Annotated in this window: 49 protein-coding genes and 1 tRNA gene (2 of these 50 cut by a window edge); 23 read left to right on the top strand and 27 right to left on the bottom strand. The window is 69.9% G+C overall.

Going from position 1 to position 57671, the window contains the following annotated elements:
* Window positions 1-345, top strand: the 3' portion of a protein-coding gene (locus IEY56_RS12425) for a DUF6193 family natural product biosynthesis protein (RefSeq protein ID WP_229711826.1). 69 nt of this gene lie to the left of the window's left edge; 345 of the gene's 414 nt are visible here — the last part of the coding sequence; the start codon falls outside the window, past its left edge; its stop codon occupies window positions 343-345.
* 53 nt (window positions 346-398) lie between these two features.
* Here IEY56_RS12425 and IEY56_RS12430 read toward each other — a convergent pair.
* The 9 genes from IEY56_RS12430 to dnaA form a co-directional block, all read right to left on the bottom strand.
* A tRNA-Ile gene (locus tag IEY56_RS12430) sits at window positions 399-475 on the bottom strand.
* A 70-nt stretch (window positions 476-545) separates the two neighbouring features.
* Window positions 546-1091 carry a DUF3566 domain-containing protein gene (locus tag IEY56_RS12435; protein WP_189037335.1) on the bottom strand — a complete coding sequence of 182 codons (546 nt, stop codon included), beginning with the start codon at window positions 1089-1091 and terminating at the stop codon, window positions 546-548.
* A 282-nt stretch (window positions 1092-1373) separates the two neighbouring features.
* Window positions 1374-4034: a DNA gyrase subunit A gene (gene gyrA / locus IEY56_RS12440; RefSeq protein WP_268241325.1), complete on the bottom strand. Its 2661-nt coding sequence runs from the start codon at window positions 4032-4034 to the stop codon at window positions 1374-1376.
* Window positions 4035-4098: 64 nt separating this feature from the next.
* Window positions 4099-6087 (bottom strand): DNA topoisomerase (ATP-hydrolyzing) subunit B, encoded by a 1989-nt coding sequence (gene gyrB, locus IEY56_RS12445; RefSeq protein WP_229711848.1) that lies wholly within the window; start codon window positions 6085-6087, stop codon window positions 4099-4101.
* Window positions 6088-6448: 361 nt separating this feature from the next.
* Window positions 6449-7042 (bottom strand): DciA family protein, encoded by a 594-nt coding sequence (locus IEY56_RS12450; protein WP_189037213.1) that lies wholly within the window; start codon window positions 7040-7042, stop codon window positions 6449-6451.
* Entirely contained in the window at window positions 7039-8172 is a 1134-nt protein-coding gene (recF, locus tag IEY56_RS12455) for a DNA replication/repair protein RecF (RefSeq protein ID WP_189037214.1), read from the bottom strand. Before recF ends, IEY56_RS12450 begins: the two co-directional genes overlap by 4 nt.
* Before the next feature lie 9 nt (window positions 8173-8181).
* Window positions 8182-9114 carry a phosphogluconate dehydrogenase (NAD(+)-dependent, decarboxylating) gene (gene gnd / locus IEY56_RS12460; RefSeq protein WP_189037215.1) on the bottom strand — a complete coding sequence of 311 codons (933 nt, stop codon included), beginning with the start codon at window positions 9112-9114 and terminating at the stop codon, window positions 8182-8184.
* Window positions 9115-9306: 192 nt separating this feature from the next.
* Window positions 9307-10437 carry a DNA polymerase III subunit beta gene (gene dnaN, locus IEY56_RS12465; RefSeq protein ID WP_189037216.1) on the bottom strand — a complete coding sequence of 377 codons (1131 nt, stop codon included), beginning with the start codon at window positions 10435-10437 and terminating at the stop codon, window positions 9307-9309.
* A gap of 817 nt (window positions 10438-11254) precedes the next feature.
* The gene (gene dnaA, locus IEY56_RS12470) at window positions 11255-13213 is read right to left on the bottom strand and encodes a chromosomal replication initiator protein DnaA (protein WP_189037217.1); all 1959 of its coding nucleotides are present in this window, start codon (window positions 13211-13213) and stop codon (window positions 11255-11257) included.
* A 441-nt stretch (window positions 13214-13654) separates the two neighbouring features.
* Here dnaA and rpmH point away from each other — a divergent pair, with 441 nt between their 5' ends.
* The 9 genes from rpmH to IEY56_RS12515 all read left to right on the top strand — a co-directional run bounded on the left by rpmH (window position 13655) and on the right by IEY56_RS12515 (window position 20254).
* On the top strand, window positions 13655-13792 hold the full coding sequence (gene rpmH / locus IEY56_RS12475; RefSeq protein ID WP_027748981.1) for a 50S ribosomal protein L34: 138 nt from the start codon (window positions 13655-13657) through the stop codon (window positions 13790-13792).
* A gap of 24 nt (window positions 13793-13816) precedes the next feature.
* On the top strand, window positions 13817-14194 hold the full coding sequence (gene rnpA / locus IEY56_RS12480; protein WP_045863649.1) for a ribonuclease P protein component: 378 nt from the start codon (window positions 13817-13819) through the stop codon (window positions 14192-14194).
* Window positions 14191-14481, top strand: a complete 291-nt coding sequence (yidD, locus tag IEY56_RS12485; protein WP_045863648.1) for a membrane protein insertion efficiency factor YidD — start codon at window positions 14191-14193, stop codon at window positions 14479-14481. Before rnpA ends, yidD begins: the two co-directional genes overlap by 4 nt.
* 8 nt (window positions 14482-14489) lie before the next feature.
* Window positions 14490-15629: a membrane protein insertase YidC gene (gene yidC, locus IEY56_RS12490; RefSeq protein WP_189037336.1), complete on the top strand. Its 1140-nt coding sequence runs from the start codon at window positions 14490-14492 to the stop codon at window positions 15627-15629.
* Window positions 15630-15648: 19 nt separating this feature from the next.
* On the top strand, window positions 15649-16167 hold the full coding sequence (locus IEY56_RS12495; RefSeq protein WP_189037218.1) for a Jag family protein: 519 nt from the start codon (window positions 15649-15651) through the stop codon (window positions 16165-16167).
* A complete protein-coding gene (rsmG, locus tag IEY56_RS12500) occupies window positions 16164-16952 on the top strand; it encodes a 16S rRNA (guanine(527)-N(7))-methyltransferase RsmG (protein ID WP_045863646.1) in 789 nt (262 codons plus the stop codon). Before IEY56_RS12495 ends, rsmG begins: the two co-directional genes overlap by 4 nt.
* Before the next feature lie 358 nt (window positions 16953-17310).
* Window positions 17311-18381 (top strand): ParA family protein, encoded by a 1071-nt coding sequence (locus IEY56_RS12505; RefSeq protein WP_189037219.1) that lies wholly within the window; start codon window positions 17311-17313, stop codon window positions 18379-18381.
* A complete protein-coding gene (locus IEY56_RS12510; RefSeq protein WP_189037220.1) occupies window positions 18378-19532 on the top strand; it encodes a ParB/RepB/Spo0J family partition protein in 1155 nt (384 codons plus the stop codon). The genes IEY56_RS12505 and IEY56_RS12510 overlap by 4 nt, the downstream gene beginning before the upstream one ends.
* A gap of 104 nt (window positions 19533-19636) precedes the next feature.
* Window positions 19637-20254 carry a GNAT family N-acetyltransferase gene (locus IEY56_RS12515; protein WP_045863643.1) on the top strand — a complete coding sequence of 206 codons (618 nt, stop codon included), beginning with the start codon at window positions 19637-19639 and terminating at the stop codon, window positions 20252-20254.
* 182 nt (window positions 20255-20436) lie between these two features.
* Here the strand turns inward: IEY56_RS12515 and trxA are convergent, their stop codons facing one another.
* The 7 genes from trxA to IEY56_RS12550 form a co-directional block, all read right to left on the bottom strand.
* A complete protein-coding gene (gene trxA / locus IEY56_RS12520; RefSeq protein WP_189037221.1) occupies window positions 20437-20766 on the bottom strand; it encodes a thioredoxin in 330 nt (109 codons plus the stop codon).
* Between the two features lie 72 nt (window positions 20767-20838).
* Window positions 20839-21870, bottom strand: coding sequence for a thioredoxin-disulfide reductase (trxB, locus tag IEY56_RS12525; RefSeq protein ID WP_189037222.1), 1032 nt, complete (start codon window positions 21868-21870; stop codon window positions 20839-20841).
* Between the two features lie 121 nt (window positions 21871-21991).
* Window positions 21992-22948, bottom strand: a complete 957-nt coding sequence (locus IEY56_RS12530) for an RsmA family anti-sigma factor (protein WP_189037223.1) — start codon at window positions 22946-22948, stop codon at window positions 21992-21994.
* A complete protein-coding gene (gene sigM / locus IEY56_RS12535; protein WP_229711827.1) occupies window positions 22945-23742 on the bottom strand; it encodes an RNA polymerase sigma factor SigM in 798 nt (265 codons plus the stop codon). Before sigM ends, IEY56_RS12530 begins: the two co-directional genes overlap by 4 nt.
* A 59-nt stretch (window positions 23743-23801) precedes the next feature.
* Window positions 23802-25712, bottom strand: coding sequence for a protein kinase family protein (locus IEY56_RS12540; RefSeq protein WP_189037224.1), 1911 nt, complete (start codon window positions 25710-25712; stop codon window positions 23802-23804).
* Window positions 25713-25822: 110 nt separating this feature from the next.
* The gene (gene murJ / locus IEY56_RS12545) at window positions 25823-28336 is read right to left on the bottom strand and encodes a murein biosynthesis integral membrane protein MurJ (protein ID WP_189037225.1); all 2514 of its coding nucleotides are present in this window, start codon (window positions 28334-28336) and stop codon (window positions 25823-25825) included.
* A 34-nt stretch (window positions 28337-28370) separates the two neighbouring features.
* Window positions 28371-30896 carry a DUF6049 family protein gene (locus tag IEY56_RS12550; protein WP_189037226.1) on the bottom strand — a complete coding sequence of 842 codons (2526 nt, stop codon included), beginning with the start codon at window positions 30894-30896 and terminating at the stop codon, window positions 28371-28373.
* Window positions 30897-31098: 202 nt separating this feature from the next.
* On the opposite strand from IEY56_RS12550, the gene IEY56_RS12555 reads away from it, so the two are divergent.
* Window positions 31099-32592, top strand: coding sequence for a CCA tRNA nucleotidyltransferase (locus IEY56_RS12555; RefSeq protein ID WP_189037227.1), 1494 nt, complete (start codon window positions 31099-31101; stop codon window positions 32590-32592).
* A gap of 31 nt (window positions 32593-32623) precedes the next feature.
* Here the strand turns inward: IEY56_RS12555 and IEY56_RS12560 are convergent, their stop codons facing one another.
* The 3 genes from IEY56_RS12560 to IEY56_RS12570 form a co-directional block, all read right to left on the bottom strand.
* Window positions 32624-34021 carry an MFS transporter gene (locus tag IEY56_RS12560; RefSeq protein ID WP_189037228.1) on the bottom strand — a complete coding sequence of 466 codons (1398 nt, stop codon included), beginning with the start codon at window positions 34019-34021 and terminating at the stop codon, window positions 32624-32626.
* A gap of 263 nt (window positions 34022-34284) precedes the next feature.
* Window positions 34285-35781 carry a glycosyltransferase family 87 protein gene (locus IEY56_RS12565; protein ID WP_189037229.1) on the bottom strand — a complete coding sequence of 499 codons (1497 nt, stop codon included), beginning with the start codon at window positions 35779-35781 and terminating at the stop codon, window positions 34285-34287.
* 135 nt (window positions 35782-35916) lie between these two features.
* The gene (locus IEY56_RS12570) at window positions 35917-38604 is read right to left on the bottom strand and encodes a transglycosylase domain-containing protein (RefSeq protein ID WP_189037230.1); all 2688 of its coding nucleotides are present in this window, start codon (window positions 38602-38604) and stop codon (window positions 35917-35919) included.
* Window positions 38605-38986: 382 nt separating this feature from the next.
* Here IEY56_RS12570 and IEY56_RS12575 point away from each other — a divergent pair, with 382 nt between their 5' ends.
* On the top strand, window positions 38987-39694 hold the full coding sequence (locus IEY56_RS12575; protein ID WP_189037231.1) for a PadR family transcriptional regulator: 708 nt from the start codon (window positions 38987-38989) through the stop codon (window positions 39692-39694).
* 48 nt (window positions 39695-39742) lie between these two features.
* Complete coding sequence (locus IEY56_RS12580; protein ID WP_189037232.1) at window positions 39743-40825, top strand: inositol-3-phosphate synthase; 1083 nt, start codon at window positions 39743-39745, stop codon at window positions 40823-40825.
* 164 nt (window positions 40826-40989) lie between these two features.
* Here the strand turns inward: IEY56_RS12580 and IEY56_RS12585 are convergent, their stop codons facing one another.
* The 3 genes from IEY56_RS12585 to IEY56_RS12595 form a co-directional block, all read right to left on the bottom strand.
* Window positions 40990-42021, bottom strand: coding sequence for an alanine racemase (locus tag IEY56_RS12585; RefSeq protein WP_189037233.1), 1032 nt, complete (start codon window positions 42019-42021; stop codon window positions 40990-40992).
* Between the two features lie 71 nt (window positions 42022-42092).
* Complete coding sequence (locus IEY56_RS12590; RefSeq protein WP_045863630.1) at window positions 42093-43211, bottom strand: lipid II:glycine glycyltransferase FemX; 1119 nt, start codon at window positions 43209-43211, stop codon at window positions 42093-42095.
* Window positions 43212-43498: 287 nt separating this feature from the next.
* Window positions 43499-44983, bottom strand: coding sequence for a DHA2 family efflux MFS transporter permease subunit (locus IEY56_RS12595; RefSeq protein WP_189037234.1), 1485 nt, complete (start codon window positions 44981-44983; stop codon window positions 43499-43501).
* Between the two features lie 360 nt (window positions 44984-45343).
* On the opposite strand from IEY56_RS12595, the gene IEY56_RS12600 reads away from it, so the two are divergent.
* On the top strand, window positions 45344-46288 hold the full coding sequence (locus IEY56_RS12600) for a DUF5996 family protein (protein WP_189037235.1): 945 nt from the start codon (window positions 45344-45346) through the stop codon (window positions 46286-46288).
* 133 nt (window positions 46289-46421) lie between these two features.
* Here IEY56_RS12600 and IEY56_RS12605 read toward each other — a convergent pair whose 3' ends face one another.
* A complete protein-coding gene (locus tag IEY56_RS12605; RefSeq protein ID WP_189037236.1) occupies window positions 46422-46781 on the bottom strand; it encodes a UBP-type zinc finger domain-containing protein in 360 nt (119 codons plus the stop codon).
* Window positions 46782-47139: 358 nt separating this feature from the next.
* Window positions 47140-47439 (bottom strand): hypothetical protein, encoded by a 300-nt coding sequence (locus IEY56_RS12610; RefSeq protein ID WP_189037237.1) that lies wholly within the window; start codon window positions 47437-47439, stop codon window positions 47140-47142.
* Between the two features lie 222 nt (window positions 47440-47661).
* Here IEY56_RS12610 and rpsF point away from each other — a divergent pair, with 222 nt between their 5' ends.
* The 4 genes from rpsF (at window position 47662) to rplI (ending at window position 49414) form a co-directional block, all read left to right on the top strand.
* Window positions 47662-47952, top strand: a complete 291-nt coding sequence (gene rpsF, locus IEY56_RS12615) for a 30S ribosomal protein S6 (protein ID WP_045863625.1) — start codon at window positions 47662-47664, stop codon at window positions 47950-47952.
* Window positions 47953-48066: 114 nt separating this feature from the next.
* The gene (locus IEY56_RS12620) at window positions 48067-48639 is read left to right on the top strand and encodes a single-stranded DNA-binding protein (protein WP_045863624.1); all 573 of its coding nucleotides are present in this window, start codon (window positions 48067-48069) and stop codon (window positions 48637-48639) included.
* A 73-nt stretch (window positions 48640-48712) separates the two neighbouring features.
* Window positions 48713-48949, top strand: a complete 237-nt coding sequence (gene rpsR, locus IEY56_RS12625; protein ID WP_003978893.1) for a 30S ribosomal protein S18 — start codon at window positions 48713-48715, stop codon at window positions 48947-48949.
* Window positions 48950-48967: 18 nt separating this feature from the next.
* Complete coding sequence (rplI, locus tag IEY56_RS12630; RefSeq protein WP_045863623.1) at window positions 48968-49414, top strand: 50S ribosomal protein L9; 447 nt, start codon at window positions 48968-48970, stop codon at window positions 49412-49414.
* Window positions 49415-49548: 134 nt separating this feature from the next.
* Here the strand turns inward: rplI and IEY56_RS12635 are convergent, their stop codons facing one another.
* Window positions 49549-50859 (bottom strand): MATE family efflux transporter, encoded by a 1311-nt coding sequence (locus IEY56_RS12635; RefSeq protein WP_189037338.1) that lies wholly within the window; start codon window positions 50857-50859, stop codon window positions 49549-49551.
* A 590-nt stretch (window positions 50860-51449) separates the two neighbouring features.
* Here IEY56_RS12635 and dnaB point away from each other — a divergent pair.
* Both dnaB and IEY56_RS12645 read left to right on the top strand, forming a co-directional pair.
* Window positions 51450-54425, top strand: a complete 2976-nt coding sequence (dnaB, locus tag IEY56_RS12640; RefSeq protein ID WP_229711828.1) for a replicative DNA helicase — start codon at window positions 51450-51452, stop codon at window positions 54423-54425.
* A 109-nt stretch (window positions 54426-54534) separates the two neighbouring features.
* A complete protein-coding gene (locus IEY56_RS12645) occupies window positions 54535-54837 on the top strand; it encodes a hypothetical protein (RefSeq protein ID WP_229711851.1) in 303 nt (100 codons plus the stop codon).
* Here the strand turns inward: IEY56_RS12645 and IEY56_RS12650 are convergent.
* Entirely contained in the window at window positions 54832-55164 is a 333-nt protein-coding gene (locus IEY56_RS12650; RefSeq protein WP_189037239.1) for a hypothetical protein, read from the bottom strand. The two genes, IEY56_RS12645 and IEY56_RS12650, sit on opposite strands and share 6 nt — an antisense overlap.
* A gap of 422 nt (window positions 55165-55586) precedes the next feature.
* Between IEY56_RS12650 and IEY56_RS12655 the strand changes: the two genes are divergently transcribed.
* Complete coding sequence (locus tag IEY56_RS12655) at window positions 55587-55916, top strand: immunity protein TriTu family protein (protein WP_189037240.1); 330 nt, start codon at window positions 55587-55589, stop codon at window positions 55914-55916.
* Window positions 55917-55980: 64 nt separating this feature from the next.
* Here IEY56_RS12655 and IEY56_RS12660 read toward each other — a convergent pair whose 3' ends face one another.
* Window positions 55981-56874, bottom strand: a complete 894-nt coding sequence (locus IEY56_RS12660; protein ID WP_189037241.1) for an NADP-dependent oxidoreductase — start codon at window positions 56872-56874, stop codon at window positions 55981-55983.
* Window positions 56875-56944: 70 nt separating this feature from the next.
* Here IEY56_RS12660 and IEY56_RS12665 point away from each other — a divergent pair, with 70 nt between their 5' ends.
* Window positions 56945-57574, top strand: a complete 630-nt coding sequence (locus tag IEY56_RS12665) for a TetR/AcrR family transcriptional regulator (RefSeq protein ID WP_189037242.1) — start codon at window positions 56945-56947, stop codon at window positions 57572-57574.
* Between the two features lie 10 nt (window positions 57575-57584).
* Window positions 57585-57671: the 5' end (the start) of a hypothetical protein gene (locus IEY56_RS12670; RefSeq protein WP_189037243.1), read on the top strand. The gene runs 357 nt beyond the window's last position; the window shows 87 of its 444 coding nt (coding positions 1-87); the start codon lies at window positions 57585-57587; its stop codon lies off the right edge, out of view.

The following is a 57671-nucleotide window of genomic DNA, read 5'->3' on the forward strand; positions in this document are numbered from 1 at the left end:
CGCGACGAACTGCTGGAGGCCGCTTACGGCGAGCCGCGTCTGCGGCAGCTCTTCCCCTGGACAGGAATGGGCGAGCTTCACTTCAGCCGCTGCACCGAGCCGCGATGGACCTGGGACATCCCCTACATCGCCCCCGGTGCCCAGGGCACCTACTGGGTTTCCGGGCCCCTCCGATCCGAGTGTGTAGGACGGGCAGCCACAGTGCGTGAAGCCATCGCTCTGGTGGTCGACCGGCTGCCACGTGACTGCGGCCCCGCCTTCATGGGCACCCCTGAAGAACTCGCCGCTCACGAGGCCCAGCAGCCGGATCAACGCAACGGCGACGCCCCGGCACAGAGCGGCTGATGCCCCGTAGATGCCGAAGACCCCCAGCCGGTAGCGGCTGGGGGTCTTCGCGCTGGTGGGGCTAGGAGGACTTGAACCTCCGGCCTCATCCTTATCAGGGATGCGCTCTAACCATCTGAGCTATAGCCCCGCGCTGCACCGAAAGATTAGCGCACTTCCATCCGTGGCCCCAAATCGGTTCCGGGGGACTCACCAGGGCCCTATTCGTCCTCGGCGAGGGTGATCTCGACGCCCCCGACGAAGCCGGCGGAGATGTTGTAGATGAAGGCACCCAGCGTCGCCAGAGCCGTCGCCAGCACCACGTCTATCGCCGCGATCACCGACGTGAACAGCAGCACCCTCGGCAGCGACAGGAACGACTCGAGGTCGAACCCGCCCTCGCCCGACTCCGTGGCCTGGCTGAGCGTGCCGCCGATCGCGGAGAAGACGCCCATGGCGTTCATGACCATCCACAGCACGCTCACCGCCACGATCGTGCACACGCCCAGCGCGATCGAGAGCAGGAAGCTCACCTTCATCACCGACCAGGGGTCGGTCTTGGCGACCCGCAGCCGCGCCTTGCGGGTACGCGGCACCGTCCGGGCGCCCGTACGGGGCCGTCGCACCGCGTCCCCTCCAGACCCCGCGGCAGAGGCCGGACCGTGGCCTTGGCCCCCGCCCGGCGCCGCCACCGGATGTTCGCCCGCCGCACCGGCGCCCGGAGCCGCCGGTCCCGCGTCGTACCCGGCACCCGCCTGCCCCGGCATGCCCGCCAGGTGCAGCGGCTCGTGCGGCTCGGAGAGGCGGGGTGAGACGGACGGCCCCACCTGGCCCGCGCCCTGACCGCCCACAGGCCCGGCGGCCCCCGCCGTCGGCGGGGTCACCGGCGGAGCCGGGTACGCCTGCGGAGGGCGATGCGGCTCCGGCTGCGGCAGCGGCTGGGCCTGGGGCTGCGGTTGCGGCTGTGCCTGCGGCTGCACAGGCCCAGCCTCCTGCTGCCCCTCGGCTCCTTGCTGCGTACGCGGCTGTGGCTGGGCACCACTCACGCCTTACTCCTCGTCGTCCGCATCATCCGGCTGGTCCGGCTCATCCGACGTGGCCCGGGGCTCCTCTTCCGGCACCTCGCCGGGTTCCGCAGCCGCTTCCACTTCCTCGGCCTCACGGCCGGCCTCGGCGTTGCGCGCAACACCGACAACCGCATCCCGCTTGCCCAGGTTGATCAGTTGGACGCCCATGGTGTCACGGCCCGTCTCCCTGACCTCACTCACGCGTGTGCGGATAACGCCGCCGCTGAGCGTGATGGCGAGGATCTCGTCGCTCTCCTCCACGACCAGCGCGCCGACCAGCGAGCCCCGGTCCTCGACGATCTTGGCTGCCTTGATGCCCAGACCGCCGCGACCCTGTACCCGGTAGTCGTCGACGTTCGTGCGCTTGGCGTACCCGCCGTCGGTGGCGGTGAAGACGAACGTACCCGCGCGGACGACGTTCATCGAGAGGAGTTCGTCACCTTCACGGAAACTCATCCCCTTCACACCGGAAGTCGCACGTCCCATCGGCCGCAGCGACTCGTCCGTCGCCGTGAACCTGATCGACTGCGCCTTCCGGCTGACCAGCAGCAAGTCGTCGTCGGGAGAGACCAGTTCGGCGCCGATCAGCTCGTCGTCACGCCCGTCCTCCATCTGCCGGAGGTTGATCGCGATGACGCCGCCGGAACGCGGCGAGTCGTAGTCCTTCAGCGGAGTCTTCTTCACCAGGCCCGACTTGGTGGCCAGCACCAGATACGGCACCGCCTCGTAGTCGCGGATGGCGATCATCTCCGCGATCCGCTCGTCGGGCTGGAAGGCCAGCAGGTTCGCGACGTGCTGACCGCGCGCGTCCCGCCCCGCGTCGGGGAGTTCGTACGCCTTCGCCCGGTACACGCGGCCCTTGTTGGTGAAGAACAGCAGCCAGTGGTGCGTCGTGGAGACGAAGAAGTGGTCGACGATGTCGTCCTCTTTGAGCTTCGCGCCGCGTACGCCCTTGCCGCCGCGCTTCTGCGCCCGGTAGTCGACCGTCTTCGTCCGCTTCACATAGCCGCCACGCGTGATCGTGACGACGATGTCCTCCTCCGCGATCAGGTCCTCGATGGACATGTCGCCCTCGAAGGGGATCAGCTTCGTCCGGCGGTCGTCGCCGAACTTGTCCACCAGCGCCGCGAGTTCGTCGCCGATGATCTGCCGCTGACGACCGGGGGAGGCCAGGATCGCCTTGTACTCGTCGATCTTCGCCTGCAGGTCGTCGTGCTCCGACGTGATCTTCTGCCGCTCCAGCGCCGCCAGCCGGCGCAGCTGCATCTCCAGGATCGCGTTCGCCTGGATCTCGTCGATCTCCAGCAGCCCCATCAGACCGCCGCGCGCGTCCTCCACGGTCTGGCTGCGGCGGATCAGCGCGATGACCTCGTCGATCGCGTCCAGCGCCTTCAGCAGACCGCGCAGGATGTGCGCCCGCTCCTCCGCCTTGCGGAGCCGGAACTGCGTACGGCGGACGATGACGTCGATCTGATGCTTTACCCAGTGCCGGATGAACGCGTCCAGCGACAGCGTGCGCGGCACGCCCTCGACCAGCGCCAGCATGTTCGCGCCGAAGTTCGTCTGCAGATCCGTGTGCTTGTACAGGTTGTTCAGGACGACCTTCGCCACCGCGTCCCGCTTGAGGACGATGACCAGCCGCTGCCCCGTACGGGAAGACGTCTCGTCGCGCACGTCGGCGATGCCGCCGACACGGCCGTCCTTCACCAACTCGGCGATCTTCAGCGCCAGATTGTCCGGGTTCGTCTGGTACGGCAGCTCGGTGACGACCAGGCACTGCCGCCCCTGGATCTCCTCGACCTCGACGACCGCCCGCATCGTGATCGAGCCGCGCCCGGTGCGGTAGGCCTCCTCGATGCCCTTGCGGCCCACGACCAGCGCGCCGGTCGGGAAGTCCGGACCCTTGATGCGCTCCATCAGCGCGTCCAGCAGCTCCTCGTTGGACGCGTCGGGGTGCTCCAGATACCACTGCGCACCCGCCGCCACCTCCCGCAGGTTGTGCGGCGGGATGTTGGTGGCCATACCGACCGCAATGCCGGCGCTGCCGTTGATCAGCAGATTCGGGAAACGCGACGGCAGCACCGTCGGCTCCTGGTTGCGCCCGTCGTAGTTGTCCTGGAAATCGACGGTGCCCTCGTCGATGTCCCGCAGCATCTCCATCGACAGCTGCGTCATCTTGCACTCGGTGTACCGCATGGCCGCCGCGGGGTCGTTGCCCGGCGAACCGAAGTTGCCGTTCGAGTCGACCAGCGGCATCCGCATCGACCAGTGCTGCGCGAGACGCACCAGCGCGTCGTAGATCGACGAGTCGCCGTGCGGGTGGTACGTGCCCATCACGTCGCCGACGACGCGGGCGCACTTGTAGAAGCCCTTCTCGGGCCGGTAGCCCCCGTCGTACATCGCGTACAGCACACGCCGGTGCACCGGCTTCAAGCCGTCACGGACGTCGGGCAGCGCACGCGAGACGATGACGCTCATCGCGTAGTCGAGATACGAACGCTGCATCTCGGTCTCGAGGCTCACCGGATCGACGCGGGACGCCGCGCCCTCGATCTGCACCGGGGCGGGATCACCGGCGACGACGGGCTCGATGCCGTCGCCCCCCTCGGGGCCCTGCGGGGTGGAAGAAATCTCGTCGGCCATTGCTCAGCTCAAGTCCTTCTGTGTGTGCGGCGCGCCGAACTCCACGGCGGTACGGCCGACCTGCTCAGATGTCGAGGAAACGGACGTCCTTGGCGTTCCGCTGGATGAACGAACGGCGCGCCTCCACGTCCTCGCCCATGAGGATCGAGAACAGGTCGTCCGCGGCTGCCGCGTCGTCCAGCGTCACCTGGCGCAGCACCCGGTGATCGGAGTCCATCGTCGTGATGCGGAGCTCCTCCGCGTTCATCTCGCCCAGACCCTTGAAGCGCTGGATCGAGTCGTCCTTGATGCGCTTGCCCTGCTCGCGGCCCAGCTCGATCAGGCTGTCGCGCTCGCGGTCCGAGTAGGCGTACTGGTGCTCGTCGCGGCCCCACTTGACCTTGTACAGCGGCGGCTGCGACAGGAACACGTGCCCCGCCTCGACCAGCGGGCGCATGAAGCGGAACAGCAGCGTCAGCAGCAGGGTGTTGATGTGCTGGCCGTCGACGTCGGCGTCGGCCATGAGGATGATCTTCTGGTAGCGGAGCTTCGCGATGTCGAAGTCCTCGTGGATGCCCGTCCCGAACGCCGAGATCAGGGCCTGCACCTCCGCGTTCTGCAGGACCTTGTCGATCCGCGCCTTCTCCACGTTGAGGATCTTGCCTCGGATCGGGAGGATCGCCTGGAACTCCGGGTTGCGGCCCGACTTGGCGGAACCGCCGGCCGAGTCGCCCTCCACGATGAAGATCTCGCACTTGGCGGGGTCGTTCGACTGGCAGTCGCTCAGCTTGCCCGGCAGCGACGCCGTCTCCAGCAGCCCCTTGCGGCGCGTGAGATCCCGCGCCTTGCGGGCAGCGACGCGGGCAGTCGCCGCCTGGATGCCCTTGCGGATGATGTCCGCGGCCTCGTTCGGGTTGCGGTCCAGCCAGTCCGACAGGTGCTCGTGAGTGACCCTCTGCACGAAGGTCTTGGCCTCCGTGTTGCCCAGCTTGGTCTTCGTCTGGCCCTCGAACTGCGGCTCGCCCAGCTTCACCGAGATGATCGCCGTCAGACCCTCGCGGATGTCCTCACCGGTGAGGTTGTCGTCCTTCTCCCGCAGCAGGCGCTTGTCCCGCGCGTACCGGTTGATCAGACCGGTCAGGGCCGCGCGGAAGCCCTCCTCGTGCGTACCGCCCTCATGCGTGTGGATGGTGTTCGCGAAGGAGTACACACCCTCGCTGTACTGGTTGTTCCACTGCATCGCCAGCTCGACGGAGAGCAGCCGGTCCTTGTCCTCGGCCTCCACGCCGATCACCGTCGGGTGCACCAACTCGCCCTTGCGGGAGTTGAGATAGCGCACGAAGTCGATGATCCCGCCCTCGTAGTGGTACCGGACGGAGAGCTGGTTGCCGTCCTCGTCCACATGCTCGGGACGCTCGTCCGTGAGCTCGATCGTCAGGCCCTTGTTGAGGAACGCCATCTCCTGGAAGCGGCGCGAGAGCGTCTCGAACGAGTAGTCCGTGCTCTCGAAGATCTCCCCGTCGGCCCAGAACGTCACCGTCGTACCGGTCTCGTCCGTCGCCTCGTTGCGCTTCAGCGGAGCCGTCGGCACACCCAGCTTGTAGTCCTGCGTCCAGCGGTAACCGTCCGTACGGATCTCCACCGAGACCCGCTGCGACAGCGCGTTGACGACGGAGACACCCACACCGTGCAGACCACCGGAGACGGCGTAACCGCCGCCGCCGAACTTGCCGCCCGCGTGCAGCACCGTGAGGACGACCTCGACAGCCGGCTTGCCCTCCGACGGGACGATGCCCACCGGGATGCCGCGGCCGTTGTCCACGACCCGGACACCGCCGTCGGCCAGCAGCGTCACGTAGATCGTGTCCGCGTGCCCCGCCAGCGCCTCGTCGACGGAGTTGTCCACGACCTCCTGGACCATGTGGTGCAGGCCGCGCTCACCGGTCGACCCGATGTACATGCCGGGACGCTTCCGGACCGCCTCCAGCCCCTCGAGGACGGTGATGGCGCTCGCGTCGTACGACGGCTCGGCCTCGGCCGTCACCGGCGAGACCGGGGGACCGACCGGTTGCACCTCGACACCGGCGCCGTCCACAGGGGGGCCGTCGGTACCCGCGTCGGCGGAGTTGTTCTCGTACTCGTTGAGATCGCCGGAATCGGCCACGAAGCGCCCTTTCTGGCACAGCACAGGCCGACTCCGGGGCAGGGTGGAGCGGCTGCGTCGTTCGACTTGTTCCCCAACGGGGACGGTTTCTGCGACCAGTGTACCGGTGGCCGGAGTGTGGATGGGGGTTTGCGGGTGCCTGAGTCCGCATGTGCCGACCTGAACTGGCGTCCACCGACTCCCCATATGCGGACCGGGGGGCCAGAACGCTCACGGGGGCGCTCAGCGCTTCTGCCTGTCAACGCTCCATCACCGTGAGCGGCGTCACGAATCACCCGTAGGTGTCACCCGGTCCCTTGCTCCCGGGAGCCCGCAGCCGGCCGCCCCGCGGAGCCCCCGTCTCCGGCCCGCGCACCTTCAGCAACAGGACCGTCCCCTGCCCCAGATCCTCGTTCAGACGGGCCACCAGCCTCGGAGCCAGCAGACGCAGCTGCGTCGCCCACGCCGTCGAATCACACCGGACCGTGAGCGTCCGCTCCTCCTCGTCGTACCGCTGGGGCTCGCAGTGCTGCGCCACCTCCGGGCCCACCAGCTGCGGCCACCGGCCCATCACACCGCCCACAGCCGCCGGAGCCTCCCAGCCCCGCTCCGTGATCAGACCGTTCACCGCCGCACCCAGAGGCACCGGATCCCGGCCGTCACGCCCCGACCCCGACCGCGGACCCCGACCGCGCCGCACATCCCGCTTCTGCTGCGCGGCCGCACCCCGGGCCCTCGCCGCCTCCTTGGCCGCCCGCAGCGCGACCCTCGCCAGGTCCACACCCGTCGCCTCCTGAGGCTGCGGACGGTCCGGCCCGGCCTCCGCCGCACCCTCCGCCGGCCCGGACGGCTCCCCCGGCGACGGCGGTGGGACGTCACCACTCACAGCGGCGAGACCTCCCCCTCCGACACCGAGAAACGCGCCCCCTCCAGCACCGCCGGAACGTCCTCCCCGACGGCCGCCGTCACCAGAACCTGCTCACCCGGGGCCACCAGCTCCGCGAGCCGCGCCCGCCGCTTCACGTCGAGCTCCGCGAAGACGTCGTCCAGCACCAGCACCGGCTCGTTCCCCTCGCTCTTCAGCAGGTCGTACGACGCCAGCCGCAGCGCGAGCGCGAACGACCACGACTCCCCGTGGCTCGCGTACCCCTTCGCGGGAAGCTCCCCCAGCTTCAGCACCAGGTCGTCCCGGTGCGGTCCCGCCAGCGTCACACCCCGCTCGATCTCCGACCTGCGCCCCTCCTGGAGCGCCGACTTCAGCTGCTCGTACAGCTCCTCCCGGGACGCGGCCGCCTCACCGCCGCCACCCGACGAACCCTTGTACTCCAGCCCCACAGGGCCGCCCCCCGGCGCCAGGCACTCGTAGGCCTTGTCCGCCAGCGGCCGCAGCGCGGATATCAGCTGCAGCCGGTGGGCCAGCAACTCCGCCCCCACCCGCGACAGATGCTCGTCCCACACGTCCAGCGTCGAAAGGTCCCCACCCGGCTTCCCGCCGTGCCGGCGGGCCATCGCCGCCGACTTCAGCAGCGAGTTCCGCTGCTTCAGCACCCGGTCGTAGTCCGAGCGCACACCCGCCAGCCGCGGCGACCGCGCCGTCATCAGCTCGTCCAGGAAACGGCGCCGCTCGCCCGGATCGCCCTTCACCAGCGCCAGATCCTCCGGCGCGAAGAGCACAGTGCGCAGAATGCCCAGCACGTCCCGCGGCTTGACCTGCGACGACCTGTTGATCCGGGCCCTGTTCGCCTTCCCCGGATTCAGCTCCAGCTCCACGAGCTGCTGCCGCTCGCCCTGCCGCACCGCAGCCCGTACGACCGCACGCGGAGCCCCCATCCGCACCAGCGGCGCGTCCGACGACACCCGGTGGCTGCCCAGCGTGGCCAGATATCCGACGGCCTCGACGAGGTTCGTCTTGCCCTGGCCGTTCGGCCCCACGAACGTCGTCACACCGGGCCCGAGAGACACCTCGGCCCGGACGTACGAGCGGAAGTCGGCCAGCGACAGATGCGTGACGTGCATCGGGACCCGTCAGCCGCCCACCGGCGGAAGGACGTCCGCCCCCGGAGTGTCCCCGTCCACATGGTCGCCGGACGCCGTCACCGCATGGCCGCCGAACTGGTTGCGCAAGGCGGCGACCATCTTCATCTGCGGCGAGTCCTTCTGCCGGGACGAGAAGCGGGCGAAGAGCGACGCGGTGATCGCGGGGAGCGGCACCGCGTGGTCGATCGCCGCGTCCACAGTCCACCTGCCCTCACCCGAATCGGCCGCGTAGCCCCGCAGTTCCTCCAGGTGCTCGTCCGAATCCAGCGCCTTGACGGCCAGATCCAGCAACCACGAGCGGATGACTGTGCCCTCCTGCCAGGAGCGGAAGACCTCGCGCACGTCCGTCACCGCGTCCGCGGCTTCGAGCAGCTCCCAGCCCTCCGCGAAGGCCTGCATCATCGCGTACTCGATGCCGTTGTGGACCATCTTCGCGAAGTGGCCCGCACCGACCCGGCCGGCGTGGACCGAGCCGAACTCCCCCTCCGGCTTCAGCACGTCGAAGATCGGCTGCACCTTCGCGACGTCCTCGCTGGAGCCGCCGTACATCAGGGCGTAGCCGTTCTCCAGGCCCCAGATCCCGCCCGAGACACCGCAGTCGACGAAGCCCACGCCCTTGGCGCTCAGCTCCTCGGCATGCCGCTCGTCCTCCGTCCAGCGCGAGTTGCCGCCGTCCACGACGACGTCGCCGGGCGAGAGGAGCGAGGCCAGCTGATCGATGGTCGACTGGGTGGCCGCCCCCGCCGGGACCATCACCCACACCACACGGGGCGCCTCCAACCGCGTCACCAGCTCCTCGAGGCTGTGCACGTCGGCAAGCTCCGGGTCGCGGTCGTAGCCGATGACGGTGTGGCCTCCACGGCGGATGCGCTCGCGCATGTTCCCGCCCATCTTGCCGAGACCGATGAGACCGAGCTCCATCAATGCCCCTTCTTTCACGATTCGTACCTGGCCCGACCCTACGCCCACGGGTTCGTGCACACCTGTGGGCTCCGGCCGCTCAGAAGTGGCCGGTCATGGGCCCTCCGGGCACTCGTGGAAGGCCCGGCGGCGCGGTACGGCGGCGCGCTATGGCCGTGAACGGGGGCGGGCAGCCGGGACGGTTCAGCCCGTTCAGCCCGAAAGGCGCACCGGCATGATCAGGTACTTGTACGCGTCGTCCGCCTCGACGTCCTTCGCCGGCTTCCCGCTCAGCAGCGCCGGCTTGGTCGAGGTCGTGAAGGACAGCTGCGCGACAGGGGAGTCGATGGCGCTCAGGCCCTCCAGGAGGAACCCCGGGTTGAAGGCGATCGAGACGTCGTCGCCCTCCAGGTCGGCGTCCACACGTTCCACAGCCTGTGCATCGTCGCTGGAACCGGCCTCGAGCGTGAGCACACCCTGCTCGAAGCTCAGCCTGACCGGGGTGTTCCGCTCCGCGACAAGGGCGACGCGCTTGACGGCCTCGACGAACGGCGCGGTCTCGATGACGGCGACGGAGTTGAACTCCGTGGGGAACAGCGTGCGGTACTTGGGCAGGTCGCCCTCCAGCAGCCGCGTCGTCGTACGCCTGCCGGCGCCCTCGAAACCGATCAGCCCCTCGCCCGCGCCGGAACCCGCCAGAGCCAGCGACACGCTGTCCCCGCTGCTCAGCGACTTGGCCGTCTCCAGCAGCGTCTTCGCCGGGACCAGCGCGACGGACGACACGTCGGGCGTCTCCGGCTTCCACAGGAACTCCCGCACCGCGAAGCGGTACCGGTCCGTGGACGCCAGCGTGACGGTGTCGCCCTCGATCTCGATGCGGACGCCGGTGAGCACGGGAAGCGTGTCGTCGCGACCGGCGGCGATGGCCACCTGGGAGACGGCGGACGCGAAGACCTCGCCCGGCACCGTGCCGGTGGCGGTGGGCATCTCGGGCAGGGCCGGGTACTCCTCCACAGGCAGTGTGTGGAGTGTGAACCGCGAGGAGCCGCAGACGACCGTCGCCCGTACACCGTCTGTGGAGATCTCCACCGGGCGGTTGGGGAGCGAGCGGCAGATGTCGGCCAGCAGCCGGCCGGAGACGAGGACCGTGCCCTCCTCCTCGACCTCGCCCTCCACCGACACACGCGCCGACACCTCGTAGTCGAAGCCGGAGAGGCTCAGCGAGCTGTCCTCCGCCTTCAACAGCAGGCCGGCAAGGACAGGCTGGGGCGGACGGGCGGGGAGGCTCTTCGCCGCCCAGGCCACCGCCTCCGCCAGAACGTCGCGCTCTACCCGGATCTTCACCTTCAGCCGCCTCCTGCTGTACCTGGCTGCTCGCCCCTGCTGCCTGTCGTCGGCTCGTCGCCGGGCACCAGTCTGACGCACACCGCTGACAGTCGGCGCAGGTGTGGGTCAAGTCGTTGCGGAGCGGGCGGGAGACGGCCCGAGCGAGTTGTGCACAACCCCAACTTCGAAACAGATTCCCCGCTTTATATAGGTGGTCGTAGTAGTAGGGCTTGTGGAAACCGTGGATAAGCCCGTTTCCGCAGCTCAGCACCGAGATTTTGTCCACCGGGCCTGTGGGCGCAGCGGTGGAGTACTCAGGGGTATCTGTGGACGCGGGAAAGTTCTGCACACTCGATGCACAGGCAGAGGCGACTTGCCCACAGCAACAGGCGCTGGTTTCCCCATGTTTCCCACACCCCAAACAGGCGCTCTGGTGTGACGCCTTTCACTCGGACCAGTGAGCAGGCGAGTTGTGTTGCCGAACAGTGGACAGCGCTGTGGAGAAGCCAGGTTCGGCTGGGGACAAGACGGCTCCGGCTGTGGGCGGGCGGTGGACAGAGCAGCGTCGCGTCACGCGCGGCGGAGCCACTCCACATCCTGTGGATCCAGGTTGCGCACAAGTACACAGGCAGATGACCTCGGGAGACGGTCTCTTGACGAGGGGGTCTGTGGACGCGTTCGGGACAACTTCGTGAGCACACAGGGTGTGGACCCCTCTGATGCCCTCAAGCTGTGGACCATCGCGACCGCAGGCTGTGGATTCGAACAGCAAGAAGCCCTCCGGGAGTTGCTCCCGGAGGGCTGAGGGCGGGCGCGGACGGCCCCGCTCAGGCAGTCAGGCGTTCTTGATGCGGTTCGTCAGCTCGGTGACCTGGTTGTAGATGGAGCGGCGCTCGGCCATCAGCGCCCGGATCTTGCGGTCCGCGTGCATGACGGTCGTGTGGTCGCGGCCGCCGAACTGGCTGCCGATCTTGGGGAGTGACAGATCGGTGAGCTCACGGCAGAGGTACATGGCGATCTGCCGTGCCGTGACGAGCACGCGGCTGCGGGAGGATCCGCACAGGTCGTCCACCGTGAGCCCGAAGTAGTCGGCGGTGGCCGCCATGATGGCCGGCGCCGTGATCTCCGGTGTGGCGTCCTCACCGCCGGGGATCAGGTCCTTCAGCACGATCTCGGTCAGCCCCAGGTCGACGGGCTGCCGGTTGAGCGACGCGAAGGCCGTGACGCGGATCAGCGCGCCCTCGAGCTCCCGGATGTTGCGCGAGATCCGCGACGCGATGAACTCCAGGACTTCCGGCGGTGCGTTGAGCTGCTCCTGTACCGCCTTCTTCCGGAGGATCGCGATGCGCGTCTCCAGTTCCGGAGGCTGTACGTCCGTGATGAGACCCCACTCGAAGCGGTTGCGCAGCCTGTCCTCCAGGGTGACGAGGGCCTTCGGCGGCCGGTCGCTGGAGAGCACGATCTGCTTGTTCGCGTTGTGCAGGGTGTTGAAGGTGTGGAAGAACTCCTCCTGCGTCGACTCCTTGTCGGCGAGGAACTGGATGTCGTCCACCAGCAGGATGTCCATGTCGCGGTAGCGCTTGCGGAACGCGTCCGCCTTGCCGTCGCGGATGGAGTTGATGAACTCGTTGGTGAACTCCTCCGAGCTGACGTAGCGCACCCGCGTCCCCGGATAGAGGCTGCGCGCGTAGTGCCCGATCGCATGCAGCAGGTGCGTCTTGCCCAGCCCGGACTCCCCGTAGATGAAGAGCGGGTTGTACGCCTTCGCCGGCGCCTCTGCCACAGCGACGGCCGCGGCGTGCGCGAACCGGTTCGAGGCACCGATCACGAAGGTGTCGAAGAGGTACTTCGGGTTCAGCCGCGCCGTGGGCTCCCCCGGCCCCGTCGCCGGAGCGGGCTGCGCCGCGAGCGGACCGGGCGCACCGCTGGGGGCGGGCAGCTGGGAAGGACCGTCGTAGCGGGGGGCGGGAGGCTGGCCCTGCGGCGGCACCTGCGGCTGGGGGTGGCGCTGCTGGTGCTGCTGATGCTGTTCGTACGACTCGTAGGGTGCCTGCGGATGCTCGTACTGCTGCGCATGGCCGGGACCGCGCTGGTCGTAGTGCTGGTCGTACGTCTGCTGCTGGTGCGGCTGCTGCGATTGCTGGTGGTGCCGCGGTTGCTGGTGCTGGTGCGGCGGCGGGTACTGGTCGCGCTCGGGCTGCGGCCAGGCGCCGGGCTGCCGGGGCGACTGCGGGTAGTCCGGGTACGCGGGCCGCGGGCTGGGCAGCTCCGGGCTCGGGTAGTTGTCGTACCGGCCGCTGTCGTAGCCGCCGTGCTGCTGTTCGTACCGTCCGCTGTCGTAGCCGTTGCCGTTCCCGTCCTGCTGGCCGTGCTGACCACGCTGCTGATGCTGGCCCGGAGTGTGCTGTCCGGGACCGTGCTGGCTGGGACCGTGCTGCGACGGCAGGGAGGGGGCGGACGGCTGCGTCTCGGACAGCGACGGGGAGTCCGGAGTCTGCTCCGGAGCGGAGGGTGCGGGGTCCTGGCTGGGGCCGGTGACCGTGATCGCGAGCCGGATGGGCTGCTGGCACTCGCGGCTGAGAGCATCACTGATCATCGGTGCGAGACGGCCTTCGAGGACGCCCTTCGCGTATTCGTTCGGCACGCCGAGGAGCGCGGTGCCCGAGACGAGCACGAGCGGCTGGCAGTCGCGGAGCCAGCGCTGGTCCTTGGCCTCGACTCCCTGACCCTCCGAGAGGAGTTGCTCCAGAACGCGCGGCCACACTGCGGCAAGATCGGCAGGCAGGTCAGCCACGGGGCACGCTTCTCTCACTCGCTGGATGTGGTGGTTCGGTGACGCCGGCCGGATCCCGCGAATGTGCAGTTCTGGGTCGGTCGGGAGGGATGGGAGGTTCAGTCACGGTAGTCAGGCCGACGTGCCCCGTTCAAGTCGTTGTCCACAGGCTGTGCACGACGGGCCTCCACCCCCGCGGGCAAGCCGATCGGCGGGCTCACCGGCGGTTTGACCGAATGGCGTAGCCGCGCGTACCGTAACGAGGTCGAGTTGTCGACGGCTGCTGCCGCCTGCCTCCGATGGGCAAGATCCAAGAGATTTTTGCGGATCATGAAGCGGAGCACACTCGAGCGTTGCGAGCTACTCGTGGGCGCACGGTGACAGCTTGTCGATGCCATACGCGACACACGTCCATGTTCTCGCGGCCGCCCGCGGGACACGAAGCATTCCTGGAGCCCCCGAGTGAGCAAGCGCACCTTCCAGCCGAACAACCGTCGTCGCGCGAAGACCCACGGCTTCCGGCTGCGCATGCGTACCCGTGCCGGCCGCGCGATTGTTGCGAACCGCCGCAGCAAGGGCCGCAGCCGCCTGTCGGCCTGAGCGCGTCACCCACAGGTCCATGCCGTGCTGCCTACCGAGAACCGGCTGAGGCGGCGCGAGGACTTCGCGGCCGCGGTACGCAGAGGACGCCGGGCGGGTCGCCCGCTCCTGGTCGTACACCTGCGCAGCAACAGCAGCTCAACGGACCCGCACGGAGCGGGGGGAGAAGCTCCCCCCGCGCGTGCGGGTTTCGTCGTCAGCAAGGCGGTCGGCAACGCCGTGGTGCGCAACCGCGTCAAGCGGCGCCTGCGGCATCTGATGCGGGAGCGTCTGACCCGGTTGCCCGCAGGTAGCCTGGTTGTCGTACGGGCGCTGCCGGGCGCGGGCGAGGCCGTCCACGAGGAGCTGGTGCGCGACCTGGAGGCCGCCTTGGGGCGGCTGCTTGGAGGGCCTTCGTCATGAAGTACCCGCTGCTGTGGCTGATCAAGCTGTACCAGTGGACCATCAGCCCGTTGCTCGGGCCGGTGTGCCGCTACTACCCGTCGTGCTCGCACTACGGCTACACCGCCATCGGGCGGCACGGGGCTGTGAAGGGGACGGCACTGACGGCCTGGCGCATCCTGCGCTGCAATCCGTGGTCGCCCGGTGGTGTCGACCACGTACCCGCCCGGAAGCACCCGGTCTGGCACCAGCGGTTGCGTGACCGCCGGCAGCATCACCGGACCCCGTCCAACGCCCAAGGAGCCTGATGAACTTCCTGGACACGATCCTGAGTCCTCTCTATACCGCTGTCTCCTGGATCATTGTCCAGTTCCACTCGCTGTTCAGCCTCTTCTTCAACGAGGACAGCGGATGGGCCTGGGGTCTATCCATCTTCTTCCTGGTGGTCGTGATCCGGATCGCGCTGATCCCGCTCTTCGTGAAGCAGATCAAGTCGACGCGGAACATGCAGGCGCTGCAGCCCAAGATGAAGGCGATCCAGGAGCGCTACAAGAGCGACAAGCAGCGTCAGTCCGAAGAGATGATGAAGCTGTACAAGGAGACGGGCACCAACCCGCTCTCCAGCTGCCTGCCGATCCTGGCGCAGTCGCCGTTCTTCATCGCGCTCTTCCAGGTGCTGAACCACATCGCCAACAACAAGCCGGTCGGCGTGCTGACCGCCGAGCAGGTCGACAGTGCGCGGAACGCCTCCGTCTTCGGCGCTCCGATCGCCGCGAAGTTCCTGGACAGTGCGGACAAGGTCGCCGAGCTGAGCGCCTCGCTCACGGACGTGCGCGTCGTCACGGTGATCATGATCCTTCTGATGTCGGCGTCGCAGTTCTACACGCAGCGCCAGCTGATGACGAAGAACGTCGACCTGACAGTCAAGACGCCGTTCATGCAGCAGCAGAAGATGCTGATGTACATCTTCCCGATCATGTTCGCCGTCTTCGGCATCAACTTCCCCGTGGGTGTGCTCGTCTACTGGCTGACCACCAACGTGTGGACCATGGGCCAGCAGATGTTCGTGATCAAGCGCAACCCGACTCCGGGCTCCATCGCCTACAAGCAGCGCCAGGAGAAGCTCCGCGCGGCCGGGAAGCTGAAGGAGGACCCGAAGGAGGCGGAGACGCGGGAGGCCGTCGAGGCGGCGCGCGCCCGCCGGCAGCAGCCGAAGCGCCAGTCGAAGTCCCAGCGGCAGCAGGCGAAGCCGGGAGCCGCTGGCAGTGATGAGGCAGCGACGACGGACTCGTCCGACGAGCAGCCGTCGAAGGCGAAGCCGCAGTCGAAGACCCAGCAGCCGAAGTCGCAGCAGCGGACGGGTCAGAAGTCGGGCGGCCAGAAGTCCGGACAGAAGAAGTCGGGGCAGCAGCGCAAGGGCGGCCCGCAGCGTCCCAAGCACCCCTCCAAGAAGTAGCGAGAAGGAGCCCAAAGCCGTGACGGAGACGACAGACACCACGGAAGCGACTGCCGTGGAGGAGACGGACTCGTTGTCCCACCTGGAGCAGGAAGGTGAGATCGCGGCCGACTACCTCGAGGGGCTCCTCGACATCGCCGACCTAGACGGTGACATCGACATGGACGTCGAGGCGGACCGCGCCGCGGTGTCGATCATCAGCGAGGGTCCCAGCCGGGACCTGCAGAAGCTCGTCGGACGTGACGGTGAGGTCCTGGAGGCGCTGCAGGAGCTGACGCGTCTCGCGGTGCACCGGGAGACGGGCGACCGCAGCAGGCTGATGCTGGACATCGCGGGCTTCCGTGCGCGCAAGCGCGAGGAGCTCGCGGAGCTCGGTGCCAAGGCGGCGCAGGAGGCCAAGGGCACGGGCGAGCCGGTCAAGATGCGTCCGATGACGCCGTTCGAGCGCAAGGTCGTGCACGACGCCGTCAAGGCGGCGGGTCTGCGCAGCGAGTCCGAGGGCGAGGAGCCACAGCGCTGCGTGGTCGTGCTGCCGTGACCGACCGGTCAGCGGGCCAGGCGGGGCCCCCGGACGGAGGCCCCGCGAAGGCCGGGGAGCTCGCGGAGCTCGCGCCGCCGCCCGAGGCGGCCCACAGGCTTTTCGGCGACCGCCTCCCGGAGGTGCAGCGCTACGCCGAACTCCTCGCGGACTCGGGCGTACGGCGGGGGCTGATCGGGCCGCGTGAGGTGCCGCGGCTGTGGGAGAGGCACCTGCTGAACTGCGCGGTGCTCTCGGAGATCGTCCCCGAAGGCGTGACGGTGTGTGACGTCGGCTCGGGTGCCGGCCTGCCGGGCATCCCGCTCGCGCTGGTACGTCCGGACCTCGACATCACCTTGCTGGAGCCCCTGCTGCGCAGGACGACGTTCCTGGAGGAGGTCGTGGAGCTGCTCGGGCTCGACCACGTCTCCGTGGCGCGGGGCCGGGCCGAGGAGATGCTCGGGTCTCTGCAGCCTGTGCACGTGGTGACGGCCCGGGCTGTTGCCCCGCTGGACCGTCTGGCGGGCTGGGGCGTTCCCCTGCTGCGGCCGTACGGCGAGATGCTGGCCATCAAGGGGGACACGGCCGAGGAGGAGCTGCGCGGTGCCCGGGACGCCCTCCACAAGCTCGGTGTCGTGGAGACGTCCGTGGTGCAGGTCGGCGAGGGGGTGGTCGATCCTCTGTCGACGGTGGTGCGTGCTGAAGTCGGAGAGAGCCCCGGCGGTGTGCGCTTCGCAGCCCGCAGGGCGAAGGCCCAGAGGGCGCGTTCGGGGCGGGCCGCTCGGAACGGTCGCCGTCGGCGCTGATTCCTTCCGGCACAGCACGGTTCCTGCCGCGCTGTGCCGGCTCAGCTTTGTGAGACGGCGACCGCTGGGGCAGTCGAGCGACTGAAGGAGACGGACGAGGGGCGCGGCGGCCCCCGATAGTTATGTCCGTCTACTCCATAAAAGCCCTTTCAGTCAGTCATCGCGGTGTGTCGTCCTGGTGTGCGGGCGCCGTCTGTGCATCGTGTTTCACGTGAAACGCCGCTCTCTCTTGCACGGAATCATCAGTCGCGGACGCGCACAGGCCAATCAACGCGACCAGAAACCCACGCACAAAACCCGGTCCAAGGTGGATTCGTCCACAACTGAGCGGGCCTCGCTGGTTCATAACGCCGAAAGCATGGCAGGCTCTGTTCAGCACGAGCCTGATGTCGAGGAGAGTGAACCCTTGCGGTCCGACGCCAATACCGCGGGACCGATGGCCGATCCGGTCCCCGGCCCCCGTTCCGAATCGGTCGACGTTTCACGTGAAACGCCGCCTCCGATGGACGACACGCCGATCGGCCGCGCTGCCCAGCAGGCAGTAGAGGCGATGAACCGCGCTGGTGAGGGCCTGCCCAGGCCTGAACAGACGCGGGTGATGGTCGTCGCCAACCAGAAGGGCGGAGTCGGGAAGACGACCACCACCGTGAACCTGGCCGCCTCCCTGGCCCTTCACGGTGCGCGGGTCCTCGTCATCGACCTGGACCCTCAGGGCAACGCCTCCACCGCCCTGGGGGTCGACCACCACTCCGAGGTGCCGTCGATCTATGACGTCCTGGTGGAGAGCATGCCGCTGGCCGACGTCGTCGTGCCGGTCCCGGACGTCGAAGGGCTCTTCTGCGCGCCCGCCACCATCGATCTCGCCGGTGCGGAGATCGAGTTGGTGTCACTCGTGGCGCGTGAGAGCCGGCTGCAGCGGGCGCTGAGCGCGTACGAGCAGCCACTGGACTACGTCCTCATCGACTGCCCGCCGTCGCTGGGTCTGCTGACGGTCAACGCACTCGTGGCCGGGGCAGAGGTTCTGATTCCCATTCAGTGCGAGTACTACGCGCTGGAGGGGCTCGGGCAGCTGCTGCGGAACGTCGATCTCGTCAAGGGGCACCTCAACACCAAGCTCCACGTCTCGACGATCATCCTCACGATGTACGACGGCCGTACCCGGCTCGCGTCACAGGTGGCGGACGAGGTTCGCAGTCACTTCAGTGCTGAGGTGCTGCGCACCAACATCCCCCGCTCGGTCCGCATCTCGGAGGCCCCCAGCTACGGGCAGACGGTGCTGACTTACGATCCTGGTTCCAGCGGTTCGCTGTCCTACCTGGAGGCGGCTCGGGAGATCGCACTGCGTGATCCGAACGTCCAGCTTCGCCACGAGCAGTCGGCTCAGCAACTGCAGCAGCAGAACAGCACCATGTCGGAGGGCACGCAGTGAGTGATCGACGTAGGGGACTGGGCCGGGGTCTTGGCGCACTGATCCCGGCAGCACCGGCGCCCGGCGCCGATGAATCGGGCGGACCGGCGGTCGGCGCGAACGGTGCGACCTCACCCAGCGCGGTGCCGGTGATGGCGCCGGAGCGTGGGGTGGCGGCCGCGAAGGTCACCTCGCTGCCGGACAGCGAAGCTCGGGACGACGTTTCACGTGAAACTGCTGGCCGGCCCGAAGGGGAGGCGGGCAAGGACAGCACGGCGAGCCTCGAGGACGAGCCCGTCGGTGCCCACTTCGCTGAGGTGCCGCTGGAAGCGATCACGCCGAACCCGCGCCAGCCGCGTGAGGTCTTCGACGAGGACGCGCTGGCGGAACTGGTCACCTCCATCCAGGAGGTGGGTCTGCTCCAGCCCGTCGTCGTACGGCAGTTGGGGCCTTCGCGCTACGAGCTCATCATGGGCGAGCGGCGCTGGAGGGCCTGCCGAGAGGCCGGTCTGGAGCGCATTCCGGCGATCGTCCGCGCCACCGACGACGAGAAGCTGCTTCTGGACGCGCTGCTGGAGAACCTGCACCGCGCTCAGCTGAATCCGCTGGAGGAAGCGGCGGCGTACGACCAGCTGCTGAAGGACTTCAGCTGCACGCACGACCAACTGGCCGACCGAATCGGGCGGTCGCGGCCCCAGGTCTCCAACACGCTGCGCCTGCTGAGGCTTTCACCTTCCGTGCAGCGGCGGGTGGCAGCAGGCGTGCTCTCCGCGGGGCACGCTCGCGCGTTGCTGTCCGTGGAGGACGGAGACGAGCAGGACCGGCTCGCTCACCGCATCGTGGCGGAGGGGCTGTCGGTGCGGGCGGTCGAGGAGATCGTCACGATGATGGGGTCGTCGCCGAAGAGCGCGCCCAAGTCGAAGCCCCGGGCCGGCAAGAGGGTCTCCCCCGCGCTGGACGAACTGGCGGGTCGTCTCTCCGACCGCTTCGAGACCCGGGTGAAGGTGGACCTCGGTCAGAAGAAGGGCAAGATCGTCGTGGAGTTCGCCTCCGTCGACGATCTGGAGCGGATCCTCGGGCAGCTCGCTCCCGGAGAGGGACGCGTACTCGGCAAGCAGCTCTCTGCCGAAGCCGCCGAAGCCGAGGCGGAGAGCGAGTCGGAGGAGGGCTGACACGGAGCCCCGTAGCCACGGGGCCTTTCGCGAGATCCCTCGTCCGGATTGAATCGGCTCCCGCTCACCCAGAAGAAGCGTCGCCCCATGGATACGATGGATCCATGGGGCGACAGCTCGTTCCGCTGACACTGGACAACCTCCCGGATCTGCCACGGCGTTGCCGCGCCTGTGTCTTCTGGGAGCTCGACCCTGTGAGCGGGGAGGCGGCGGCGCGAGCGGGCAGGCCCGGGGTGGAGAAGGAAGCGTGGATCTCCGCTGTCCTTCTGGAGTGGGGTTCCTGCGGCCGCGTCGTCTACGTCGATGAGAAGCCGGTGGGATACGTACTGTACGCGCCTCCCGCATACGTGCCCGGCTCGCTCGCCTTCCCCACGAGCCCCGTGGCGCCGGACGCGGTGCAGCTGATGACGGCGTGGCTCTCTCCGTCGCATCGGGGGCAGGGGCTCGGACGGGTCATCGTGCAGACGGTCGCCAAGGATCTGCTTCGGCGGGGGTTCAAGGCGATCGAAGCTTTCGGGGACGCGCGCTGGACCGAACCCGCCTGTGTGATCCCGGCGGACCATCTCCTCGCCGTCGGCTTCAAGACCGTACGGCCGCATCACTCCTATCCCCGGATGCGGCTGGAGCTGCGCTCGACTGTCTCCTGGCGCGAGGACATGGAGAGGGCTCTCGACCAGTTGCTGGGAGCCGTTCAAAAGGATCCGGTGCTGAGGCCGCTGTGACGCCCCGGCGGCTGAGGGCTTCTGAGCGAAGCCGCCTCGGGGGTGTTGTGCCGCTCGGCGACGCGGACGAGAGCGGCCGTCCGTCGGCGCATCGGTGTTTCACGTGAAACGGCCCGGCGCGAACGCCGGGCCGTTTCACGTGCGGGCTGGAAACCGACCGGCCCGCTGGGTCACGCCAAGGGTCAGCCGATGAACTCGGCGAGGTCCTTCTCGATGGCGGCGCGCGGCTTGGCGCCCACGATCGTCTTGACGACCTCGCCGCCCTGGTAGACGTTCATGGTCGGGATCGACATGATCCCGTACTTGGCGGCGACAGCCGGGTTCTCGTCGATGTTGAGCTTCACGACGGTGAGCTTGTCGCTGTTCTCCTCAGCGATCGCCTCCAGCGAGGGAGCGATCTGACGGCACGGACCGCACCAGGCAGCCCAGAAGTCGACGAGCACCGGCTTGTCGCTCTTGAGCACGACCTCTTCGAAGTCGGCGTCGGTGGCGGTCACGGTTGCACCGGCCATTGTTGGCACTCCTTGTTTCTCGTGATCTCTTCAGGTGTGAGCGTGAAAGCGTGAGCCCGGACGGCAGATGCGTCAGGCGACTGCGGTCTTCTTGGCCGCCTCCTTGGCGGCTTCCTCTGCCGCACGTTCCGACTCCTCGGTCATCTCGGGCTCGGAGACCTGCGTGCCGTCGAGCTGGGCGGCGAGGTAGCGCTCGGCGTCGAGAGCGGCGGAGCAGCCGGTGCCGGCGGCGGTGACTGCCTGACGGTAGGTGTGGTCCACCACGTCGCCGGCGGCGAAGACACCGGGCACGTTGGTCCGCGTCGAGGGGGCGTCGACCTTGAGGTACCCCTCCTCGTCCATCGTCAGGACGTCCTTGAACAGCTCCACGCGCGGGTCGTGTCCGATGGCGACGAAGAGGCCGGTGACCGGGAGCTCGGACGTGGCGCCCGTCTCGGTGTCCCGGAGCGTCAGCCCAGAGAGCTTTCCGTCCTTCTCGTGGATGGACTCGACCTCGCTGTTCCAGGCGAAGGAGATCTTCGGGTCGGCGAAGGCGCGCTCCTGCATGGCCTTCGACGCGCGGAGGGTGTCCCTGCGGTGGACCACCGTGACGGAGTCGGCGAACCGGGAGAGGAAGGTCGCCTCCTCCATGGCGGTGTCACCGCCACCTACGACTGCGATGGCCTGGTTGCGGAAGAAGAAGCCGTCACACGTGGCGCAGTAGGAGACGCCGCGGCCGGAGAGCTCTTCCTCGCGGGGGAGCCCGAGCGTCCGGTAGGCGGAGCCGGTGGAGACGATGACCGCGCGTGCCTCGTGCACGGTGCCCGCGGAGTCGGTCACCTTCTTGATCTCGCCGGAGAAGTCGACGGACGTCACGTCGTCCGGGATCAGCTCCGCCCCGAAGCGCTCCGCCTGGCCGCGCATCTGGTCCATGAGCTCGGGGCCCATGATGCCGCCGGAGAAGCCGGGGTAGTTCTCCACCTCGGTGGTGTTCATGAGTGCACCGCCCGCGGTCACGGAGCCCTCGAAGACCAGCGGCTTCAGTGACGCACGTGCCGTGTAGAGCGCGGCGGTATAGCCGGCGGGCCCAGAGCCGATGATGATCACGTTGCGGACGTCGCTCACGGGAGTCTTCCTTGTCTGCCGACTGCTTTCCGGACCTGTGTGGTTCTCACCCCACCCAACGGATCCTAGGGGGCAGACATTCCCTGCGGGTGCGCGGTGGGGGCGTGGAGGGCGGTGCGTCTCAGCGGCGCTGGTAGGTGCCCTTGGTGAGGACGTCGGCCGGACCCGTCTTCTCACCGGTCACACAGGCGGCGTCGACGAGGTAGGCGTCGACGCGCTCGGAGTCTCCTCGGTGCGGCAGCACCACGAGGTACCCCTTCTCGCCGTCGTGCTCTGCTGACGCGTCGACCGCCAGCGGCGCCTCCGTCCGGTTCACGCCTTCCTTGATGCAGGACGGGACGGAAGTGGCCGGGCCGGCGAGCGGAGAGTCCCCGGGGCTCTGCTTGCTCTTGAGGTCCGGAGTCTTGGAGCCACGGGACTTCTCGGCGGAGTGCTGCTGTGCCAGCAGGGTGTGCACCTGCTTCTCCAGACCGCCGTCGGCGGCCCCCTGCCGGCCCTCCTCCGACGCGTCGGCCGCCGTGGGCGGAGCGGACGAGTCGAGCGACTGCCACACCACTCCGCCGATGCTCAGTGCGACGACCGCGCCGGCACCGGCCAGGACGGCCGAGCGCCAGCGGCGCGTGCGGCGAGTGGGGCGATGACGGCCGGGGCGGCTGGCGCCCCCGGGGTGGCCTGCGGGACGGGTACTCGGTCCCTTACGGGTGAGCGCCGTTTCACGTGAAACAGACGCGGCTCCGGCACGGGGCGCGGCGCTGCCCGCGAAGGCTTCGGTTTCACGTGAAACATGACCGCTACCGGAGGGCGACGCGTCGAGCAGTGCCTCGGCGGCCAGAGCGGCGTCGAGGCGCCCGGCGATGTCCTCCGGCATACGGGCGGGACCCGGCAGTGTGCCGAGTGTGTCTCTGATCTCGTCCAGCGACGTCCGTACGTCCGCGCACAGCTCGCAGGCGGAGAGGTGCGCATGCACCGCAGCCGCACGCTCGGGGCTGAGCAGATCCTCGGTGAGCGCGGAGATCTCTGCGACTTCCGGGTGGTCGTCGGTGCCGTGCACGTCGGACGTGAAAGGGGTGGATGTCATGCCTGCTCTCCTCCTCCCTTCACGGCTCCGGGTTGTCCTGTGACGCCTTCCGGTGGTGGGACGGATCGTCCCTGGCTCCGGTTCCTTCCCCTCTCGCGCGGTGACGTATCCCTCTCGTCGCCGTTCGGCCGCAGATGGCTGACCAGAGGCAGCAGCCGGGCTCTCCCCCGCGCGCACCGGCTCTTGACCGTGCCCACGGCGACGCCGAGGACGTCCGCCGCCTCGGCGACCGGATAACCCTGCATGTCGACGAGAACGAGCGCGGCGCGCTGCTCGGCCGGAAGCTGGGCGAGAGCGGTGACGAGCTGACGCTGGAGGTCCTGTCGTTCGGCCGGCACGTCCGCCGACTCGTGCGGTTCCAGTAGAAGGTCGAGGCGCTCGGTGTCATCGGTGAGCGAGGTGCGCCGGGAGGTGGCCTTGCGGGCGCGGTCCAGGCAGGCGTTGACGGTGATGCGGTGGAGCCAAGTGGTGACGGCGGACTGGCCGCGAAAGGTGTGGGCGGCACGGTAGGCGGAGATGAGCGCGTCCTGGACGGCGTCCGCCGCCTCCTCGCGGTCTCCGAGGGTGCGTACGGCGACGGCCCACAGCCGGTCGCGGTGGCGGCGCACGATCTCGCCGAACGCCTCGGGGTCGCCGTCGACGTGGCGCGCGAGGAGTTCGCGGTCGTCGGGGGCGTCCGGGGTTCCGGCCTGCGCGGGAACGGGGGGCCTGGCGGGCGTGTCGGCCGCTCTGCGCCCGCCTTTACCGCGCTTGGGGCGGCGGCGTATCGCCTTGCCGCCGCGTTCGTCGCTCACCGTCGGACGCCTCCCGTCATCCTCGCCCGCCGGCTGGGCCGTGCGTCAGTGTCGAGGTATCAGCTCTGGACCTGGGTCTCCGTGATCCGGCCACGGTAGTTGCCGTCGTCCGAGAGTGGGAGCTTCGTGAGCCATACCAGTACGTACTGAGTCCGGATCGGTTTCTTCGCCTTGAGGGTCAGGTGCTCTCCGGTGCCCGCGTCGACCTTGCTGAAACCGCCCAGGGAACTCGGCATGCCCGTGGCGCTCTTGGGCGCGGCGTAGAAAGAGGCCTCGGTGGCGCCGATGAAGTCGACCTTCACCGAACTCACCTGCTGCTGCTTGCCGAGGTCCAGGATGAGTCCGGCGCCGGGCTTGAGGTTCCCGAAGTCGGGGCGTCCGATGTACTCCTGCGTGAGCCAGTAGGTGCTGTGTGAGCCGTCGTAGGCGTCGGGGACGTCCCCGGGGTTCTCGCTGCCGTTGCCGCCGGGCGGCGGGTCGAAGTCCTTGGCGTCGACGATCTTCACGGGCTTGCCCGCAGCGCCCTGCTCGTCCGGGCCGCTGACCTGACCGCCTTCGTCGCTCGCGGAGCTGTCGCCCTTGAGCAGGGTGTCGGCGAGCTGCCAGCTGCCGAGGCCGAGAGCGGCGATGAGGAGGGCGGAGACGCCCCACTTCAGCGCCTTGCCCGTACGTCCGGGCAGTGCGGGCGGTGCTGGAGGTTCCCCGCCCGGCCCGCGGACCGGAGCGGTGCCGCGTGCGGGGCCGGACGCTCCGTGCGCGCCCTGCTGGTAGGGAGTGCGCTGGAACTGCCGCGGCGCACTGAACGAGGGCTCCGGCGGACGGATCCGCGGCAGCGCGGAGACCGCCTTGGAGAGCTCTTCGGGCGTGGCGCAGGGCCGGGCCTCGCTGGAGGCGGTGGCGCCGTCGTTGACGAGCGCGCGCATGGCGAGCTGGGAGAGGCCGCGGTGGACGCCGGCACGGATCTGCTCCGGCGCGGGCAGGCTGTCCTTGGTCAGCGAGCCGACACCGGTGAGGCCGTACGCGTCCTCCTCGTACGGCCAGCGCTGGGTGAGCGCCGCGTAGAGGACGGCGCCGATGCCTTCGGTGTCGGTGCGCTGCGGGCTGTCGCTGCGGATGCCGCGCAGCGCGGCGCTGACGGCAAGGCCGCGGATGCGGTACTGCCCGGAGCCGGTGCGCAGCACCGTGCCGGGGGTCAGCCGGAGATGGGCGAGGCCTTCGCGGTGCGCGGCGGCCATCGCCTGGGAGAGCTGAGTGACGAGTTGGTAGGCGTCGTGCGGCTCCAGCGGGCCGGAGGCGAGGATCTCGCTGAGCGGAGTGGCGTCGGGAAGCCACTCGCGGACGACGTAGACGACGTCGTGGTCCTCCACCGCGTCGAGGACCTGCACGAAGCGGGGGTCGCCGAGCAGTGCGGAGGAGCGGGCGGCGGAGAGGACCGAGCGGGCGCGGGGGTGGCCCGCTGGGAGGACGTGGACGCCGACGGCGCGGCGCAGTTTCTCGTCGACCGCACGCCAGCTGCTGTATCCGTCCAGACGGGTGACGCACTCCTCCAGACGGTACCGCCGGGCGATCTTGTGGCCGCTGTGAAGGTCGGGTGCCGCGGGGGTCGCGGACGCATCGCCGGAGGGGGAGCCGGGAGCGGCTTCAGCCTCTGCGGGCGCGGGGCCCGCGGGGGTGTCCGCCGTGCCGGTTCCGGCAGGGTCGGTGGGGAGAGTCGCCGTCGGGGCGTCGGCGCCCGGGACATCGCTCGGGGCGTCGCTCACGTCGTCGGTGCTCGCTTCAGTGGGGGTGCCGGGGTCTTCGTCGCCGCCGGTGGCTTCGGCGTCCGTTCTGGTCTCCTCGGAGGGCCGGCTGCTGCCGCTGTGTCCGTCCGTAGCGCTGTCGGCGCTGGCTTCGTCCGCCTTGGCGGTGAGCGCTTCCTTCTCACCGCTGCTGTCAGCCACGCCGACGGCAGCTGTGCTCCGTTCCGCCACCGTCGTTCCTGCCTCCCCAGTTCATTGCAGCCACTGTGTGCAATGGCTCGACAATTGTGCCCACAGGCCGCCGCTATGCACGACACGCGGTGACCGCCGATGGTTGTACGTCAGCGCCCGAGTCGGGCACGCACCATACCGACCATGGCGGTCATCTCCTCGATCCGCATCCGCTTCGCCGCTAGGACGAAGACGGCGGCCAATGCGATCCCTCCGGCCGCCAGCGAGGCCAGCGAGCCGAGAGTTCCGCTGCCCAGGGCCTGGGTGACGCCGTAGGCGGCGGCGCCCGCGGCGGCGGTGGCCGGCAGCGCGGCGCCCGCGAGCCTGATGTACGTGCGGAGCACGCGCGCGGTGTCCAGGTCGCCGCCGAGCCTGAGGCGCAGACGGCGCCAGGCGATGCCCACGCCGACTGCGTAGGCGAGGCCGTAGGAGGCGGCCATGCCGACGACGGCCCAGCGGGCCGGGAGCAGCAGGAAGCAGGCCGCGGAGGCGGCCGCGTTCGCGAGGGCCACGATGACGGTGTTGAAGAACGGGGTGCGGGTGTCCTCGTAGGCGTAGAAGGCGCGCAGGACGACGTACTGGACCGAGAAGGGGATCAGTCCCACGCCGAAGGCCATCAGCGCGAAGCCGATGGAGCGGGCGGCGTCGGTGCCGGAGGAGCCGTAGATGAGGGTGCACATCGGCACGCCCAGTGCGACGAAGCCGAAGGCGATGGGGACGATCGCGACGGCCGAGTTGCGGAGCCCCTGCGAGATGTCGTCGCGGACGGCGCCGGTGTCGCCGTCGTTGGCGGCACGGGAGAGGCGGGGCAGGAGGGCCGCCATGACAGAGACGGTGATGATGGCCTGCGGCATGTTCCAGATGAGCTGCGCCTGGGAGTAGGCGGTCCAGCCGGCGCCGGCGTGGCCCTCCGCAGCGGCGGTCGACTGCGCCCAGGTGGAGAGCTGGGTGACGACGAGGATGCCCGCCTGGTTGGCGAGCACGAAGAAGATCGTCCACTTGGCGAGCCGTGCGGCCTTGCCGAGGCCGTGGCCCCGCCAGTCGAAGCGGGGGCGGACGCGGAAGCCCGACGCGCGCAGGTACGGGATCATGGCGAGGGCCTGGACGACGAGGCCCAGCAGGGTGCCGATGCCCAGCAGCCGGACGGCCTCGGGCGGGATGCTGCCGACGCCGAGACCGGACTCGTCGGCGGTTCCGTAGATCCAGAGGAACGAGCCGACCGTCGCCATGATGACGATGTTGTTCAGGACGGGCGTCCACATCATGGCGCCGAACCTGCCGCGGGCGTTGAGGATCTGGCCCATCACCACGTGGATGCCCATGAAGAAGATCGAGGGCAGGCAGTAGCGCACGAACGTGACGGTGACCTCGTTCGCCTCGGCGTTCGACGCGAACTTCGGCGACATGACCCATACCAGCGCCGGGGCGGCGAAGACCGCGGCCGCCGTCAGGACTCCGAGGATGACCGACACCAGCGTCAGCAGGCGGTTCGCGTACGCCTCGCCGCCGTCCCCGTCCTCCTTCATCGCGCGGACGAGCTGCGGGACGAAGACGGAGTTCAGGCCGCCGCCGACGGTCAGGACGTAGAGCATCGTCGGCAGCGTGATGGCCAGCTGGTAGGTGTCGCCGAGGACGGCGGCGCCGAGAGCGGCGACGATCAGGGCCGAACGGATGAAGCCCGTCAGCCGGGAGACCATCGTGCCGGCGGCCATGATGGCGCTGGAGCGCAGCAGTCCCCCGCCCTTGCCGCCTCCGCCGGACTCCGGGGCGGGCTCCTCGTCCGGTTCGGGCGGCGGCGGGGTGGCCTCGGACGGCGCGGCGTGCGCGGCCTCGAATCCGGGGCCCGGGCCGGGGCCGGCGGGCTCCTCCGCGGGAAGCGGCTGCCGTGCCGAGCCGCGGCCGGAGCCGGACGGCGGCGGTGCGGCCGCGGCCGGGGCCGCGGTGTTCTGCGCGGCTGCCGGGGCGGTGCCGGGAGCGGTGGTGTGGGTGGCGGGCCCGGCCGGCTGGGGCGCGGAGCCGGAGCCGGGGCCCGGGGCGGGTGCCGGGGCGCTCTCCGAGCGGGGCTGGGGCGGGGCGGGCGTACGGCCGGGGGCGGTGCGTCCCTGGTCGCGGAAGAGGTGGGCGAAGGCGTCGTCAGGGGCGGGCCGGTCCGCGTCGGACTGGTTAGCGCCGGCCGGGTCCGTACGCTCGGCGCCCCCTGTCTCGCGGGGGCCTTCGGCTGACGCCTGCTCCCGCGTGCTTGCGCCCGGTGACGCGGCGGGGCCGCTGAGCAGGCCGTCGAGCCCCGTGTACTCCACGGTGGCGGGGTCGTCGCCGCGGGGGAGCCGGCGTGAGGGGCCCTCGGGCTCCGGCGCGGGCGTGGGCGCCCAGCGGCGCGGGTCCGGGGCGTCCGGACGGGGCTCGGGCTGCTCGTAGAGGGCTTGCGGGTCGGGGAGCGTGCCGGGCGGAGGGGGCGGATTGGCGGCCCGGTCGTGGAGAGCCTCGTCCACGGGGTCCTTGGCGGCCGGGTCGCGGTCCTCGTACGGGTCGCGGGTGTAGGCGTCCCGTACGTAGGGGTCCTCGGGCGGCTGGGACTCGTCGTCCGGAGTGCCCCTGCCCCCGTGACCGTCGTGCGGCGCGTTCATCGCTACTGATCCCTGCCCCTGCTCGCCAGCTGACTCAACGGTCCACCTTCTCACCCGCGTCGGAGGCGCTGCCGCTTCCCTGACCGGTGTCGTCCTCGCCGGGAGCGCCCGGGGCGCCGGGCTTCCCGGGGTCCTGGCCCTGCTCCGGTTCTCCGGCCGTGGCGGCCGTCGCGGTCTCCTCCTCGGGGCCGGAGCCGTCCTCGGAGCCGTGTCCGCTGCCGCCGGGCTCGTCGCCGGGTACGCCGCCGTCCTCGTCGCCGTCTCCGGGGCCTTCGGTGCCGCCGGCGCCCGGGGAGGCGCCGGTGCCGTCCGCGCCCGGGGCGCCGCCGTTCCGTTTCCGCGTGACGTACATCCGGACGCCCGCGAGCACCACCAGCAGTACGCCTCCCGCGATGACCAGCAGGACGGTCGAGGTGATGGAGGTGACGTTCACCTGGAAGACCATGGGCTTCCCGTAGGGCTTCCCGTCCTTGGTGTAGAGCTGCGCCTCGACGAACGCGCGCCCGTTGGCCTTCGACGTCGTGGAGAACTTCACCGACTGGCTGTGCCCGCCGTCCACCTTGACCGGCTGGGCCTCGCCGACGTCGAGGCCGATACGGCGCCGCGACTTCAGACGCAGCTCCAGCCCGTCGACGCCCTGGACGAGGTTGTTCTGCACGGTGACGGGGATCGTCGCGCTGCGCCCGGAGAGAGTGATGGGGCTCTTCTGGATGAGCTGGACCTTCTTGGTCAGCCCGACCAGGTAGTCGCTGGTGCTGTCCCGGTAGTCCTTGGCGGCTTCGGGCTCACCGCGCCAGGACGTCGACTCGGCCCGCTCCGTCGAACTGCGGAACGGCGTCTCCACACGGTCGTCCTGCGTGAGGATCTGCATGAAGTCGTTGACGCCGCGGTCGGTCTCCTGCAGTTGCCGGTATGCCTCGGTGGGCAGTTCCTGGCGCCGCAGGGAGGACGGGTAGCTGCGGCTGCCGGGCACCTTCCGGTTCGCGCGGGGGTCGGGCTTGGCGGCCGCCGCCTCGGACAGGTCGGTGCCCTGCGCCCAGCGGCCGTCCTTCTGCAGCGAGCTCAGCGCCAGCGCCATCGCCCTGACCTGGTCGGTGCTCGGCATCCGCTGCGGGGCGACGAGGATGTCGCGCTGCTTGTTCGGCACCTGCGCCGTCAGTGTGTGCGTCTCCGACAGGAACCGCTGCACAGCCCTCGACGTGGCGCCAGGCTGCGTCATGTCGCCCTCGAACGCCTGGGAGAGCCCGGCGTCGGCGACCAGCGCGGTGTTGCCGCCGCCGATGGGGCGGGCCGAGGTCGGGGTGTAGGACAGCGGGGTGTCGCGGAGGCTGTCGCTGCGGGCGATGACGTTGTGGGCGCCCGCGGACGTGGCGACGTCGACGATCGAGGGGTCGACGGCGCCCTCGGCGGGCCACGCGTAGTCCGTGCTGGGCTTGGTGTGCAGGACGGACTCGACGGTGTGGACGGCGCGTTCGTTCGCGTTGCGCAGGACTGACAGCGCGCCGGGGACGTCGCGTCCGCGGTGTGCGAGGGACGCCAGGTCCGGGTCGCCGAAGGGGAGCGTGGCGATCTCCTCGCCCTTCACAGCTCCCTGAAGGTCCATCAGCCACTGCTTCGCGTAGGCCTGGCCCTTGCCGGGCCTCGTGCCGCCGCCCTTCTTCTGCACCCGGTACGGCTCGGTCATCGCGTTGACCGTGGAGAGCAGGTCGGGGTCGACGATCCAGGTGATCGGCAGGTCCGCGCCCAGCTTCACCATCTGCTGGAGCCTGCCGCCGGGTGCGAGCTCCTTCGCGAGGTCGTCGTCGCGGAAGACGGGGGTCTGCTCCTCGTCGGACTCCATGCGGACCGTCATGTGGGGCCGCGAGATCAGCGGCCAGAGGTAGGTCAGCCCGGTCTTGTTCTTCGCGTCGGACGTCTGCCAGGGCAGGAAGGTGCGCTCGATGCCGAGGATCTGGTCGTAGGGGCGCTCGCGGGTCTGCCCCGTGAGCGTCACGCCGAGCTGGTACACGCCCGACGAGTCCAGCTTCAGGGCGCTCACGGGGAGCTTCAGCTTGAAGGTGCGGCGGATGCCGGGGCGCATGCTGCCGACCTTCGTCCTGGCCTCCTTGGCCTTGACCTCGTCGCCGTCGGCTCCCGGGAGGTAGTCCTCGCGTTTCGCGTTCTGGCCCAGTGCGCCGCGGCTCTCGGCGGCGGGACCGACGCGGAGGCCGATCTGCCCGTCGCTGATGGACGAACGTCCGTTGTTGGTGACGGTGCCGGTGACGTTGAGGGTGTCGTCCTTCTCCGGCGTGGCGGGAGAGAGCGTCCTGATGGTGATGTCGGCGGTGCGCGAGCCGGTTCCCTTGCGGTCGCCGGTGGCGGCCGGGGCGGCGGCGGGAGCGGCCGAGCCGGCGGCCGGTGTGGACGCCGCGGCGGAGCCCTGTGCCGGAGCGGCATGGACGGGCGGGGCCAGGAGGCCCCCGACGAGCGGCCCGCTCGTCAGCACCACGGCGACGCCACCTCGCAACCACCGGCGGACGGCAGCGGTCGGGGTGCTCTTGTTGTCAGCCGCCTCGGCCACGCGCTCGTCCGTCCCGTCGTGTCGTCGTGGGGTGGGTCTCGCTCACAGGTAGACGGTGCCGCCAATCGCGTACCGGTTCCTGAACCCCTGATGGTAACGATGCCCGGAGGGTGCACGTGCCGCGGTGTGTGTCACATGATCGCCCGGCTTTCACACCAGGTGCGGGGCGGGCCGTACGGGCGGCAACGTACCCTGTGCTGTCGTGCCGAACGCCAACGAAGACCCCCAGCCCAGAACGCCCGCTCAGCCCGCCAAGGAGCAGCTCAGCTCGGCGCAGCGCCGAGCGGTGAGCGAGCTGCTGCGGGTGTCCCCCGTCGCAGACGACCTCGCAAGCCGATTCAGGGACGCGGGGTTCCGCCTGGCGCTGGTCGGTGGTTCGGTGCGGGACGCGCTGCTGGGCAGACTCGGCAACGACCTGGACTTCACGACGGACGCCCGTCCCGAGGACGTGCTGCGCATCGTGCGTCCCTGGGCGGACGCGGTGTGGGAGGTCGGGATCGCCTTCGGCACGGTCGGATGCCAGAAGAAGAGCCGCGACGGGGGAGAGAAGCGCACCTTCCAGATCGAGGTCACCACTTACCGCTCCGAGGCGTACGACCGCACGTCGAGGAAGCCGGAGGTCTCCTACGGCGACTCCGTCGAAGACGATCTGGTCCGGCGGGACTTCACGGTGAACGCCATGGCTGTCGCCCTCCCGGAGAAGGAGTTCATCGACCCGCACGGCGGGCTGGAGGATCTGGCGCTGAAGGTGCTCCGCACTCCGGCGGCTCCCGAGACGTCCTTCTCCGACGATCCGCTGCGCATGATGCGCGCGGCCCGCTTCGCGGCGCAGCTGGACTTCACCGTCGCCGACGAGGTCCTCGATGCGATGAAGGCCATGGCCGACCGCATCGGAATCGTCTCGGCGGAGCGCGTGCGGGACGAGCTGAACAAGCTGCTGCTCTCGGACCGGCCGGTGAAGGGCCTGCGGCTGCTCGTGGACACGGGGCTCGCGGACCGGGTGCTTCCCGAGATTCCCGCGATGCGTCTGGAGCGTGACGAGCACCACCGGCACAAGGACGTCTACGAGCACTCGCTGACCGTCCTGGAGCAGGCGATCGGCCTGGAAGACGGCGGACCCGACCTGGTGCTGCGTCTCGCGGCGCTCCTCCACGACATCGGGAAGCCCCGCACGCGGCGCTTCGAGAAGGACGGGCGGGTCTCGTTCCACCACCACGAAGTCGTGGGCGCGAAGATGGCGAAGAAGCGGCTGACCGCGTTGAAGTACTCGAACGAGTTCGTGAAGGACGTCTCCCGTCTCGTGGAGCTGCATCTGCGCTTCCACGGCTACGGCACGGGCGAGTGGACGGACTCGGCGGTGCGCCGCTACGTGAGGGACGCCGGGCCGCTGCTGCCGAGGCTCCACAAGCTGACGCGTTCGGACTGCACCACGCGGAACCGTCGTAAGGCGGACGCACTGGCGCGTGCCTACGACGGGCTCGAGGAGCGGATCGCGCAGCTGCAGGAGCGGGAGCGGCTGGACGCGATCCGGCCGGATCTGAACGGCAACGACATCATGGAGGTGCTCGGCGTCGGTCCGGGGCCGATGGTGGGCCGGGCGTACAAGCACCTGCTGGAGCTGCGCCTGGAGCACGGGCCGATGGAGCGCGACGAAGCTGTCGCGGCGCTGAAGGAGTGGGCCGCCTCCCAGGGCTGACCCGGCTCGGCCCCCGGAGGGCGATCGCGGATCAGGCGGGGCCGGATGACGAGGGGCCGGACGAGGGGCCGGATGACGAGGGCGGTGACGTCGGCGGTGTCGCACCCGGTGCGGCCTCCAGGGACGCCCGCGCACGTTTCACGTGAAACATGAGCGCTGCGACGGCGACGTAGAGCACTGCCACCGTGAGCACCAAGGGGACGGAGCGTCCGTCCAGGGGGAGTATCAGTGCGGCGACGCCGGCGGCGCCGACGAAAGCGACGTTGAACAGCATGTCGTAGAGCGAGAAGACCCTCCCCCGGAAGGCGTCGTCGACGGACGACTGCACGGCGGTGTCGGCGGTGATCTTCGAGCACTGGGTGACGAGGCCGAGCACGAATGCCGCGCAGAGGATCGGCACCGGGGCGAAGGTCAGCCCGAGCGCGGGCTCCAGGACGGCTGCCGCGGCCGCGCACAGCCCGAGCCAGCCGAACCGCCCCGACCGCGCGACCCCCCACGGAGTGATGAGGGCGGCCGCGAAGAAGCCGAGTCCGGACGCGGCCACCGCGAGGCCCAGCAGTTTGAGCCCCGCTCCTACGTCCACGGCCTCGACGGCGTCGCCGACGTCCGTGTCGTCCCCGAAGGAGTGGCGGCACAGCATCAGCACCATGACCGTCAGGGCTCCGTAGCCGAAACGCATCAGGGTCATCGCGGAGAGAGCGTAGGCGGCACCCGGACGCTCCCTCAGGTGCCGCAGCCCGGCGACGAGGCCGCGAGCGGTCGTCGCCAGGGCCGCCCCCAGCCGCAGCTGCACGTAGCCGGCGTCCGGGCCGAGCCGGTCCCTGCCGAGTCGCAGCGCGGTGATACCCGCCAGCAGGTAGACGAGGGCGCCGACACCCACGACGACGGCGTCGGCGCCGCGGCCGCCGTCGGGGGCCGCGAGACGGACGGCGAAGGCGAGCCCGCCGCCTGCCGTGGCCGCGAGCGTCCCGGCGGTAGGGGAGAGGGAGTTGGCCATCACGAGGCGCTCGTCGTCGACGACGCGGGGCAGCGCCGCGGACAGCCCGGCGAGGATGAAGCGGTTGACCGCCGTGACGGAGAGCGCGGAGAGGTAGAAGAGCCACTCGGGAACGGCACTGAGCACGAGCGCCGCCGTGCCCGTAGCGAGGACGGCGCGCAGCAGGTTCCCGTAGAGCAGGACCTGCCTCCTGCGCCACCGGTCCAGGAGCACCCCGGCGAAGGGGCCGAGGAGCGAGTACGGGAGCAGCAGCACCGCCATAGCCGAGGCGATGGCGGCCGGCGAGGTCTGCCTCTCGGGGGAGAAGACGACGTAGGCGGCGAGCGCGACTTGGTAGACGCCGTCGGCGAGTTGGGAGAGCAGACGCACGGCGAGCAGTCGGCGGAAGTCGGGGAAGTGCAGCAGAGTGCGGAGATCACCGACGACGCTCATGGCCCCCAGCTTCACACACCGGCTCCGGCGACGCGTCCGGAGCCAAGGAGTGGACTATGACCGGGAGTCGGGGGCCTGTATCCGCATCGGACGGTGGGACGGCGCCTCAGCTCTCGGTCGCGTCCCGGTGCGGGCCGGGTCTCATGCGGCTCACGGCGGGGCGGTCGCCGTTTCACGTGAAACCCGCCGTTTCACGTGAAACATGGCGCGGTTCTCCGCCCCTCGCGCAGCGCCCGCGACGGGAACGCCGAAGCGACGGGACGTCACCTCATCCGGGTCCCGTGCGGAGGCGTGCCCCACAGGACATGAGGGGTCTCCGCCGGGGCCGGCTGCTGCTCCTCGGCCACGCGCTTGCCCCGGACGAAGACGTCCGGAGCCCGGTCCAGCACGCCGCCCGACGGATCGTCGGAGCCGTCCCTGCGGACGACGTCCCGTTCCGGGAGCAGGGCGTCCCGGACCACCAGCGCGCACAGGTAGAGCGTCCCGACGATGTGGACGAGGATCACGAGCTGGTAGCCCTCGGTCGGGAGCCCCTGGTGCTTGTCGCCGCTGCCGGTGTAGGCGAGGTACAGCCAGATGCCCAGGAAGTAGACGGACTCGCAGGCCTGCCAGATGAGGAAGTCCCGCCACCTGGGGCGGGCCAGGGCGGCGAGGGGGATCAGCCACAGCACGTACTGGGGGGAGTAGACCTTGTTGGTGAGGATGAAGAGGGCGACCACGAGGAACGACAGCTGCGCCAGCCGGGGCCTGCGCGGTGCCCACAGCGCCAGTACGGCGATCCCCGCGCAGCCCAGGGCCATCAAGACCATCGCATAGATGTTCGCATCGTCGAGGGCGCTGCCGGTGCGCTGGGAGATGATCAGCCAGATCGAGCCGAAGTCGACGGGCCGCTCCTGGCTGAAGCTGTAGAACTTCGACCAGCCCTCCGGCGCCAGCAGCATCACCGGTGCGTTGACGCAGCCCCACGCCAGAGCCGCGCCGCCCAGGGCCGAGCCGTACTCCCGCCAGCGCCCAGCCCGCCAGCACAGCAGGAGCAGAGGCCCCAGAAGCAGCGCCGGGTAGAGCTTCGCCGCGGTCGCCAGGCCGATCAGGACGCCGGCCGCCAGCGGGCGGCTGCGCGCCCACATCAGCGTGGCCACGGCGGTCAGTGCCACGGCCAGCAGGTCCCAGTTGATGGTGGCGGTCAGGGCGAGAGCGGGAGCGAGGGCGACGAGCAGGCCGTCCCAGGGGCGGAGGCGGTGGGTACGGACCGCGCAGACGAGGAGCACGGCGGTACAGGCCATCAGCATCCCGGCGTTGATCATCCAGTACAGCTGCTCGCGGTGCTGCACGTCGTCGCCGCCCGGCGTGAACCAGGCGGCGACCTGCATGAACGCCCCTGTCAGCACGGGGTACTCGAGGTAGGCCATGCCGCCGGAGACGCTGTCGGGGATGCGGTCGAAGTACGGGGTGAGGCCCTCGGAGAAGCCCCGTCCGACGAAGAGGTGGGGGATGTCGGAATAGCACGCGCGTACGTATTGGCTGGTCTGGCCCGAGAACCAGGCGCCGTCGTAGCAGGGCAGCTTCTGCACCATGCCCAGGGCGAACATGCCCAGCCCGAGCAGCACCACCACCTTCACCGGCGTCCACCAGCCGCCCGCTCCCGGAGCCGCCCGCCGCCCCACCGGGCCGCCGATCAGCTCGCTGCCCGCCGCGGCGACCTCGTCCTGCTCGGTCGGATGCACGGGAGCGGACTTCCGGTCCGGGAGGTAGGCACGCATGCGCACATCCTGCCGTACGGGCCCCTACGGCAGCAGCCCCGTCACGGTGACCCGTGACGGGGCTGCTGCGCGCCTCACAGCGACTGGAGGCCGGGACGGCCGCCGGGGCCCCGAATCGGGAGCCCGGCGGCGGCGCTACTCCCTCGTGCGGCCTTGCGGCCCTCCGAAGAGTCCTCCGCCGTTGTCGTTCCCGCCGTCGTTCCCACCGTCGTCGCCGCCGGTGTTCCCGCCGTTGTCCTGACCCTGGTCGTTGCCGCCGTCCTGGCCCTGGTCGTTCCCGCCGTCCTGGCCCTGGTCGTCACAACCGAACGGGTTGTTGCACGTCTCGGACGGAGACGGCAGCGACGGGGACTGGGAAGGCTGGTCGGACGGGTTCTGCGACGGGTCCTGGGACGGCGACTCGCTCGGCGGCTCCGACTGCGACGGGCTGGCGCCCGGCCCGAAGACCTTGTCGCCGATCGGAGCCGGCTCCGGGAAGTTCTGGACGGGCTGCCCCCGGAGCGCGCCGGTCATGTACTTGGTCCAGATCTCGGCGGGGAAGGACGCACCGTGGATCGAGTCCTGGTTGCCCACGCCGTACATCTTCAGGAACTTCTGCACCTTGGCCTTGTCGTTGACGCGCCACATGCCGACGGCCGTCGACAGCTGCGGCGTGTAGCCCGAGAACCAGGCCGACTTGTTGTCGTCCGTCGTTCCCGTCTTGCCCGCGGCCGGCCTGCCCAGGGCCTTCGCCGCGGAGCCGGTGCCGTCCTGGACCACCGTCTTCAGCACGTCGGTGACGTTGTCCGCCACCTGGGCCTCGAAGGCGCTCTTCACGCTCGGCTGGTGCTCGTAGATGTTCGTGCCGTCCTCTTCGACCTTCTTCACCGAGTACGGCTCGGACGCCATGCCGCTGCTCGCGAACGTCGCGTAGGCGTTGGCCATGCGGATGGCGCTGGGCGCCGAGGTGCCGAGCGAGAACGTGGGCGTCCGGCGGGCGAAGCTGTCCTCGTTGAGGCCGGCCTTGAGCGCCGCGTCCGCGACCTTGTCGATACCGACGTCCATGCCGAGCTGGATGAACGGGGTGTTGACGGAGTACTGCATCGCCTCACGCAGGTCGATCTGGCCGCGGCTCTCGTTGCCGTCGTTGCGCTGGCGCCACTCCTTGCCTTCCTTGTCGCGCCAGATGTCGCCGTCGTACTCGAGCAGCTTCACCTTGTTGTCGCCGTTGTAGACGCTCTTCGGGGAGACCGGCGTACGGGCGTCCGCGCCCTGCACCTCGGGCCCGTCGGGGTTGCGCTTGCCGTCACGCATCGCGGCCGCGAGCACGAACGGCTTGAAGGTCGACCCGACCTGGACGCCGGTGTAGTCGGCGTTGTTCGTGAAGTGGGTCGTGGCGTCCTCGCCGCCGTACATCGCGACGATGGCGCCGTCCTTCGGCTTCACCGAGGCACCGCCGAACTGGACGTACTTGTCGACGTCGCGCTGCTTCGGGTCGATGTTCGCCTTCCGCACCTGCTCGACGGCCTTCGTCATCTGCGCCATCTTCTTCTTGTCGAAGGTGGTGTAGATGCGCAGCCCGCCCTGCTTGAGGCGCCGGTCGTCGATCGTCTCGCTGTTCGCGGTGATGTAGTTGTTGGCTACGTCGACCATGTAGCCCTTCTGGCCCTTGAGTTCGGTCGACTTCTTCGGCGGCTTGGGCGTCGGGAACTTCTGGTACTTGGCCCGCTCGGCCTTGCTCATCCGGCCCGTCTGCACCTCGCGGTCCAGCGTCCACTTCCACCGGGCCTCCGCGCGCTGGCGGTTCTTCTCCGGCGTCGCCGCGGAACCCACGCCGCCTGCCGGGTCGTAGAGGTTCGGGCCGTTGAGCGTCGCGGAGAGGAACGCCGCCTGGCTCGGGTTGAGCTTCTTGGAGTCCACGCGGTAGTACGCCTGGGCGGCGGCCTGGATGCCGTACGCGCCGCGCCCGTAGTAGCCGGTGTTGAGGTAACCCGCGAGGATGTCCGGCTTCTCCTCCTGGGCACCGACCTTGATCGAGATGAACAGCTCCTTCAGCTTTCGCGTCAGGGTCTGCGACTGGTCGAGGTAGGTGTTCTTCACGTACTGCTGGGTGATCGTCGAACCGGACTGGGTGTCACCCCCCAGCGCCATGCGGCCCACCGCACGGACGATGCCGACGGGGTCGACACCGGCGTCGTCGTAGAACGTCTCGTTCTCCGCCGAGATCACCGCGTCCTGCATGGACTCGGGGATCTGCGCGAGCGGCACGATCTGGCGGTTCTGCTCACCGCCGCCCGCGACCACCATCTGCGAGCCGTCGGCCCAGTAGTAGACGTTCTTCTGCTGCTCGGTGGCCTTGTTGGGGTCCGGCACCTGCACCATCGCGAGCGCGATGCCGGAGAGGCCGATGATCGCCCCGATGAAGCCGGCGAAGGTGCCCAGCACCAGCTTCCAGGACGGCACCCAGCGACCCATGCCAGAGCGGTTCCAGCGCGGGTAGTCGATGAACCGTTTCCTGGGCGGCGGCTGGTACCGCCCGCGGCCCCCGCCGCCCCGGCCGGGCGGCATTCCGCCGCCACGCCCGCGTCCGCCCCCGCCGATTCCGGGGATGCCCATTCCCGCGCCCGCGCCGGCCGCGCCGGCTCCCGCTGCGGGCCCGGCGGCCCGGCGCCTGCCGCCGCTCGCCCCGCGCGGCGCCGCTCTACGGGCGTCGGCGCGGGGGCCGTACGAGCTGGAAGCGCCTTGCGGCGGCTGCGTGTAACGCCGGCCGGTGCCTGATGACGGCGACGGCTGCGCTGCGCGCCGGCCGCGCCCCTGTGGCGGCTTTCGACGGTGCTCGCTCATGGAACAGCTACTCCTCGGGCAGGCGCTCTCGCCTGAAGGTGGCAGTTGACGTCTGGTCCCCCCGAGCACGTCCCGCCGGCTGCCCGCCGACCGGTCGCACTGCACCCAGGACGATGACGCGTGTGGGCGTCTTCTGGTTCCCGGTGGTGGTCTGCACGCGCACAGACTACGCAGCTCCAAAACATGACTTAGGCTGCATTCATCCCAATCGGCACAAGTTCCCTGCGACGTATTTGAGATGTGAGTCCCTTCACCCGTCGCCCCCTTGTTGACCGACCGGCCCCCGCCTATCGTTCTGATGTATCGAGCCGATACATCAGCGCGAGACAACTCGCGCCGGGGGCAGTGATCGGCCGGACGGTGCCGGAGGGGGCGGTGGAGCATGAGCAGGCGTGCCGGCATCCTCGAGTTCGCCGTGCTGGGCCTCCTCCGTGAAGCGCCGATGCACGGCTATGAGCTGCGTAAGCGGCTCAACAACTCGCTCGGCGTCTTCCGTGCCTTCAGCTACGGGTCGCTCTACCCCTGTCTCAAGACCCTCGTGCAGCGAGGGTGGTTGACGGAGGAGCACAGGCATCCGCAGGAGTCGCGCGAGGGCGACGCCCGCTCCGCCTCACTGCCCGTGCGCCGGGCGAAAATCGTCTACCGGCTGACGGCCGAAGGAAGAGAACACTTCGGCGAACTTCTTTCACAGACCGGACCGGACGCGTGGGAAGACGAACACTTCGGTGTCCGTTTCGCCTTTTTCGGGCAGACCTCGCGCGAGGTGCGGATGCGTGTGCTGGAGGGGCGGCGCAGCCGCCTGGAGGAGCGGCTGGCGAAGATGCGCGCCTCCCTCGCCCGCACGCGCGAACGGCTCGACGAGTACACCCTCGAACTGCAGCGCCACGGGCTGGAATCCGTGGAGCGTGAAGTCCGCTGGCTCAACGAGCTCATCGAGAGCGAGCGGAGCGGGCGCGGCCGGGAAGAGCGGAACTCACCCGGGCGGCAGGCCAAGTCCGGGCCCCCGCCGCGCACTTCAGGAGACGCGGGCGGGCGGCCCCGGAGCCGGGACGGCGTCCCGCCTCCGGATCCGTCCGAGGACACCGCTTGAGATCCCGTACTTACGGGGTCCATCCATCACAAACAGGGAGCAACCGGAATGGGTTCGGTTCGTGTAGCCATCGCCGGCGTGGGCAACTGCGCTGCCTCACTGGTCCAGGGCGTCGAGTACTACAAGGACGCCGACCCGGGCAGCAAGGTGCCGGGCCTGATGCACGTCCAGTTCGGCGAGTACCACGTGCGTGACGTGGAGTTCGTCGCCGCTTTCGACGTGGACGGCAAGAAGGTCGGCCTCGACCTGGCCGACGCCATCGGCGCGAGTGAGAACAACACCGTGAAGATCTGCGACGTGCCGCCCTCCGGGGTGTCCGTGCAGCGCGGTCACACCCTCGACGGTCTCGGCAGGTACTACCGCGAGACCATCGAGGAGTCCGACGCGGCGCCCGTCGACGTCGTGCGGGCCCTGAAGGACGCCGAGGCCGACGTCCTGGTGTGCTACCTGCCCGTGGGCTCCCAGGAAGCCGTGGAGTTCTACGCGCAGTGCGCCGTCGACGCGGGCGTCGCGTTCGTCAACGCGCTGCCCGTCTTCATCGCGGGCACCAAGGAGTGGGCGGACAAGTTCACCGAGGCGGGCGTCCCCATCGTCGGCGACGACATCAAGTCGCAGGTGGGCGCCACCATCACGCACCGCGTCATGGCGAAGCTCTTCGAGGACCGCGGAGTCATCCTCGACCGCACGATGCAGCTCAACGTCGGCGGCAACATGGACTTCAAGAACATGCTGGAGCGGGACCGGCTGGAGTCGAAGAAGATCTCCAAGACGCAGGCCGTCACCTCGCAGATCCGCGACCGCGACATGGGCGCCGACAACGTGCACATCGGCCCGTCCGACTACGTGGCCTGGCTCGACGACCGCAAGTGGGCCTACGTGCGGCTCGAGGGCCGCGCCTTCGGCGACGTGCCGCTGAACCTGGAGTACAAGCTGGAGGTCTGGGACTCGCCCAACTCCGCGGGCGTCATCATCGACGCGCTGCGCGCCGCGAAGATCGCCAAGGACAGGGGGATCGGCGGGCCGATCCTCTCCGCCTCGTCCTACTTCATGAAGTCGCCGCCGGTGCAGTACTACGACGACGAAGCACGCGAGCAGGTGCAGGCGTTCATCGACGGGAAGGTCGAGCGCTGAGCGTCCCGCACACACGCCGGCCGCGGCACCGGGGCCCGCGGAGCCTCACAGGGGCTCCATGAGCACCGCACCGGCCGCGGGGTCCGCCGCGGTGGCCTGAGCCACCGCGGCGCGGGCCACCGCGCCTCCCAAGCCGTGCGCCGGGTGCCGCGGGCCCGTCCGTCTCAGCGGTCGACCGTGCGGTCCACCATCGTCGTCGTGTGCCGCAGCTGCGCGGTGAGTTCCTCGCCCACCTTGGGCTCCGGCGCGTCGGCGGGCACGAAGAGGATCGACACCTGCATGTGCGGCGGCTCCGCGAACCAGCGCTGCTTGCCGCCCCAAAGGTACGGCGACAGGTTCCGGTTCACCGTGGCGAGCCCCGCACGTGCCACGCCCTTCGCCCGCGACGTCATGCCCGCCATGGCCTTGGGCGACTCCAGCCCCACACCGTGCGACGTGCCGCCCGCCACGACCACGAGCCACCCGTCGCCGGGGGCCCGCTGCTGCCGGTAGCCGAACCGGTCGGTCTTCGTCACCCGCGTCACGTCCAGGATCGAACCCCGGTACTCCGTGGCCGTGGGGTCCCCGAGCCACAGCCGGGTTCCGATACGGGCGCGGAAGTTCGTACGCGGGAACTGCTGCTGCAGACGCGTGAACTCGTCCGGCCCCAGGTGGCTGACGAACATGGTGTCCAGCGGCAGCCGCGCCGCCCGCAGGCGGTCCATCCAGTTGATGACCTCGTCGACGGCGTCGGACCCGTCCGTACGGTCCAGCGGCAGATGGATCGCGAAACCCTCGAGCCGCACCTCGTCGATCGCGGCGTGCAGTTTCGGCAGGTCCGCCTCGGTGACGCCGTGCCGTTTCATGCTGCTCATCACCTCGATGACGACCCGCGCACCGCGCATCAGCCCGACGCCCTCCACCGAGGACACCGATCTGATCGCGCGGTCCGGCAGCGGCACCGGCTCCTCGTCCTTGCGGAACGGGGTGAGCACCAGCAGGTCCCCGCCGAAGAAGTCCTTCATACGAGCGGCCTCGTAGGTCGTGCCGACAGCGAGGATGTCGCTGCCGAACCGGGTGGCCTCGTCGGCCAGCCGCTCGTGACCGAAGCCGTAGCCGTTTCCCTTGCAGACGGGCACGATGCCCGGGTACTGCCGGATGACGGACAACTGATGCGCCCGCCAGCGATCGGTGTCGACGTAGAGGGTGAGCGCCATGGCCGGTGGAGAACCTTTCTTCCGGGTCGTCTCGGTCTGTTGAGTCCTGCGTCGGCGGCGGGCCGGGCCCGTCAGCGCCGCGACATGTAGATGTCGAGCGCCTTGTGCAGCAGCTTGTTGAGCGGGAAGTCCCACTCGCCGAGGTACTCCGCCGCCTCTCCCCCGGTGCCCACCTTGAACTGGATGAGCCCGAAGAGATGGTCGTTCTCGTCCAGTGAGTCGCTGATGCCGCGCAGGTCGTAGACGCTCGCGCCGAGCGCGTACGCGTCCTGCAGCATGCGCCACTGCATCGCGTTGGACGGCCGCACCTCCCGCTTGTGGTTGGCGGAGGCGCCGTACGAGTACCAGACGTGGCCGCCGACGATGAGCATCGTGGCCGCCGCGATCCGCTCTCCCTCGTGCTCGGCGAAGTACAGCCGCATGCGGTTGGGGTCCTCGGCGTTGAGGACCTTCCACATCCGCTCGAAGTACGCCTTGGGGCGCGGCCGGAACTTGTCGCGCTCAGCGGTGATCTCGTACAGCCGCTGCCAGTCGTCCATGTCCTGCAGTCCGCCCTGGACGACCTGCACACCGGCCTTGTCGGCCTTCTTGATGTTGCGCCGCCACAGCTGGTTGAAGCCCTTGTGGACCTCCTCCAGCGAACGCCCTTCGAGCGGCACCTGGAAGACGTAGCGCGGCTGGACGTCGCCGAACCCGGCGCCGCCGTCCTCGCCCTGCTGCCAGCCCATGCGGCGCAGCCGGTCGGAGACCTCGAAGGCCCGCGGCTCGATGTGCGTGGCCTGGACGTCGCGCAGCCGCTTCACGTCCGGGTCCTGGATGCCCTTCTTGATCGCCGGGGCGTCCCACCGCCGGATGACCACGGGCGGGCCCATCTTCACCGAGAAGGCGCCCTGCTGCTTCAGATGCGCCAGCATCGGGCGGAGCCACTCCTCCAGGTGCGGCGAGTACCAGTCGATGACCGGCCCCTCGGGCAGGTAGGCGAGATACCGCTTGACCTTCGGCAGCTGCCGGTAGAGCACCAGTCCCGCGCCCACCAGTTCGCCGTCGCGGTCGAACCACCCCAGGTTCTCCGACCGCCACTCGCCCTTCACGTCCGCCCAGGCAGGCACCTGGCAATGGCTCGCCGAAGGCTGGTCCCGGATGTACGCGAGATGCTGCTCACGGCTGATGGTCCTCAGGGTCAGGCTCATGCGGGACGCTCCTCCGGCGCAGGTAAGTAACTCGCGGCGAAGCCTACTGTGCGTCCGCGAGGGACCACTGCCTGCGCCCCGGCGTCCGGTGGTGCGGACGGGCACGCGCCGGAACTGCGTGCGGCTCCCCGGGGGTTGGGAAAGCGGAGCGGATGCGCGGTGTCCCGGCACCGTACGGCACCTCGCCGCGCGGGGCGGCCCGGGCCGGAAGCGGACGCCGCGGGGACGGTGCGGCCGGCGACGGGCGGCCGGTGTGAGGCGGCGCCGGTGTACGGGCCGTCGTGGCGTCAGCCGGTCCCGTGGGGGCGCCGTTCCGCCGTGGGCGGCGGCGCGGTCACCGAGCACGTGGCGCAGACCGCGTCCACCGAGTCGGGCGCCGGCGCCGTGGCCCGTACCGCCGTCAGCGCCACCACCGCCGCGACGAGCAGGAGCCCCGCGCAGCTGATCATCGCGCCCTGGAAGGCGGCGTCGACGTCGGCCGGAGACCGGTACTCGTCACCCGAGAGGCCCACGATCGCGGGGATCGCCGCGACGGAGACGAGCCCGCCGGTACGGGCTGCCGCGTTGTTGACGCCGCTCGCCGTGCCCGCGCGGGCGACGGGGACGGAGTCCAGCACGGTCGCCGTCAGCGGCGCGACCAGCAGCGTCATGCCGGCGCCGAGAGCGATGCCCGCGGGCAGCACGTCCGTGAAGTACGAGGCGTCCGGTCCGATGCGCAGCATCAGCAGCACGCCCGCGGCGGCGATCACGGGACCGGCGGTCAGCGGGATGTGCGGCCCGATCCGGCTGCCCAGCCGCGCCGCCCGGCTGGAGAAGGCCAGCATCAGCAGCGTGAGGGGCAGCAGCGCCAGCCCGGCCAGCAGGGGCGAGAAGCCGGACGTGGTCTGCAACTGCAGCACGAGGAAGAACGAGACCGCGGACAGGGCCCCGTAGATGAGGACTGTGACGGTGTTCGTCGTCGAGAACAACCGTGACGAGAAGAGCGACAGCGGCATCATCGGGCGGGGGGAACGCCGTTCCGTCCTGATGAACGCGATGCCGAGGACGACGGCGGCGGCACCCGTGGCGACCGAGGTCGCGGGCTGGGTGGAGGCCGCCGTGAGGGCGTAGGTGAGCGAGCCCAGGCTCAGCGCGGCGAGCACCGCGCCCGGGACGTCGAACCGTCCGCTCGCCGTCTCGTCCCGAGTCTCCGGGACGTGGCGCGCGGCGATCAGCACCGTCAGCACCGCCGGCGGCACGTTGATGAGGAAGACCCAGCGCCAGCCCGGTCCGCCGACCAGCCACCCGCCGAGCAGCGGGCCGACGGCTCCGGCGACGCCGCCCAGTCCCGCCCACGTACCCACGGCGGGAGCGCGGTCGGCCGGCCGGAAGACGGCCTGGATGATCGCGAGCGAGCCCGGCGACAGCAGCGCACCCCCGACCCCCTGCAGCGCACGCGCCCCGATGAGCATCTCCGCGTTCACCGCGAGGCCGCACAGCGCCGAGGAGACCGCGAACCACAGCACGCCCACCACGAAGACGCGGCGGCGCCCGTACCTGTCGCCGAGGGAACCGCCCAGCAGGATCAGCCCCGCGAGCGTGAGGAGATAGGCGTTCACCGCCCACTGGAGACCGGCGAGGCTGGCGTCCAGGTCCTTGCCGATACGGGGGAGCGCGACGTTCACCACCGTGCCGTCCAGCAGCACCATGCTGGAGCCGAGGACGGTGGCGAACAGCACCCAGCGCCCCGTGGCACCGGACATGGGGACCTCACCTGCGCGCGCAGCGTTCATGGCTCAATCCTGCGGTGGGACGGCCGGGGGCGCCCGGGAGCGCGCCGCGGCGCGAGCCCTGACGGCACCGCCGCTGTTCCGCGCACATGCCGAACCCCGCGGGCGTCGTCATCATGGAGAGAGCAGCACGGCTGTTCCCCGGGCGGCGTCAGGAGCCTCCTGGCTCCCCCGGACCCTCCCGCGGAGCGCCCGTCCCTCAGCGCGTCGGCGCTGCAAGGCGGCGCAGAGCGCCACCGCGACGCGCCGCTGCACATCTCCCGCCGGCTCGCGCTCCGGGGCGCCGAGCGCCGCCGGCGGGGAGCACGCGCCGCACTCCAGCGAACTCCACCGCAGTACAGGAGAGGAAGGGGGACGGACGCCATGGAGCTCTTTTCGCCCCTGCCGCTCGCCGAATGGCGGGACACCAAGGAGACCCTGCACCGCTTCGAGCAGCTGATCGGCAAGATCCGGCTCACCTCCAGCCCCAGGCGCAACCACTGGTGGCACGTGCCGTTCCACGTGACGGGACGCGGCATCACCACCCGACCGATGGGGCAGTCCGACGGCAACCCCGTCTTCACCATCGACTTCGACTTCGTCGACCACCAGCTCGTCGTGACGACGCTCGACGGGACCGCGGTGTCCTTCCCGCTCCTCGGACAGTCGGTGGCCTCCTTCCGGGAGCACACCCTCGCGACGCTCGCGGACCTCGGCGTCCACGCGGAGATCCCCCACCCCGAGCCCTTCGACCTGCCGGACTCCTCCCGGCCCTTCTCACGCGACACCGAGCACGCCACGTACGACCCCGAGCACGCGAACCGCTACTGGCAGATCCTCAGCCAGGTGGCGCTCGTGCTGGAGGAGTTCGCCGCCGGCTTCTCCGGCAAGAGCAGCGCGGTGCACCACTTCTGGCACACGTTCGACATCGCGCACACCCGCTTCTCGGGGCGCCACGTCGAGCAGTCGCCGCAGACCGACCCCGTGACGCGGGAGGCGTACTCGGAGGAGGTGACGAGTTTCGGCTTCTGGTTCGGTGACGAGAAGCTCCCCGAACCCGCGTTCTACGCCTACGCCGCCCCCGAACCCCCGGGCCTGGAGCAGGAGCGGCTCAGCCCGTCGCAGGCACGCTGGGCCGCCCAGAACGGAGGGCACCTGGCGCTGCTCATGTACGACGACGCACGCGCCCAGCCCGATCCCCGTTCCGCGGTGCTGGACTTCTACGGCAGCGCCTACCGGGCGGCGGCCGTACGCGCCGACTGGGACGTCGACTACTTCGCGAGCCCGCACGGCGTGACGGACCGGCAGCTGCTCAGCCCGCACGGCTGAGGCAGGACGTCCGGGCCTGGGCCGTGCCCGTCGCGGGCGGGGTCCGGGCCCGAAGTCTCAGGGGGCCAGTCTCAAGGGGCCGGTCCGGACCGCTCGGTCCGGACCGGCCCCTTGAGCGCCATGACCGTCAGGGTCAGTGCAGCTGCCGCTGCCAGTCGGCGGGCACCTTGCCCGCCGGGCCGGGTGTCGGCTGGGAGACCGGGTGCGAGGTGGGCGGCGCCAGGGCGGGTCCTGCGAGGACCTGTTCCGTCTCCGCGTTCCAGTACCAGTCCTCCCCCGGCTCGAAGCTGGTCAGGTACGGATGTCCCGCGTCGAGCGCGTGCCTGGTGGCGTGCTGGCCGGGGGACGAGTCGCAGCATCCGACGTGCCCGCACGCGGCGCAGCGCCGCAGGTGGAACCACCAGCCGGGACCGTCGCCCGCGGAGCACTCCACGCAGCCCGGGCCGCTGGGGGCGGCACTCGGATCGATGTTGGGAACCTGGTTCTGTGCCATGGGGGCAGCTCCTCTCCTCGCTTGTCCGGGGGCCGGAGCGGGTGCCGGGACCCCCGCGTGGACGCCTGCACCGGGGCGGGCCGAGGCGGCACCGTGCCCGGGCCGCTGTCACACGTTCGGCTGACAGGGGCCCACCGCGGCCGGCACCGCTCTCGCCCGCGGCGTACGGACCCGTCGGTGCGCCTAGGGGCTGTCTGACAAATGGCGCCGTTCGCCCGGAGGGCGGGGCTCGCGTCGTCTGGTGCGTGCGGATGCAAGGCGGAGGTCCGTCCTCGTAGTGGGCTACTCGGTCGGTCCGACAACGCAGCAGACGTGCGTGCCAGGCGGCGCGAGCCAGGCGGGATTTGTCAGACAACTCCTAGGGCAGCAGCCCGCCGTGTGCCATGCCGAGGTAGAAGCCGAAGGCGGCTCCGACCAACCCGATGATCAACGCGAACCGCTCACCCGTCGACGCCGAGATGAACTGCCCGAACGCACCGGTCAGGACGCCCACCAGCCCCGTCCACGCGCTGAGCACGTGCAGGCCCGGCCACATCGCCGTCAGGAACGCGACGACGCCGAGCAGCAGCGTCGCCGCCGCGAAGCTGTTCTCGAGGGGATGGGCCCTGCGGTCGGCGCGGAGCATCGAGATCGGGTTGTGCCGTACTGCCTGCGCCATGGAGCACCTCCTGCAGAGGGCGGCCTCGGCGGAGTCCGGGTGACGCCGCTCACACCGTTGCGTCCAGATTGCGGCGACTTGCCCCCGGATTTCAACCGGAAGGCCGAAGCCGGGTAGGCTGAACGGTCTGCACACACGCCTGCGGGTGTCCGTGCAGAACGCATCACGACCCTCCTGCCACGGAACGACCGTGGCCGCGAGTCCAGAGGAGGTGGGTTCCACATGCGTCACTACGAGGTGATGGTGATCCTCGACCCCGATCTCGAGGAGCGCGCGATCTCGCCGCTGATCGAGAACTTCCTGTCCGTCGTCCGCGAGGGCCAGGGCAAGGTCGAGAAGGTCGACACCTGGGGCCGTCGCCGGCTCTCCTACGAGATCAACAAGAAGCCTGAGGGCATCTACTCGGTCATCGACCTGCAGGCCGAGCCTGCAACCGTCAAGGAGCTCGACCGTCAGATGAATCTGAACGAGTCGGTTCTGCGGACCAAGGTCCTCCGCCCCGCCGCCCACTGAGCACCAGCTCACCGAGGCGAACGGGCCGGACAACCGAGTAGCAGCAGTACGCCATCGAGCCACTGAAGCCACCGAAGCCCCAAGCAGCCAGCAGTACCCGCCGAGAGGTTCATCATGGCAGGCGAGACCGTCATCACGGTCGTCGGCAATCTGGTCGACGACCCCGAGCTGCGCTTCACCCCCTCGGGTGCGGCGGTCGCGAAGTTCCGCGTCGCGTCCACTCCCCGCACCTTCGACCGGCAGACCAACGAGTGGAAGGACGGCGAGAGCCTGTTCCTGACGTGCTCGGTCTGGCGGCAGGCGGCGGAGAACGTCGCCGAGTCCCTCACCAAGGGGACGCGCGTCATCGTGCAGGGCCGCCTCAAGCAGCGCTCGTACGAGGACCGCGAGGGCATCAAGCGCACGGTCTACGAACTGGACGTCGACGAGGTCGGCGCCAGCCTCCGCAACGCCACGGCCAAGGTCACCAAGACCAGCGGCCGGGGTGCTCAGGGCGGCGGTTTCGGCGGTGGCGGCGGCCAGGGTGGCGGCGGCTGGGGCGGAGGCCAGGGCGGCCAGCAGGGCGGAGGGGCACCCGCGGGCGATCCGTGGGCGACCGGTGCTCCGGCCGGCGGCGGTCAGGGCGGCTCCGGCGGAAGCTGGGGCGGCGGCTCCGGCGGCGGCTACTCGGACGAGCCCCCCTTCTGACCGTCACGCGCGAGCGTGCGGCCGGAGGCGGGCCCGACAGTCACACACTTCTTGAAAATCAACGGAGAGAGACATGGCGAAGCCGCCTGCTCGCAAGCCGAAGAAGAAGGTTTGCGTGTTCTGCAAGGAGAAGATCTCCTACGTGGACTACAAGGACACGAACCTGCTGCGGAAGTTCATTTCCGACCGCGGCAAGATCCGTGCCCGCCGGGTCACCGGCAACTGCACCCAGCACCAGCGTGACGTCGCGACGGCCGTGAAGAACAGCCGTGAGATGGCGCTGCTGCCCTACACCTCGACCGCTCGATAAGGGAAGGGTGACCGACAGATGAAGATCATCCTTACCAACGAGGTCTCCGGTCTCGGTGCCGCGGGCGACGTCGTGGAGGTCCGCGACGGGTACGCCCGCAACTACCTGGTCCCGCGCGGTGTCGCCATCCGCTGGACCAAGGGCCGTGAGAAGGACGTCGAGCAGATCCGCCGCGCTCGCAAGATCCACGAGATCGCGACGATCGAACAGGCCAACGAGGTCAAGGCCCGGCTCGAGGGCGTCAACGTGCGCCTGAAGGTGCGCGCCGGCGACCAGGGCCGTCTGTTCGGCTCCGTCACCCCGGCCGACATCGCCGCCGCCGTGAAGGAAGCTGGCGGCCCCGAGATCGACAAGCGCCGCATCGAGGTGGGCTCGCCCATCAAGACGCTCGGCGCCCACCAGATCTCGGTGCGCCTGCACGCCGAGGTGCTGGCGAAGGTCGACGTCGAGGTCGTCGCGGCCTGATCAGCAGCACAGCACAGGGCCGCATCCCGTTCGGCGGGGTGCGGCCCTTCTGTCTGCCGTGACGTGAGGGCGGCGGCGCTTCCACGGCGCGGCGGCGGCGCCTCGGCCGGTGCCTCGGGCCGCGTCCCGTTCCGTCAGGTCCGGACGGCGCCCGTCACCACCCACCGTCCCGACCTGGCCCGCAGCCACAGCGTCACGAGCCTGACGCTCATCATCAACCCGGCGATCGTCCACCACAGTTCGGTCAGACCGCCGCCCCAGTGGGGCAGCAGCAACGCCACGGGAGCGAAGGCGGCGAGCGTCACCAGCATCGCCCCGGCCAGATACGGCCCGTCCCCCGCGCCCATCAGGACCCCGTCCAGTACGAAGACCACTCCGGCCACCGGCTGGGTCACCGCCACAACGAGCAGCGCGGGCGTCAGCGCGTCGATCACCGTGCCGTCCGAGGTGAAGAGCGGCATGAACACCGGACGGGCCGCAGCGACGAGCAGCCCCAGCACGACCCCCGCGACGACGCCCCACTGCACCATCCGCCTGCACGCCGCCCGCGCGCCCTCCTCGTCGCCCGACCCCAGGTAGCGCCCGATGATGGCCTGCCCCGCGATGGCGATGGCGTCCAGCGCGAAGGCGAGCAACGACCAGAGAGTCAACGCGATCTGATGGGCCGCGATGTCTGCGTCGCCGAGCCGTGCCGCCACAGCCGTGGCGATCATCAGCACGGCGCGCAGCGACAGGGTGCGGATCAGCAGCGGCGCCCCCGCCTGTGCGCACTGCCGGATGCCCGCCGCGTCCGGCCGCAGCGACGCCCCGTGCCGGCGCGCGCCCCGCACCACGACGAACAGGTACACCGCGGCCATCGCCCACTGCGCCAGCACGGTTCCCCACGCCGATCCGGCGATGCCCAGCCCGAACCCGTAGACGAAGACGAGGTTGAGGACGGCGTTCGCGGAGAAGCCCCCGACCGCCACGTACAGCGGCGTCCTGGTGTCCTGCAGTCCGCGCAGCACTCCGGTGGCGGCGAGCACGACGAGCATGGCGGGGATGCCGAGTGAGCTGACGCGCAGGTACGTCACGGCGTGGGGTGCCGCCGTCGACGAGGCCCCGAACAGGTCGACGAGCGCGGGCGCGCCCGGCAGAACCGCCACGACGACCGCCGCGCCCAGCAGCAGCGCCAGCCAGATGCCGTCCATACCCTGGCGGATCGCGGCGGGGAGGTCGTCCGCACCGACGCGGCGTGCGACGGCGGCGGTGGTCGCGTAGGCGAGGAAGACGAAGATGTTCACGCCGGTCTGGAGCAGCGCTGCGGCGACCCCGAGTCCGGCGAGTTGGGGTGTGCCCAGGTGCCCGACGATGGCGCTGTCCACCATGACGAAGAGCGGTTCGGCGACGAGCGCGCCGAACGCGGGGAGGGCGAGCGAGACGATCTCGCGGTCGTGACGGCGCATGGCCGCGCGCCGTTCGGCGGCGGTGCCCTGCCGCCCCTCGGGGTGCTTCGGGCCGGACCCGGAGCCGGAGGGCGGGCCGGACGTGGAAGGGGAAGCGGGGCTGTCGGGCATGGGTTCGATCCAAACATCCACAGGTAATGACTGCAAGTGGCTGTCGTCTATTACTTCTGTGCGGTGGGAGTAAGGGGCGGGCACCTGTACGCCGCCCCGTGTAACGATCTCGCGCCTGAGGGCAGATTTTTTCGCGCACACAGGCGGTGGATGTCATCGCAGCAGGTCAGGGCATGGGTGAGCCGGAGCAGCCGCACTTCTCCACAAGCCTGTCCCCCGAGCCGTACACAGCTTTGGCGGCCTTCTCCACAGGAAGTGCCACATCATCCACACCCCCCTGTGGATAACCAGATTGGCTGACGTCCCGGGCGGCCATAACGTAGTGCAGCGCCCGCCCCAGCAGCCCTCATCGACACCCATGGCCTCGACGCGCCGTAAGCGGAGCCGGGCGGCCATTGTCAGAGCTGTGCCGTAAGAAAGAGAGGCACTGCGGCGAGGTCCGGTCATGCACGAACGCCGGACGGGGAGGAGGTGCCCGGGTGACCCAGCAACCCGAGCACGTCGAGGACGTCTGGGCGGCCGACTCCCAGGCCCGGAGCGTCCAACAGGCCCACCCCGGCGAGCGGTTCCCCGTCGCGCGGCAGCGCAGCGGAGGCTCGGGCGGAGGCCGCGAGGCCGGCCACGCGGAACAGCACGACCGCGGTGCCGACGCCGCCGCGCCGGTCGCCGCATCCTTCGAACGCGTGCCTCCGCAGGACCTCGAAGCCGAACAGTCCGTCCTCGGCGGCATGTTGCTCTCCAAGGACGCCATCGCCGACGTCGTCGAGGTGCTCAAGGGCCACGACTTCTACCGTCCCGCGCACGAACTCGTCTACCAGGCCGTCCTCGACCTGTACGCGAAGGGCGAGCCCGCCGACCCCATCACCGTCACCGCCGAACTCACGCGCCGGGGCGAGATCGGCCGCGTCGGCGGGCCCGGCTACGTCCACTCGCTGGTGCAGACGGTGCCGACGGCGGCCAACGCCGAGTACTACGCGGAGATCGTCCACGAGCGGGCGATCCTGCGCCGCCTCGTCGAAGCCGGCACCCGCATCACGCAGATGGGGTACGCCGCCGACGGCGACGTCGACGACATCGTCAACTCCGCGCAGTCGGAGATCTACCAGGTCACGGAGGCCCGTACCTCCGAGGACTACCTCCCGCTCGGCGACATCATGGAGGGCGCGCTCGACGAGATCGAGGCGATCGGCTCCCGCAGCGGCCAGATGACGGGTGTGCCGACGGGCTTCACCGACCTGGACTCCCTGACGAACGGCCTGCACCCCGGCCAGATGATCGTCATCGCGGCCCGTCCCGCCATGGGAAAGGCACTCGCGCTCGACACCCCGCTCCCCACCCCCGACGGGTGGACGACCATGGGGGAGGTGCAGGCCGGAGACCTGCTCCTCGGCGCCGACGGGAAGCCCACCCGTGTCATCGCCGCCACCGACGTCATGCGTGACCGGCCGTGCTACCGGATGACGTTCGACGACGGCACGACCGTGGTCGCGGACGCCGACCACCTGTGGCTCACCGAGACCCGCGCCTCTCACGGATCGGCACAGCAGGCCGCCGCGAGGACCACGAAGGAGATCGCGGCGACAGTACGCGCCACCTCCGACGAATGCGTGAACCACTCCGTACGCACCGCCGCACCGCTCGAACTGACGGAACGTGACCTGCCCGTACCGCCCTACACGCTGGGCGTCCGGCTCGCAGGCGGAACCGGCGACGCGGCCGCGGCCTACGACCTCGCGGCCGTCGGCCAACTCGGCTGCTCCGAGGGCGCCGAGAGACACGGCAGCCTGCCCGCCCCCCTCCACGAGGCGGGAGCACTGGGGAACGGGCACATCCCGGTCGAGTACCTGCGGGCGTCCGCCGCCCAGCGGCGGGCACTGCTCGCCGGTCTCCTCGACACCGCGGGGACGGTGGACCCGGCCGGGTCCGTGGAGTTCGCGGTGGACGACCGGGCGCTCGCCGACGGGTTCCGCGAACTCGTCCTGAGCCTCGGATACCTGTGCGGGATGAGGGAGACGCGCATCGAGAACGCGTCGGAAGAGCCGTCGACCTGTTACACCGTCACCTTCACCACCGACGACGAGGTCTTCCGGTCGCGCGGCAAGCAGCAGGCGCACCGGCGGCGGCGCCCGGCCACGCCAGAGCTGACGCGGCGGTACATCACGGACGTGGAGGAGACCGGTTCCGTCCCGGTCCGCTGCGTGGAGGTCGACAACCCCGCACACCTCTACCTCGCGACCCGGTCCATGATCCCCACCCACAACTCCACCCTCGCCCTCGACTTCGCGCGGGCCTGCTCGATCCGGCACAACATGCCCAGCGTGATCTTCTCGCTGGAGATGGGGCGCAACGAGATCGCGATGCGGCTGCTGTCGGCCGAGGCCCGGGTGGCGCTCCACCACATGCGGTCGGGGTCGATGACGGACGAGGACTGGACGCGGCTCGCCCGGCAGATGCCCGGCGTGACGGAGGCACCGCTCTACATCGACGACTCGCCCAACCTGTCGATGATGGAGATCCGGGCCAAGTGCCGCCGCCTGAAGCAGCGGAACGACCTGAAGCTCGTCGTGATCGACTACCTCCAGCTGATGCAGACGGGCAGCTCGCGGCGCCCGGAGAGCCGCCAGCAGGAGGTCTCGGAGATGTCCCGCAACCTCAAGCTGCTCGCGAAGGAGCTGGAGCTCCCGGTCATCGCGCTCTCCCAGCTCAACCGAGGGCCCGAGCAGCGTACGGACAAGAAGCCGATGGTGTCCGACCTGCGCGAATCGGGCTGCATGACCGCTGACACGACTCTGCTCCGCGCCGACACGGGGGCGCCCGTCACGTTCGCCGAACTGATGAAGGACGGGTACGAGGGCGTGCTCGTGTGGTCGCTGGACGACCGCCGCCGCCTGGTGCCGGCTCCCGTCACGAACGTCTTCTCCTCCGGCACGAAACGGGTCTACCGGCTGCGTCTCGCGTCGGGCCGTGAGGTCAAGGCCACCAGCAACCACCCGTTCCTCACCTTCGACGGATGGACCCCGCTGGGGGATCTCGCGGTCGGATCCCGGGTCGCCGTCCCCCGCCGCACCCCGCAGCCCGTCGCAGGCGCGTCCGGGGAAGGCGTGATCCGGTGCGCCGAGGCCCCGACCTCCGAAACTCTGCACGGTGCGGCCACCGACGACGTGTTCTGGGACCGGGTGGTGGAGATCGAGCCGCTCGGTGACCAGCCGGTCTACGACGCCACGGTGAAGGGCACGCACAACTTCATCGCGGACGGCATCTTCGCGCACAACAGCATCGAGCAGGACGCCGACATGGTCGTGCTGTTGCACCGTGAGGACGCGTACGAGAAGGAGTCCCCCCGAGCGGGCGAGGCGGACTTGATCGTGGCCAAGCACAGGAACGGCCCGACGGCCACGATCACCGTCGCCTTCCAGGGCCACTACTCGCGCTTCGTGGACATGGCGCAGACGTAGCGGAGCGGAGCGGCTGCACGGGCTCGGACTCCGGGTCGGAAGCTCATGAGCGCCGGCCAAGCGATGGCGCTTGTGCCGTCGTGGTCATCATTTACCGGTGACCACATGGATGTGCTGCTACTGGGACGAGGAAGACACCTGGTTCTACTTCGAGGTCGACGCTGAGGACCGGGTGATCCGGCAGGTCGAACTCGAAGGGCCTGAGCTGACCCCGGTCGCGGCTGCCTCCCTCGCCGAGTGGCTGAGGGCCTGCGACACAGACCGCCTAGACGAGTACGACAGCAGGTTCGGGATCACCACGGACGTGCCCGTCTCCGAGTGGGAAGGCCACGATCCGGAGCAGCTGACCTCTGAAGAGTTCGAGGAGATCTGGAACTCCGCCCGTCGGGAGATCGCAGCCCGGCCGTCATGAGATCGGAGGGGTGGAGGAGGAACGACGAAGTCGTTGATCGTCGGCAGTGCCCGCGACTGCTGGTCCGCAGTTCGCCGGAAGTTGCACCGACGGCTCTCCGATCCGGTGGAGATCCAGCAGGGTTCCCGGCCGGGGGTTGTGCTGATGACGCCTGCTGTCCGCAGCGGCCGAATCGTTGCTCAGCATCTCGCCCGGGTTGAGTCCCTGCTCGGCAGCAGCCAGTGCCAGGGCCGCGGCCAGACTGCCGGCAGCCGCGAGATCCGGATGGAGATCACGGTCGGCGAGAATGGGTTCGTGTCGAGAGGGGCGCGGGGCGTTCGAGGTCAACGCAGGAGTCTGCCGTCTGCGTTGAGGAGATGGCCACCCCGGTAGAGAACCTGTCGGGCGGCGCGACAGTTCGACGGAAGGGTGGGGAAGTTGGCTCTGAACAAGAAGGGTTCCCGGCGCATAACTGTCGACGGGGTCGAGTATCGCTGGCGAATCCGGAGGAAGCCCTCCTACATGCAGGGACTCTGCTGGACGCCTATGACCTATGCGGTCGAAGCGGCCGACGGCAACGAGTCGGGCAGGACCTTGATCGTCACTAGTAGCCATGCCCATCCCAGTAACTGGGCGGGTGCCAAGGCAGTGCCCATCCGCCCAGCCCACGTCGCTTCCAGCATCCGAGAAGCGCGGAACCGTGGCTGGGAACCGACGAGGGCCGGGGCTCCTTTTCAGCTCGACCGATCGTCAGGGTTCATCGCCCAGCCATGAGACAAGGCGAAGAAGGGCAGTCCATCTCGCCCGAACTGCCCCGGAGGCTCCAGACGTGGTTCGCCGAGCACGAGGAACGCTTGCAATCCTGCGGAATCACGGGTGCCGTCCAGCCGTCGCCCGAGGACGGCCGAACCAAGACCAGCACCTGGATGACGCTCGAAAACGATGAGCACGTCGCCGTGCTCATCGTCTGGAGCAGTGGGGAAGCCGAACTTGAGTACGGGGACGTGAAAACAGGCCAGGTCCGACAGCAGCACCGGGATCTCCGTACCTTCCAGGACATCCTCGACGCCATCGAGACCATCCGTGAATGGATTGCGTAAAGGGTGATCCGAAGCACGGTGGCTCGCCCCTGCCTGCCTCCAGGTTGGCTCGTTCGGCCGCGGTTCAGATCGTCAGGACCCGGCGTCCCCGGGCGTGGCCCGCTTGGCTGTCGGTGTGGGCCGCGGCGGCGTCGGCGAGCGTGTACGTCTTCTCGACCGGGATGTGGAGTTCGCCCCGCGTGATGAGGCGGGCGGTTTCGGCGAGGGCGTCCGGCATGCTTCCGGCCGCGCCGGAGAACCGGACACCGAGGTCCGGCGCGCGCAGGTCGGCGATGGAGACCACCTTCCCCGGATCCCCCGTCAGCTCGACGAGTTCGCGGATCACGCCGGAGCCGGCAAGGTCGAGGGCGGCGTCGACCTGGCCGAGCCGCCGCACCCGTTCGACCCAGCCGCGGCCGTAGGTCGTGGCGGCGGCGCCCAGGCTGTGCAGGTAGTCCTGGTTCGCGGGCCCGGCGACGCCGATCACGGCGATCCCCTCGTGGCGGGCGACTTGCAGCACAGCTGATCCGACGCCGCCTGAGGCGCCGCTGACCAGCAGCGTCTGCCCGGGCCGTACGCCGACTTCGCGGATGACGCGCAGCGCGGTCTCCATCACCGAGGGGTAGCCGGCCGCCTCCTCGAACGTCAGGTCCGCGGGCATGCGGGCCCAGGCGGAGAGCACGGCGAACTCGGCGTAGGTGTCCGATCCTTCGCCGAACACGTGGTCACCGGTCTCGATCCCTTCGACGTCCTCGCCGACCTCGTCCACCACTCCGGCGGCGTCCAGGCCGACTCCGGACGGCAGTTCGATCGGATGTGCCGCCAGTAACTGGCCTTCACGGATCCTCCAGTCGACGGGGTTCACGCCCGCCGCCCGTACGGCGACGCGTACTTGGCCCGGGCCCGCGTGGGGTTCCTCGGCGTCGATGAGGCGCAGGACGTCCGGGCCGCCGAACCTGGCGAAGCTCACTTTTCTCATGCCGGAGACGTTAACACTAACGGTTAGTGTTTTGGAACTGGTTCACTTTCGTATCTGCTAGTGTCATGCCATGACCGTGCCGACGACCGGACGCCGTGAGCGGAAGAAGGCCGCCACCCGCCAGAAGATCGCTGACACCGCCCTGCGGCTCTTCCTGGAGCGGGGGTACGGCTCGGTGGGGATCCGGGACGTTGCCGCCGAGGCCGACGTCGCCGTCACCACGCTCTTCTCCCACTTCGCCTCGAAAGAGGCCCTGGTGTTCGAGCGGGACGACGACTTCGAGCAGCGCCTCACGCAGGCAGCCACCGGGCGGGCACCGGACGAGCCCCTCATCCCGGCGCTGCGCCGCGAGATTCACGCCCTGGTGCGGCACTGCACGGCCGAGAGCGCCGCCCCGGTCTGGCGCATGATCGAGGAGTCCCCCGCCCTGCGGGAGTACGAGGAGTCGATGCGGCTGCGCCACGCGCAGTCGCTCGCGGAGGCCCTCGCCGCCGCCACCGACGTGCCCCAGAGCGTGACGGCCTGCCGCACGCTCGCGAGGTTCGTGATCGACGCTTACGCGCTGGCCCGCGAAGCAACCGACCCGCAGGCCGCGGTGGATGAGATCTTCGAGATGATCGAGGCCGCCTGGCAGGTCACCTGCCCGTCCGTGAGCGGCCGTCAGGGCCCCGCAGGACGCGGCGGCCCGCAGCCTGGGTGAAGCAGATTCCGTGCCCCGCGATCCGAAGAAGCCCCGCCGGCTGAGCGTCGGCGGACGTTCGTACCTGTGGACGCTCCGCCACAGCCACCGCGTGCTG

The organism is Streptomyces daqingensis (genome assembly GCF_014645895.1).
Lineage (GTDB): Bacteria > Actinomycetota > Actinomycetes > Streptomycetales > Streptomycetaceae > Streptomyces > Streptomyces daqingensis.

What these genes read in the sequence shown, in the direction of transcription:
- IEY56_RS12435 (WP_189037335.1), bottom strand. Translation starts at nt 1,091, where the DNA reads ATGCCGGGGCAGGCGGGTGCCGGGTACGACGCGGGACCGGCGGCTCCG.
- IEY56_RS12570 (WP_189037230.1), bottom strand. Translation starts at nt 38,604, where the DNA reads ATGAGCGAGCACCGTCGAAAGCCGCCACAGGGGCGCGGCCGGCGCGCA.
- IEY56_RS12645 (WP_229711851.1), top strand. Translation starts at nt 54,535, where the DNA reads ATGTGCTGCTACTGGGACGAGGAAGACACCTGGTTCTACTTCGAGGTC.
- rpsF (WP_045863625.1), top strand. Translation starts at nt 47,662, where the DNA reads ATGCGTCACTACGAGGTGATGGTGATCCTCGACCCCGATCTCGAGGAG.
- rplI (WP_045863623.1), top strand. Translation starts at nt 48,968, where the DNA reads ATGAAGATCATCCTTACCAACGAGGTCTCCGGTCTCGGTGCCGCGGGC.
- IEY56_RS12530 (WP_189037223.1), bottom strand. Translation starts at nt 22,948, where the DNA reads ATGACATCCACCCCTTTCACGTCCGACGTGCACGGCACCGACGACCAC.
- IEY56_RS12590 (WP_045863630.1), bottom strand. Translation starts at nt 43,211, where the DNA reads ATGAGCCTGACCCTGAGGACCATCAGCCGTGAGCAGCATCTCGCGTAC.
- IEY56_RS12575 (WP_189037231.1), top strand. Translation starts at nt 38,987, where the DNA reads ATGAGCAGGCGTGCCGGCATCCTCGAGTTCGCCGTGCTGGGCCTCCTC.
- IEY56_RS12560 (WP_189037228.1), bottom strand. Translation starts at nt 34,021, where the DNA reads ATGAGCGTCGTCGGTGATCTCCGCACTCTGCTGCACTTCCCCGACTTC.
- IEY56_RS12620 (WP_045863624.1), top strand. Translation starts at nt 48,067, where the DNA reads ATGGCAGGCGAGACCGTCATCACGGTCGTCGGCAATCTGGTCGACGAC.
- IEY56_RS12605 (WP_189037236.1), bottom strand. Translation starts at nt 46,781, where the DNA reads ATGGCACAGAACCAGGTTCCCAACATCGATCCGAGTGCCGCCCCCAGC.
- IEY56_RS12655 (WP_189037240.1), top strand. Translation starts at nt 55,587, where the DNA reads ATGAGACAAGGCGAAGAAGGGCAGTCCATCTCGCCCGAACTGCCCCGG.
- IEY56_RS12580 (WP_189037232.1), top strand. Translation starts at nt 39,743, where the DNA reads ATGGGTTCGGTTCGTGTAGCCATCGCCGGCGTGGGCAACTGCGCTGCC.
- IEY56_RS12660 (WP_189037241.1), bottom strand. Translation starts at nt 56,874, where the DNA reads ATGAGAAAAGTGAGCTTCGCCAGGTTCGGCGGCCCGGACGTCCTGCGC.
- gyrA (WP_268241325.1), bottom strand. Translation starts at nt 4,034, where the DNA reads ATGGCCGACGAGATTTCTTCCACCCCGCAGGGCCCCGAGGGGGGCGAC.
- IEY56_RS12665 (WP_189037242.1), top strand. Translation starts at nt 56,945, where the DNA reads ATGACCGTGCCGACGACCGGACGCCGTGAGCGGAAGAAGGCCGCCACC.
- recF (WP_189037214.1), bottom strand. Translation starts at nt 8,172, where the DNA reads ATGCACGTCACGCATCTGTCGCTGGCCGACTTCCGCTCGTACGTCCGG.
- IEY56_RS12515 (WP_045863643.1), top strand. Translation starts at nt 19,637, where the DNA reads ATGGGGCGACAGCTCGTTCCGCTGACACTGGACAACCTCCCGGATCTG.
- murJ (WP_189037225.1), bottom strand. Translation starts at nt 28,336, where the DNA reads ATGAACGCGCCGCACGACGGTCACGGGGGCAGGGGCACTCCGGACGAC.
- IEY56_RS12610 (WP_189037237.1), bottom strand. Translation starts at nt 47,439, where the DNA reads ATGGCGCAGGCAGTACGGCACAACCCGATCTCGATGCTCCGCGCCGAC.
- trxA (WP_189037221.1), bottom strand. Translation starts at nt 20,766, where the DNA reads ATGGCCGGTGCAACCGTGACCGCCACCGACGCCGACTTCGAAGAGGTC.
- IEY56_RS12585 (WP_189037233.1), bottom strand. Translation starts at nt 42,021, where the DNA reads ATGGCGCTCACCCTCTACGTCGACACCGATCGCTGGCGGGCGCATCAG.
- IEY56_RS12635 (WP_189037338.1), bottom strand. Translation starts at nt 50,859, where the DNA reads ATGCGCCGTCACGACCGCGAGATCGTCTCGCTCGCCCTCCCCGCGTTC.
- gnd (WP_189037215.1), bottom strand. Translation starts at nt 9,114, where the DNA reads ATGGAGCTCGGTCTCATCGGTCTCGGCAAGATGGGCGGGAACATGCGC.
- IEY56_RS12505 (WP_189037219.1), top strand. Translation starts at nt 17,311, where the DNA reads ATGGCAGGCTCTGTTCAGCACGAGCCTGATGTCGAGGAGAGTGAACCC.
- IEY56_RS12595 (WP_189037234.1), bottom strand. Translation starts at nt 44,983, where the DNA reads ATGAACGCTGCGCGCGCAGGTGAGGTCCCCATGTCCGGTGCCACGGGG.
- IEY56_RS12600 (WP_189037235.1), top strand. Translation starts at nt 45,344, where the DNA reads ATGGAGCTCTTTTCGCCCCTGCCGCTCGCCGAATGGCGGGACACCAAG.
- IEY56_RS12565 (WP_189037229.1), bottom strand. Translation starts at nt 35,781, where the DNA reads ATGCGTGCCTACCTCCCGGACCGGAAGTCCGCTCCCGTGCATCCGACC.
- yidD (WP_045863648.1), top strand. Translation starts at nt 14,191, where the DNA reads ATGAAGTACCCGCTGCTGTGGCTGATCAAGCTGTACCAGTGGACCATC.
- rpsR (WP_003978893.1), top strand. Translation starts at nt 48,713, where the DNA reads ATGGCGAAGCCGCCTGCTCGCAAGCCGAAGAAGAAGGTTTGCGTGTTC.